Genomic DNA, 47,492 nt, shown 5'->3' on the forward strand with positions numbered 1-47,492 from the left:
AACCTCCAAAAAGAGAGGAATTGTATACATGGTTATTTTTTTATGGTGCGGACTCCGGAATTAGGGGGCCTAGCCGGGTTTTCCATTTAATATTACTATTTCTCCCGAATGTAGAAATCTAACTGGATGAAATCCATTTAGACCCCATGCCGCTGACTGCGACACCATCAGATGATGAAAATAGACGGATTTTCAAGGTAGGATGTGGCGGGGTAATATTACGAAACCTGAAAACGTTATTCGGGCAAAACATAACTAATCCATTTTCTTATGAAACTGTATATCGCTAATTCATCAAAATTGAAGATCACAGAGCCGGATTTCAGCCATATAACGATTGAGAGTTTCGTTATATTTGTTAATGGCATCGTTTTTAAGGCAATAACGTTACCCAGATTCGTTAGCGAGATTAAAACCGGAGGGGAGCCGGGCAGATGACCATCCATGCGTCTCGCCGCGGCACCATCAGATGATGAAAATAGATGGTTTTTTCAAGGTATGCGTGCCATTCCGCTTGTAACGATGCCAGCAGACGGTGAATTTGACGGATTCTCAAGGTAGTTATTCCGGAGGTAGAAAATCTGGTATTGATTTCTAGGTTGAGCCTGATTTTTAATTTATTATTGATAGTATAAGTTGTTTTTGCGCTCCTCCATAATTTCATTTATGGCATCTAAGTGACGTTTTTGGAGTTCTTTCTTCAAATGCAAGAAAAATAGATGGCTTGAAATGATAATAAAGACGGTTAGTCCTGACCATAAAATGACATTAGAAGTTGCAGCAACTTTTGTCATAACATTCACGATACCGACTAAATGTTCCGCTGGGTTAAAATTTGAGTCTACAATAATTTTATCGCTGTTATTCAAAAAATCTAAAATAGAAGCCGCCGAAGTAGCCAAGACTGAAATCGCAGCGAGCCCAACTGTAAAAGAAAGTTTTATCAATAAATCAGCTATTTGTAGTATAGGGGTGTCGAAGTAATGTGAATTTACTTCTCTTCTAGCGTACATTAATTCTTCGGGCTTCATTAATTTGTAGGCTCTGTAAAGTTTTTCATGAGTTTTGTGCTTTGATAAATTGAACCTTATAACTCTTTTCTTAACCAATTTGTCGATATTTCTTTTGAAAGTTAGATATGAACTAAAGAGATACAGAAATAGGGCAGCAACCAATATGACAAGCCCCCAGTGATAAAATTCCAAATTCCCATCCTCCAATATTTACTCTAGGATTAGTTTATCGGATAAATCACAAGGTTTATTTATATATTTTCAAATTGATATTCGAGAGGTGGTGTAATAAAGAAAGAAGCCTGCAGCGGGAAGAAGCCAAGAAGATGTGGATGGACAGCGGCGGAAGAATGAAGTTAAAGGTGGCAGTTAAGGTCCGTCGGACCATATTTTCAGTGTGCAAACTTATGAAAAGAAGAATAACTAACCTAAGCAATTTAACAAGACTTCTCAAAAGCCGGCAAATAGTGGATAATGGATAACGACTTATTTTATGAAGGATAAGAGAATGACAGCAGGCGGGCTGATTTCGAATAGGTGCAGTTAATGGAAGGAGTTGGATAGAATATGCAGCTTGTTGATTTGGAGCCGAAGCTCGGTGAGGAAGAAATCCGCGAGCTTCTGGAGGCTTGCGTTCAATATGACCCTGAGTTGTTGGACAGAGCAGTAGAGGAATACCGGTCAGACCCGGAATTGTCGATCCTGGGCCTGGATGTGGAAGATGAAATCGTGGGGCTGTTGGGAATTAGAAGCCGTCAGGATAATACGGTTCTCATCCGGCATTTATATGTTAAGCCCGAAGTGCGCGGGAATGGGCTTGGACGGGCGCAGCTGCTTGAATTGATTTCCTTGCGGAATCCGGACCACATTATAGCGGAAGTGGAGGAAGAATCGGTGGACTTCTTCCGGAATGTAGGATTCACGATTGTCAGCTTCAAGGAAGAAGACGGGCAGGAAAAATTTCGCTGCACCTATTCGGTTCATGAGCAAGTGGAGGACGAAGGATGAAGACAGTCTATAATTTTGTGACCGGCGGGCTTATCGTGTTCTTTGTATTTATTTCATTGGCTACCGTGGGCAAGCTGTCCGGTTATGACGTTGACTTCATTCCGATAGCGGAGTGGGCTACCAAGTATATTCTGCCGTGGATCGCTCTTTATTGGCTGATTCGATTGGTCCGGGCGGTAGAGGCCAAGCAGGGCCCGGATAAAACCGATTCCAAGGTTAGTTCTGAATAGCTACTATAGATACTTGGGGTACGCTTCCCTTATTTCACCCTACAAGGACGCCGAAAGGCGTCTTTTTACAGCTTAGAGTTCTTTATTATGTTAATGTGGTGCAGAGGCGAAGGTGCCTATGGCATAAAAATCTTCGCTAATATCGGTTTTCCTATCCAGTTCCAAGGCTACTCGCAAAGTACTGCATAAACCTTTATCGAAGTAAAGCCATGCAGAGAGACCGCGAATAGCGGAAGGGTTTAGCCGCCTGTAAAGCCGTACAAATTCCTGCGATTCTGCAGTTTTTATGAAGTGATTCTGAACACTCGGGTGAAAAGCCTGCGATAATGCAGCCGTGCCTATCTTTACCAATTTTCATTTTTCTTTTTATCGATAAAACTAAGCTTGTCCCTCCCAAAAATATATTTAAAAAATATTGACACAAAGAATGAGTGCCTTTATTATATAGTAATGTATTTTATTTTAATTAGTAAACTATTTAGTTTGCATAATACTTTATCGTTAAAGGAGTGATCCAATGCCTACGAACGATGAGTTGTCTAGATCGGTGGAATTATTCTGGCGGGTATCTAGAGGCTTGTCATCCATTTGGAAAAAAAAGTTTGAACAGCAGTTATCCAATACCCAGGCCTATATTTTAATTCACCTGGATTCGAAAGGTCCGCAGAAGATTACAAACCTGGCGGAAGTATTGGATATCACTCCCGGAGCGATTTCCAGCATCTCGGATAAATTAATAGCCGCCGGCTTAATTGTCCGATGCCGGGATGAAGTTGACCGGCGTGTCGTATACTTGGATATAACTCCAAAAGGTAAGAAAATGCTGAAAGAAATCAAAGAGGAAGCCAGGATTGTAGTTAATAAATGCTTTAACGGATTGCCTGAAGAAGACATACACCATTTAATTCGAATTTACGAAACCATTTTAATAAATATAGATAAATATCGAAGGGAGTAGGAGTATGGAGCATCTTTCAAACAAGAGAAAAGTTTCGATTATGATCGCGATCATGGCGGCCATGTTCTTCTCGGCTATCAACCAGACGATTATCGGAGTAGCCATGCCGCGGATCATTGCCAAGCTTGGAGGAATGGATTACTACACCTGGGCGATAACCATTTACTTATTGACCTCGACCGTAGCCACTGTTCTGGTCGGCAAGCTGTCCGATATTTATGGAAGAAAGCCGTTTGTGCTGGTCGGTATCGGGGTATTCATGCTGGGAGCTTTCTTATCCGGCTTCTCGAAGGATATTATCCAGTTGATCATATACCGCGGAATCCAGGGAGTCGGCGCAGGGATCATCATGTCAACCGCGTTTACCGCAGTCGGGGATCTGTACGCTCCTCGTGAGAGGGCCCGCTGGACCGGCTTAATGAGCGGGGTATTCGGTTTATCCAGTGTGCTGGGGCCGCCGCTCGGAGGCTATATTGTAGACCATCTGGATTGGCACTGGGTGTTCTGGCTCTTCCTGCCGCTTGGGATCGTCGCATTTATTATGATCATGACCCTTTTTCCAAAAGTGGAACGCAGACCCGGCGAATCCATCGACTATTTAGGTTCCTTGTTCCTGACGACAACCATCGTTCCGCTGCTGCTGGCTTTCTCGTGGGCAGGGGAAGGTGAAGGCAAATATGCTTGGGGCTCCTGGCAAATTATCGGGTTGTTTGCCGTTACCGCCGTCTCCCTGATCATTTTCCTTCTGGTGGAGATGAAGGCCAAGTCGCCTGTTCTGCCGTTATCCTTGTTCAAGAACAGTGTTGTTACGGTTTCCAATCTGTCCGGCTTCGTGCTGAATGCCGGAATGATGGGCGCGATCATCTACGTTCCCTTCTTCGTTCAAGGGGTTAAAGGAATTTCTCCCACCTATTCGGGGTATGTCACGATGCCGATGTCCATAGCGATGATCGTTACTATGGGTGTGGTCGGGCAAATGATTGCCAGAACGGGAAAATATAAAGCCAAGGCGATTGTAGGATTAATTATTATGGCTGCCGGAATGGTGCTGCTTCATTTCATGGGTGTAGACACGCCAATTTACATCACGATCATCTATATGTGTATTCTGGGCTTCGGCCTCGGGATCAGCATGCCGGTCTTCTCCTTGACGGTTCAGAATGCCGTGGAGCCGAAACAGCTTGGCGTCGCTACCGCTTCTTCGCAGTTGTTCCGGTCTTTGGGAGGAACTATCGGGATTGCTGTAATGGGTACGATAATGGGGCAGAGGATGACTTCCAAAATGACGGAGCTCTTCGCACCCGCAGCCGGAACAGCTCAGCAAGTTCCTATGGACCCGGCGCTGGCCGAGCAAATGCAGGAATTCCTGAACCCGCAGGCTCTGCTGGATCAGCCGAAGCTGGAGGAATTTATGAGCGGATTGCCGGTCGATATGCAAGCCTTGTTCAATGAATTCCTGGAGAAGGTTCGCGAAGCTTTGAGCTATGCCGTAACCAGTACTTTCCTGGCTGGTGCCATCGTCACCGTAGCTGCGGTGGTGCTGACGTTCTTCCTGAAGGAAATTCCGCTCCGTTCGGAGAAAGATGCCAAGCCGGCTGCCAAAGAAGCGGCAGAGGGCAAGAGAGCAGGGTTCAGCAAGCCAAGAACTGATTCTTGATCCGAATATCTGATCTCATATTGGCGGATATCGTTAAGCACGTAGAAAAGGACACCACTTCGGTGTCCTTTTTCTCTTGGCGGATTGACCAACCTATTCTTTTTACGAGCTTCCGGCTTATTGGTTGGTCTGCCATGCCCGGGTTTGGAGAGAGAAGAGAGGAATTTGCTGTTGCTCTTCCGGCCAGATGAATTATAATGGACTTTATCCAGTTTTATGCCATTGACTCGTTAAAGAGATGCAGATAAAAGTAACGAATAGTAAGGGGAGGAATGGAGTTGGAACGTCTAGAAGGTTGGATAGAGGATGTATCCATAGTCACTCCGGAGGAGGTTGTGCAGGGAAGCCTGCGAATGGAAGATGGCAGAATCGCAGAAATCAAGCCGCACGGCGGCCAGGGGGCGGCAAGAGAATCATTTGAAGTGCAGGACGGATTGTATCTGCTCCCGGGCATGATCGATCTGCATTGCGATGCGATTGAGAAAGAAGTCCAGCCGAGGCCGAATACTTTGTTTCCCATGGAAATGGCTTTACTCGAGCTGGAGAAGAAGCTGGCGGGCAACGGAATTACAACCATGTACCACTCTTTGTCGTTAGGAACCGGGCTTAGCCTGCGAGGGGACCATCTGATGACGGAGATGATCCGGCTAATCCGGAAGTATAGGGAAGAGCGGGCAATGATCCGCCACCGCATTCATCTGCGCTACGAAGTCATTCATCTGGATGGGTTGCCTCTGGCTGAAGAGCTGCTTCGCTCCGGCGCGGTAGAGTATCTGTCCTATATGAATCATGCCCCGGGCCAAGGGCAGTACCGGGCTCCCGGATCATTCGAGGCTTATGTGATGAAAAATCAGGGGGTATCCAAAGAGGAGGTCCGCCTCATTGCCCAGAACGCGCTGCAGAAGCAAGCACAAATAGATTGGCCCAGACTGCGGCAACTGTCTGAAGAGGCCAGAGAGCGCGGAATAGCGGTTGCATCCCATGACGACGATACCGAAGAAACGGTCAATACAGCATTAAGCTTCGGGGCTTCAGTCTCTGAGTTTCCGCTCAATTTGCCTACGGCCGAATATGCCAAACGCCAGGGATTGCAAATATGTGTCGGCGCCCCCAATATTGTCCGCGGAGGGTCTCACGATAAAAATATGAAGGCCATGGATGGCATCCAGGCCGGTGTGGTGGATATTCTCTGTTCCGATTATTATCCTTCATCCCTGTTGTCGGCTGTGTTCCTGATTGCGCATGAGGCGGGAATCGGTTTACCCCGAGCAGCGGCCATGGCCAGTCTGCATCCTGCAAGGGCGGTAGGGATTGATGATCGGCTCGGTTCGATTGAGGCCGGCAAACAGGCAGACCTGCTATTGGTCCAGGTTAAGGACGGATACCCGCTCGTTCGCAAAACATGGGTCAACGGAAGCCTGGTTTATGAAGCCAATTATTATCGCGAAAGAGAAAACAGATTTTAGGCGAATGAGTGGCCGGCCCGTTCACTTTGATGGGGAAAGGCGTCCATTCGCAGAAAGAGTCGATAAAACCTGTATCTGGTTCTTCATTAACCGGATCAGGTTTTTTGTTTTCTGCAGAAGGCCCGGGCGTTATGGTCCAAGAAATGCTAACAGATTCGATTTCCTTAGTTATTAACGAAGAAGAATATGAATAATAGCATTCCAAAAAGTTCAGCATAAGATTAAATTAGGCGTTGAAATTTGACGAAGAGTCGACTACAATAATGATAATGATTATCATTGTTACTTATTGACCATGATTAAGAGGAGCGTTTAGATATGAGTTTATTACTTCCGATCACTACCATCATCCTGGTCCTGCTTGGGAGCGCCTGTTTGTTTATGGCAATAGAGCATGATCGCCGGGTAAGCGCGCAATTCAGCAAGAAGAAGGCAAGTACCGTCAGAGCATACGGATCAGGCCCGGTGGAGGGGCTTCGCAGGCTTTTCCTTAAGGTTCGTAACGCTGAATAAGCTCAAGATGGAGAATGCCGAATGTGACAATGCGAAGCTTGGGCTGCATATGAGCCCGGTCGGACAGAAGCTTCAGTGAGGATTGAATAACGGATCTACGAAATGAACAGCCGGAGGACTGCGCAGAGACGCAGGTTCTTCGGCTGTTTGTCATTTGAGGAGTTGTTCGACAGGTAAATCTCCTCCCCCTGCACTTGTTCCCTGGCTTACAATCCCGGTTGATTTCGGCCTTGTCAAAAATGTGATCATTTAGATGAATAATGGGAAGATTATATAAAGAGTATTGCAGAAGTGAGGTGATACGATGCCGACAACAATGGAGACCGACGTCAATCATGAAGCGGTGGATAAGGTCAAGGAGATGATTAAAGATATCGAAACGGCGATGTTATCCACCATATCGGAGGGGGGCATCAACTCCAGGCCGATGCAGACGCAGGATATTGAATTTGACGGGGACTTGTGGTTTTTGACGAAGAAGGATACGACCAAGTTCCGTGAAATTATGGAGAATCCTAGCGTCAATATCGCGTACGTAGGCCAATCCTATGTGTCTATTCGCGGTACAGCAGAAATTGTGGACGATCTTGAGCGGAAGAAAGAACTGTGGAAAAAAGGATACGAGAAGTTTCTGGATACGACATATGAAGACCCCAATATCGTATTGATCAAAGTTCGGTCAGAAACGGCGGAATATTGGGAAACGGGAAATAAAATGAAAACCGTAAAAGCTTTTTTTAGAAAAATGGCGGGCAAGCCGCCGGAGGATGACGAGGAGATCAATAAAACTATTCATTTGAACCATTAGCCCAAATCATTTGACAGCAATGAGAGAACGCAGGACCTCCCTGGAGATCCTGCGTTTTTGATATTCTTCCAGGGGCTGACCTTAACAGATAAAATCTGCCGGGGATAACCCCTTTTAACGTGTAAATTATACCTTGCCGGACTCGCGATTCATGGCAGAGAGGGCTCACGGCTCCGTCCGGAACCCGCCGATGGAGGGGGAGGTGCGGTGAGCGGCTATTTCATCGTTAGTTGTCCGGATATGCTCTGGATACCCATAGCTTCCGTGCTCGCTGAGATCCAGGCCTTCCATCTCTTCCTGGGGAGTTACCCGCAGCCCGAACCATTTCTTGATGGCATACAGACAGAGGAAGGAGAGGGCGAAGGCATAGCCTCCTGCTGCCAAGACCCCGTAAAATTGCACCCATAGCTGCTCCAGGCTCCCGGTGTACAACCATCCTCCTTGGCCGACTCCGACCTTGGAGGCGAGCTCGGGAGAAGCCAGGAAGCCGGTGGACAGCGTTCCCCAGATGCCGGCCGCTCCGTGAACGGATAGCGCGGAGATCGGGTCATCGATCCGTCTTCTTTCGAGCCATTGGGCGCTGACGAAAACGAGCCCTCCGGCAATCCCTCCAATCAAAATTGCGGCCCAAGGCTCCACGAAGGCGCAGGAGGCGGTAATGGCGACAAGCCCGGCCAGATAGCCGTTTAATATGACGGGAATGTCGGCCCTCTTGTGCCGTATCCAGGATACCGCCATAGCGGACAGGGCACTGGCTCCCGCGGCGAGCTGCGTATTCATAGCGACGAAAGCGAAGAACCCGTCTCCGACCGTCAGCGTGCTGCCGGCATTAAATCCGAACCAGCCTATCCATAGAAAACATACACCAAGTGTAGTGTAGACCTGGTTATGGCCGGGGATTTCGTTGGCAGACCCGTCGCGGTTATATTTGCCCAGCCGCGGTTTAAGTAAAATGGTGGCGGCCAAAGCGGCCATAGCTCCGGTGAGATGGACAACAGTCGAACCGGCGAAATCCTGCTTGCCGTGCTCGCCTAGCCAACCCCCTCCCCAAATCCAGTGGGCCACTACCGGGTAAACCAAAATCGAGAACAGCAGGGTGAACAGGACGTAAACCGACAGCTTCGCACGTTCGGCAAAACCTCCCCAGGCGATGGAGAGGGAGACGGCGGCGAAGGCCAGCTGGAACAGGAAGAACACGGCGGGTGGAAGGGAGTCGGAGGCGGCAGGAGCAAACATGAATTGGCCCCAGCCGATGAAGGAATTTCCCGATTCCCCGAAGATCAAGCCGTAGCCGGCAAACCAGAAGACGAGCGAGCACAAGCCTACGGTTATAACGGTTTTGCCCGCGATATGTCCGGCGTTCTTCATTCGGGTCGAGCCCGTCTCCAGCAGGACGAAGCCCGCTTGCATCAACAGAACCAGAACGGCCGCCACCATCACCCATAATGTGTCCAAGCCGACGGCCAATGAGGAAACGCCCTCTGCTTCCTCCGCAGCCATGGCCTTTAACGGAAGCAGCGATCCGAAGCAAACGGTGGACGCTCCCGCTATCGCTTTTCTGACAAGAGAATGACATTGTTTCATCAAGCTTCAGCTCCTTTTGTCACTTTTTCTTACTTCATCCCACTTGTACGCCTAATGATAAAAGGAGATTAGACCATGGTGCAACAAACCTGTAAGGTAATGTGACGAGCTTTTTTAAGTTAGGGGTGATTAAGCGGAGGGCGTTCTATAAAAAGAGGCTGAAAATAAAAAAAGGATGAAACCTGACGCCGGTTGACCGGCTAGGGTTCCTCCCCGTTTGGATCTGCAGATGGTCATGGACTGAACAAAGGTCAGCTTGGCGGCCGATGGCGATTAAATTGGACGTTGAGCTGTCCTTTAAGCATTTCCTCGCGCATTTTTTCTTTGCTGATCTGCTTTTTCTCCCGCTCCCGCATTTTATGGATCTCATACGTTTGCATGCCGTCCTCCATTTTATTGGCCACTTCCACCAGCATATCGACATCCTCGAAGGAAAATTTGCGGGTTCCGCCTTTGGAGCGTTCGGGAACGACCAGTTTTCGTTCTTCATAATAGCGGATTTGCCTGACGGACAATCCCGTAAGCTCGCTGACCGTGCCGATCGGGATGACCTTCTTTTCTCTGTACGATACCATGGTTATTCCCTCCTTCTTATACGATCATCACCTTTCATATTCCACTCATGACAGCTTTTGAAGATTTTGTTTATTTGCCGCATTGGATAGTTTATATTAGGATACAAGCTGCCTTCAATACCGGCTTATTCATCTTGAGACGGCTCCGGTAAGGAGTTTTTTTCAATTTATCACATGCATTCCCGTGAAAGGAATGAGTTTGTTATATTATTTGACATCAAATGTATGAATAAGGTCTATAACTTATATTAATTGTCGGCAAATCCAGGGTTACATATATAAAAAGGCCGCTGTTTTTTCGTACACTGTCTCGAACCTCAAATTTTATGTCATATAATCTAACACAATTGTGGACCGGACCCCCGAACCTGTGAAAAAATGCCCTTGTAACTAACAACGATGGAGGGTTCGATGATGAAAACCAATCGATTTAGCGCAGAACAGATTCTTCGGATGGCCAAGGAAGAAAATGTCCGGTTCGTCCGCCTGCAATTCACGGATATGCTCGGAACGATCAAGAACGTGGAAATTCCGGTCAGCCAACTGCCGAAGGCGCTGGACAACAAAATGATGTTTGACGGATCCTCGATCGAAGGGTTTGTGAGGATAGAAGAATCCGATATGTACCTGTATCCCGAGCTGGATACGTGGATGATATTCCCATGGACGACAGGGGACGGCAAGGTGGCCCGCTTAATCTGTGACGTCTATAACCCGGATGGCACCCCGTTCGCGGGCGATCCGCGGAGCGTGCTGAAGAAAGTGCTCAAAGAGGCCGAGCAGCTTGGTTTTACCGCGATGAACGTCGGTCCGGAACCGGAATTTTTCCTCTTCAAAACAGATTCCAACGGCGAGCCGACGATGGAAGTGAACGATAAGGGAGGGTACTTTGACTTGGCGCCCAGCGATTTGGGAGAGAACTGCCGCCGGGATATCGTCATTACCCTCGAAAGCATGGGCTTTGAAATCGAAGCCTCCCACCATGAAGTGGCGCCGGGACAGCATGAGATCGATTTTAAATATTCCAACGCGGTAGAGGCGGCGGATAGCATCCAAACGTTCAAGCTGGTGGTCAAGACGATTGCGAGAAATCACGGTCTTCACGCTACCTTTATGCCTAAGCCGCTATATGGGATCAACGGATCCGGCATGCACTGCCATCAATCTCTGTTCCGCGGCAAGGAGAACGCCTTCTATGACGCCAACGACGACTTGGGCTTGAGCCTGACGGCGAAGCAGTATTTGGCGGGGCTGTTAAAGCACGCCAGAGGATTCGCGGCCATTACGAATCCGACTGTCAACTCTTACAAAAGACTGGTACCGGGCTATGAAGCGCCTTGTTATGTCGCCTGGTCGGCCAAGAACCGGAGTCCGTTAGTCCGCATTCCGGCCAGCAGAGGCTTGAGCACCCGGATCGAATTAAGAAACCCGGATCCGGCGGCTAATCCGTACCTGGCTCTCGCTGTCATGCTGGCTGCGGGATTGGACGGCATAAAGAACAACTATACCTTGTGTGCCCCTACGAACCAAAATATATACACAATGGATGACCTGGAGAGAAAGCGCCACAAAATCGACAGCCTTCCTTCTTCGTTAAAGGAAGCGATCGAGGAGCTGCGCGCCAACGAAGTGATCGTGTCCGCTCTGGGTGATCATATCGTCTCTCACTTTATCGAGGCGAAGGAAATCGAATGGAATCTGTTCCGGCTGCAGGTACATCCTTGGGAGCGGGAGCAGTATATGACTGCCTATTAAGCTCAGTCCCTCCTTCCATTATGGTAGGAGGGGCTTATTTTGTCACAAGCCGTGATTCCGGTTGGTCGGAAGCGGCTTTTTTATATGTGTCTCGTTTTGTTCGGGTGTTCCAAAATGTGGGAAAGATGCCGATTGAAGAATGAAACCAATTCATTATTTTAATCATCTCATGATGGATAGATCATTTTTATTTATCTCAATTAAAAATTTGCTTATGGCAAATTATCTGACAAACCAATGGATGCATAACGGCATCCCGTTTACGATTAGTACCATCGTTACAGTAGACAGGAGGAGGATAAAGATGACAGACAGCGCATTTCCAAACAAACAGGGACTATACGATCCTGCATTCGAGCATGATGCGTGCGGGATCGGTGTAATAGCAAATATCAAAGGGGTCCCATCCCACGACATTGTCACACAGGCGCTGGAAACTTTATGCCGCCTCACTCATCGCGGGGGACAGGGGGCAGACCCTGCCAGTGGAGACGGAGCGGGTATCTTGACCCAGATCCCCCACAAGCTGCTGCTAAGAGAGAGCAGCCGGGCCGGATGGAAGCTTCCCGAAGCGGGCAGGTACGGGGCAGGCATGATATTCCTGCCGTCCGAGGACAAGGCCCGCCGCGAATGCGAGCAAGGACTCGAGCGGATTGCAGAGGAGGAAGGCTATCAGGTGCTCGGCTGGAGGACGGTGCCGACGAAGGATGCTGTACTCGGGCCGACAGCGGCGAATTCCAAGCCGTACATCCGGCAGTGGCTCATCACCCCGGAACAGGGGATGGAGATAGGGGAAGGTGCCCTGGAGCGAGGGCTATACGTCATCCGTAAGCGGGCGGAACGGGAAATCGGCCTTGCGCAGGCCAAGGCGGGCCGGACCTTCTACTTCGCCAGCCTGTCCAGCCGGACCATGGTTTACAAGGGCCTGCTGCTTCCGGAGCAATTGCCTGCCTTCTACACGGATTTGCAGGATACGGACTATGAATCGGCCCTCGCTTTGGTCCATTCCCGCTTCAGCACCAATACGTTTCCAAGCTGGGAGAGGGCCCATCCGAACCGTTACATGATCCACAATGGGGAAATCAATACCATCAAGGGCAACGTCAACTGGATGCTGGCCCGCGAGGCGGCCTGCAGCGGCGGACCTTTCGCGGATCTGTCCCAAATCCGTCCGGTCATCGACCTGTCCGGAAGCGATTCTTCGATGCTGGATAATGCTTTGGAGTTTCTCCACTTATCCGGGCGGTCATTGGTCCACTCGGTCATGATGATGGTTCCGGAACCCTGGTCCAAGGACGCGGGGATGGAGGAAGGCAAGAGGGCGTTCTACGAGTATCATAGCTGCCTGATGGAGCCCTGGGACGGCCCCGCCGCTTTGGCCTTCACCGACGGTAAGCAGATAGGCGCCTGTCTGGACCGCAACGGTTTGCGTCCGACCCGCTATTATGTGACCCGGGACGACCGGATCATTCTATCCTCCGAGGTGGGAGTCGTCGATGTGCCGCCGGATAACATCCTGTACAAGGAAAGGCTCCATCCCGGACAAATGCTGCTGGTCGACCTGGAGCAGGGACGCATTGTACCCGATGAGGAAATCAAGCGCAGCGTCAGCTCCGAACAGCCTTATCGCCAATGGCTGGATGAGCATTTGCTTGATCTGGGGCAGCTTCCGGATGCAGAGGGCGAGCCGTCGGGGGAATCCGGCCCGGCATCCGATCCAGCCAGGCTGCAGCATGCGTTCGGCTATACCTTCGAGGAAATTGCCAAGGGGCTGCGTCCGCTGCTTCTCAAGGGCGAAGACCCTGTAGGCTCAATGGGCTATGATGCGCCCCTGGCGGCTCTGTCTACGAAACCGCAGCTTCTGTACAGCTATTTCAAGCAAATGTTCGCCCAGGTTACGAATCCGCCGATCGATGCTTTTCTTGAAGAGATGATTACCTCGGTAGAGGTCACTATAGGGGCCGAGGGAGATTTGCTTCAGCCGGGCCCGGATAGCTGCCGGCGCATCCGGCTGAAGGCTCCGGTATTGTCCAATGAAGAGCTTGGACGCATTCGGAGCAGCAAGCTTCCGGGCTTGCGGGCCGATACTCTGTCCATGACATTCGTTGTCGGGGAAGGGGAACGCGGCCTGGAGGAAGCGCTGAAGACCTTGTTCCAATCTGCAGAAGCGGCGATAGACGAAGGGGCATCGCTGCTTATCCTGTCCGATCGGGGAATTGGCCGCGGACAGGCACCGATCCCGGCGCTGCTGGCCGTCTCCGGGTTGCATCATCACCTGATTCGCAGCGGTAAACGGACGAAAGCCAGCCTGCTGGTGGAATCCGGGGAGCCGCGGGATGTGCACCATATCGCCTTGCTGTTGGGCTATGGAGCCAGCGCGGTTAATCCCTATCTGGTATTTGACACCGCAGCGCAGCTGATCTCGCGGGGACAACTGGAGGAGCTTTCGTTAGAGCAGGCGGTTCGGAATTATATTGCCGGGATCAAGAAGGGGCTCCTGAAGGTGATGGCCAAGATGGGCATTTCCACCGTTCAGAGCTACATTGGGGCGCAAATATTTGAAGCGCTCGGTATTCACGGAGACGTGATCGATACCTACTTCCCGCGGACACCGTCGCGAATCGGCGGTATCGGCCTGGCAGAGATTGCGGAAGAAGCGCTGATGCGGCACCGCCGGGCCTATCGTTCGGAGCGTCCTGAGCCGCTTCAGCCAGGAGATGAATTCCAATGGAGGCCGGGCGGCGAGGAGCATCTCTTCTCTCCGCAGACCATTCACGCTCTGCAGCAGGCCTGCCGCAGCAACGATTACGACCTGTTCAGAAAATATAGCGCCGGAATCGATCAACATGCCAAAGCTCACTGCACTTTGCGCGGTCTGCTTGAGCTTGTTCCCGGGCGGAAGCCGGTTCCGATCGAGGAGGTCGAACCGGTCGAAGCGATCGTTGCCCGCTTCAAGACCGGAGCGATGTCGCTCGGCTCCATCAGCAAGGAAGCCCATGAGGCGATGGCCATTGCGATGAACCGGATAGGCGGCCGGAGTAATTCCGGTGAAGGCGGCGAGGATCCGGGACGGTATGTAACGGATGAGAATGGCGACCATCGCGTCAGCGCAATCAAGCAGGTAGCCTCCGGACGGTTCGGGGTCACCAGCCATTACCTGATTCACGCGGACGAAATCCAGATCAAGATGGCTCAGGGAGCCAAGCCGGGAGAGGGAGGGCAGCTTCCTGCCCATAAAGTGTACCCGTGGATCGCCGAAGCCCGGGGCTCGACGCCCGGAGTGGAGCTGATCTCGCCGCCGCCGCATCATGACATATACTCCATTGAGGATTTGGCCGAGCTGATTCACGATCTGAAGGAAGCCAATCCGCGCGCGAGGATCAATGTGAAGCTCGTGTCCGAAGCGGGAGTGGGTACGATAGCTGCGGGAGTGGCCAAGGCCGGTGCCGATGTGATTCTGATCAGCGGATATGACGGGGGGACCGGGGCCGCCTCGCGCAACAGCATCAAGCATGCGGGTATGCCGTGGGAAATCGGCTTGGCCGAGGCGAATCAGACGCTGCAGCTGAACGGGCTGCGCAGTCGCGTCAGGCTGGAGACGGACGGCAAGATGATGAACGGCCGCGATGTGGTCATCGCCTCGCTTCTTGGGGCGCAGGAATTCGGCTTTGCCACAGTACCGCTCGTCGTGATGGGCTGCGTAATGATGCGAGTCTGCCACCTGGACACCTGTCCGGTTGGCATTGCTACGCAAAATCCGGAGCTGCGCCGCACCTTCGCGGGCGATCCCGGCCATCTGGTCAACTTCATGTATTTTGTCGCCCGTGAAGTGAGGGAATGGATGGCCCGGCTCGGTTTCCGGACGATGGAAGAGATGGTCGGTCGGACGGATTGCCTGCGGATCAACCTGCCGCAGGATCATTGGAAAGTCTCCGGCCTCGACCTGTCCCCGCTTCTGTACAGAGTTCCGGGAGAACCGGAGGATCAGCACCGGCCAGATGGAGGAGAAACGCAACCGGCGGAGGAAACGGCGGTGAAAGGGGACTCGCCCTCGCAGCTTCTCCAATCGGATGACGCTGCCGATCCGATGCGGCTTTTGTCCTTGTGTGCAGCCGCCCTGGATCGTCGGGAACGAATACAGGCGATCCTTCCCATCCGCAATACCGACCGCGCGGCCGGAACCCGGCTGGGCAGCGAAGTGACCCGCAGATATGGGGCGGAGGGGCTGCCGGACGGCACGATCCAGCTGCACTTTCACGGTAGTGCCGGACAAAGCTTCGGCGCCTTTATCCCACGGGGAATCACGCTTACGCTCGAAGGCGATGCCAACGATTATGTCGGCAAAGGGCTGTCCGGCGGCAAGCTGGCGGTCTATCCGCCGGTGCAGTCCGGATTCGCGGCGGAAGACAATATCATTATCGGCAACGTGGCCCTGTACGGTGCGACATCCGGCGAGGCATATATTCGGGGAATCGCCGGCGAGCGCTTCTGTGTCCGCAACAGCGGAGCCGAGGTTGTTGTGGAAGGAGTCGGCAACCACGGCTGCGAGTATATGACCGGCGGGCGGGTCGTTGTTCTCGGAAGGGTCGGGCACAATTTCGCCGCCGGCATGTCGGGAGGCGTCGCTTATGTATGGAGCCGGCAAATGGCGGAAGTCGAGGCGAGGTGCAACCTGAAGCTGGTTGAGCTGGAGATGCTCGCGGATACGGAGGATGAAGGCCGAGTCAGGGCAATGCTGGAGAAGCATCTTCGCTATACGGACAGTGCTGTTGCACGGCGTATTCTGGAGGATTGGGAGAGGGAGGCGAAGCGGTTCGTGCGCATCATTCCGAAGGAATACAGGCGGATGATCCGGACGATTGAGCGCTTCCGGGCTTCCGGGGTTTCCCATGAGGAGGCGGCCTTGGCGGCGTTTCAGGAAAGAAGGAAGGCTCAATAAGGAGGAGCCCGCTGAACCAAGCTGAACTTGGATCAACCCGGCGAGCATCTGCTCCAATCTATTCGGAGCTCGCTTACAGACGGAAATTATAGAACGTTAAGCCATAACGGATTAATAGAGGCTGTCGATTCATTGCGGGAAAGGCGTTAAACAGGATGTTGTACAAGTGAAAAGTCCAACAGCGAAAACGTAACGGACCTGGGAGACTCTATTTCGTCAAAACAGGCGGTTTTTTTAGACTAACGGACACCGTTGCTCTTATTGCTTGGAATTCTCCTGCTTTCGCATGCATTTCTTGAGAATAAGGTCATCCAAGTCCGTTAAAATGACCGAAAGGCCCTTCTGGAGTGAATAAGGTCTCTGAGGTCCGTTAAAACCAAACCGTGCAGCATTTGCGCATGATCTTTGGTTGTATACCATTAATCGACAGTCTCCAATAGAAGGATAGGAGGGGCAATGGATGGGTAAGCCGACAGGATTTATGGACTACCGCCGGGCGAAGCAGCCAGAACGCGAGCCGGCGGCAAGATTGCAGGACTGGAACGATCTGTACCGGTCTCTGCCTGAAACAGCGCTGCGGGAGCAAGGAGCCCGCTGTATGGACTGCGCCGTCCCTTTCTGTCAGACGGGGGGAGCGATAGAAGGGATGGTCACGGGATGTCCCGTCCATAATCTCATTCCCGAATGGAATGATCTGGTGTTCCGGGGGCATTGGCGGGAGGCCTTGGAACGGCTGCATATGACGAATAACTTTCCGGAATTTACGGGAAGGGCCTGCCCCGCCCCCTGCGAAGGCTCATGTGTCGCCGCCTTGTACGATTCCCCGGTGGCCATCAAATCGATAGAAAGGGCCATTATCGACAGAGGCTTCGAGGAAGGATGGGTTGTCCCCCGTCCCCCCGGAACGCGAACCGGGAAGAAGGTGGCTGTCGTCGGTTCGGGCCCGGCGGGACTCGCTTGCGCGGATCAACTGAATCAGGCGGGACACGAGGTTACCGTATTCGAACGCCATGACCGGATCGGCGGGCTGCTGACTTATGGAATTCCCAAGATGAAAATAGAGCAATCCGTCATTGACCGGCGGGTGAAGCTGTTGAAGGAGGAAGGAATCCGTTTTGTCACAGACTTTGAGGTAGGCAAGGATCATCCGCTGGAGGAATTGAGACGGGGGTTTGACGCGGTGGTGCTTTGTATCGGAGCGACCGCCCCGAGGGATTTGCCGGTCGAAGGCCGGGAGCTTGCGGGTATTCACTTCGCCATGGATTTCCTGCACGCGAATACGAAGAGCCTGCTGGATTCCGGGCATCGGGATAATCAATATATTTCTGCCAAAGGGAAGGATGTGCTCGTGATCGGCGGAGGAGATACCGCTACGGACTGCATCTCGACCGCCATGAGGCACGGCTGCAGAAGCATAACGCAATTTGATATCTATCCCCGCAAGTCATCGGCAAGGGAAGCGGACAATCCTTGGCCGCAGTGGCCGCTTGTGCACAGACGCGATTCCGGCCAAGTGGAGGCCGAAGCGGTATTTGGCGACGATCCTCGCGAATTTGCGGTTCTGACGAAGGAGTTCATCGGCGATTCGGAGGGCCGGGTATCCGGAGTGAGAAGCGTCCGTCTGCGTACGGTGGAAGGAACGTCGGGGAGCCGGGTTCGGGAGGAAGTACCGGGAAGCGATCAGATTTGGCCGGCACAGCTCGTTCTGCTTGCTATCGGCTTCAGCGGACCGGAGCAGGATGTTCTGCAGCGAATGGGCATCCGTACGAATGAGCGTTCCTGCATTGACGCTAAGTTCGGAGAATACGCGACGAACCTGGACGGAGTCTTTGCTGCAGGGGATGCGCGCCGGGGGCAGAGCTTGATCGTCTGGGCCATTCGTGAAGGCCGGGAGGCCGCAGCCGCCTGTGACCGGTATTTGCGGGCACGTTGAGTAAGATGGCGGAGTGAGCCGGCTTGACTCGAAGATTCTCTGTCATTTGCTGGAACTGGAACGCATGAAGCTTTATATTATCGAAACTTATCTTTGTCAGGAGGGGAGCGCATGGAGCCATCAGGAGGGTTCATTCCCAAATTATTAGCCGACAGGATTGGCGGCGAGAGGTTCGGCCAGGAGACTGAAATTTATAAATTCGAAAAAATAAAACGCGCCAAGCAATGGGCGCTGCGGCAGCATCCCGGGAAAGAATTGATCGATCTGGGAGTTGGAGAGCCGGACGAGATGGCCGATCTGCGGGTCGTCCGCCTGCTCGCCGAGGAAGCCGCCAAGCCGGAAAACCGGTTCTATGCCGATAACGGCGTCTTCGAATTCAAGCAGGCAGCCAGCGACTATATGGGGCAGGTATTCGGCGTGGCCGGAATCGATCCGCACAGCGAGATCAACCACGTGATTGGTTCCAAGCCGGCCTTGGCGATGCTCCCGTACGCTTTTATCAATCCGGGGGATGTCGCTCTTATGCCCTCGCCGTGTTATCCGGTTCTCGGCACGCATACCGAATATTTGGGCGGTCGCGTCGTATCTTTGCCCTTGACGGAGGACAACCGGTTCTTACCGGACTTGGATGCCCTGCCGGACGATCTATTGCGCAAGGCCAAGCTGTTATATCTGAACTATCCGAACAATCCGACGGGTGCTTCCGCCACACCGGAATTTTTCGAGAAGGTCGTGCGCTTCGCGAAGCATAACGGGATTGCGGTCGTACACGACGCTGCTTATTCGGCTCTCGTGTTCGACGGGGAGAAGCCCCTCAGCTTTCTGTCCTTACCGGGTGCCAAGGAGGTGGGGGTGGAGCTTCATTCCTTGTCGAAGTCGTACAATATGACGGGCTGGAGAATCGGATTTATCGCCGGCAACCCGTTAATGGTGAAGGCTTTCGCCACCATCAAGGACAACTGCGATTCGGGCCAGTTCATCCCGATTCAGAAAGCGGCCGCTTTCGCTCTCAACAACCCGGATATCACGCGCAGAATCAGCGAGAAGTATTCGCGGCGGCATGATATGCTGGTGCAGGTTTTGCGCGAAGCGGGGTTTCGGGCGCACAAGCCGAAAGGCTCCTTCTTCCTGTATACCGAAGCACCCAAAGCGGTCAAAGGCGGACCGGAATTTGGCAGTGCCGAGCAATTCAGTGATTATTTAATCCGTCATCACTTGATCTCTACCGTTCCCTGGGACAATAACGGAGAACGCTATGTCCGCTTTTCCGTTACTTTCCAGGCCGGCAGCGAGCAGGAGGAACGGCGGATTATAGATGAAATCAGACGAAGATTGGCTGAGGCCGACTTCCTATTTTGACGGGGGAGGGAGAACAGCTATGAAGTTTGCCAAGATGCATGGTCTGGGAAACTGTTACGTTTACGTAAATCAATGGCAGGAGCTCATTCCGGAGGAGAGGCTGGAGCTGCTGGCAAGGGTTGTATCCGATGTTCATACCGGAGTCGGTTCGGACGGGCTGATTCTCATAGGCCCTTCGGAATGCGCCGATTTTCGCATGCGAATCTTCAATGCTGACGGCTCGGAAGCGAAAAATTGCGGCAATGGGCTAAGATGCGTGGCTAAATACGTGTATGAACGCCGCATGATCGACCGGCGCGAGTTTACGATCGAAACGCTGGGGGGAACAGTATCGGTAGAGGTCGATGCGGACTTCGGCCGCAAGGTGAGGCAGGTTACAGTCGATATGGGAGCGCCCCGCTTAACGAAAGCGGAGGTCCCCATGCTCGGGGACCCAGCAAGCACTACAATCGATGAGGAAGTAGCGATCGTCTCCGAAACTTACCGGCTAACCGCCTTGTCCATGGGAAATCCTCATGCCATTCTGTTCGTCCCCGATGTGAATGAAGTGCCTATTCATGAAATCGGTCCTTCGATTGAGTTTGCCCCCATATTCCCGGAACGGGTTAACGTCGGATTCGTTCAGGTAAGGGGGCCCCGGGAGATCGATTACCGGGTATGGGAGCGGGGCTCGGGAATCACGCAAGCTTGTGGCACCGGAGCCTGTGCGGCGGTTGCTGCCGGAATTTTGAACGGGCTGCTGGAGCGGAACACCCCGATCACTGTCCACCTGCTTGGTGGCGATCTGGAAATTGTGTGGTCTGAAAATTCACATATTTATATGAAGGGACCGGCGGAGTTTATTCTGGACGGCGAATTCTTTCCCGCGCAGAAGACTTGACTGGTTGCAATATGCATGATAGTTTTAATTATTGGGGGAAATTATTTGTTCTGTGCATATCCCTACTTTTACTATTAGAATTCAATGAATTGGGGACGGGATATTCGTTTTCCCGTTTTCCCGTTCTTGCAGATAGCTATGAAAATGACCAACAGGAGGTACGCTAATGAGATCAACCGCCACAGTCAGCTTCCGCAGTTACTTTTTGATCTTAGCATTCGTCCTGTTGACTACTTTTATTTCCTCCTCTTTGTTTGTGGATACCAGCCATCCTTTGGTTGAAGAATCTCCGACACTCGTCTCTTCCATTAAAGAGCATTCGATTATAACCACCCGAAATACCGCCAAGATCGGCCTCATATGGCTTCATAAATGGCTGTCCTGGATTCCGCTATTCCCTCTATTGCTGCTGGTTTTGGCTTTGCCGCCTATAATTTATTTGTTTCGTTTCATTCCCCTTGCTATAAAGGGCATATTTCTAATGCCTATTAAATTTACCTCGACTTACGTTGTTTAATCACGTTAACTATCTACCTCGTTAATTATTTTAACCAAACAAACTTCAGTCAAGCTTTCTTTACCTCCGATTCCGCCTGTAGACGGATATAAGGGGAGGGCTAATTAAGTGCGCCTATTTTCAAAACTAGTTAAGAAATTTGTGAATAATTTATGCAGTTTGGCCTTTATATAAATGAAATAATGAATCTAATTCATATTTTGTCGGACAGACCCATTTTGTGAAATCCGATGGAATCGTGCTGTAAAGTTCGATCGTTATAAAAAATCACCTTACGAAGCCGGGAAACCCGACTTATATTGTGAATAAAGAAAGCGGAGGGACTATCATTTTGAATATCCGTGAATCTGATTTGCCTGGAATTGGCCGCAAGTTTCAACTGGACACGCGCTCCGGTGACAAGTTGGTTGTCATTATTCATGACGATGGGAGAAGAGAACTGTTTCACTTCGACTATAAGGATCCCGAAGAAAGTATCTCTATGGTTACATTGGATGATGAGGAGTCCAGAATGATTGCAGGGATCATAGGAGGAATGACTTATCGCCCCCGTGCGTTGGAAACGATCGATGTCGCACTCGACGATCTGGTCATCGAGTGGTACAAGATCGAGCAAGATGCCCGTTGCGTAGGGTCCAGCATAGGAGACCTCGATGTGCGCAAGAGGACGGGCGCATCCATCCTGGCGGTCGTAGAGAAGAATCATAATAAATATATTAATCCGGGACCAGACTATCCACTAAAGGCAGATTCCACTCTAATTGTCGCGGGAGAAAGACAACATATCAAGAAGCTGAAGAGGTTTTTGCTAAACGGAGACGAATAACAGGGGGGAATTATGGATACGATCATTTTTGAAGTAGGATTGGCTATTTTATTGGTGGCAACAGTAGGTTTGATCGCAACGAAGCTTCGCTTTTCGGTCATTCCCTTCTATATATTGGTCGGGATGGCTGTCGGCCCGCATGCCCCCCACGTATGGATTTTTGATTTCCGGTTTATTGAAAGCTCCGAATTTATTGATTTTATGGGCCGGCTTGGCGTCCTGTTCCTGCTTTTCTATCTGGGGCTGGAGTTTTCGGTGGGGCGGCTGATGAAATCCGGAAAATCGATTGTCATTGGCGGGCTGTTCTATATTATTATTAACTTCCTGTTCGGACTCCTTCTCGGTTGGATGATGGGTATGCCGCTCAAGGAAACCTTGGTCATCGCGGGAATCATGACCAGCTCGTCCACGGCCATTGTAGCCAAAGTATTGGTGGACCTTAAACGGACGGCCAACCGGGAAACGGAAATCATCATGGGAATGATCATGTTCGATGACTTGTTTATTGCCGTTCATATTTCGATTCTGTCGGGGCTGGTGTTAAGCGGAGCGACCTCCTTCCTGGGGGTACTGCTGACATCGTTATCGGCTCTTATCTTCATTCTCTTGTTCCTTATTGTAGGACGCAGAGTCATCAAGTATGTGGATAAAGGGCTGAATATATCATCGCCCGAGTTATTCCTATTGGTTATTCTGGCCGCACTGTTTCTCATTGCGGGATTTTCGGAAACGTTCCATGTGGCCGAAGCTATCGGTGCTCTGATGGTCGGGCTCGTATTGGCTGAATCGGTTCACGTCAAGCGGATCGAGCAGCTCATCTTGCCCTTCCGTGATTTCTTCGGGGCGATGTTCTTCTTCAGCTTCGGATTAACAATCGCCCCTGCGTCCCTGGGCGGAGCGGTCGGCATGGCATTATTGGCGGTGGTGCTGACGATTATCGGGAATCTGGTTGCCGGCATGCTGGCGGGCAAAATCGCCGGAATCTCGCCGCGAGCTTCCGTCAATATCGGTCTGACCCTATCCTCACGCGGAGAGTTCTCCATCATTATGGCCAATATTGGCAAAGCGGGCGGACTGCTTCCGGTTGTCCAATCGTTCGCGGTGCTGTATGTGCTGCTTCTGGCCATACTTGGACCGCTCTTGACGAAGGAATCCAAACGGATTTACAACCTGGCGGTTAAGCTGTTCGGCAGAGGCAATAAAACAGAGCAGCCGGGGCAATAGCAACCCGTTGAATAACACAACTAATAACAAAGGCCATGCGGTCCCCGGGAATGGATAGGGGCATCACATGGCCTTTTGGCGTGGGACAGGGCTATTGCTGCTTCTTGAGCTGCAGCAGGGCTCTAAGTTTCTTTAATTGCTCTCTTTCGCCGGTAGCGACGAGGGTGCAATGAGCGGTTAGCACATGCTCGGGTCCGGGATTGATTACCTTGGTATGTCGTGTCTTATCGATAACCGCTATGATGACGGCACCGGAAGCTTGTCTGATCGTCAGCTCGCCGATCGTTTGGCCGACGCAGGCGGCATCCGGTTCGATTTTAAACCATTCAATAACAAGGTCCTCCAGGGACATCTCGATTTCTTCCAAAGCCTTGGGCTTATAGCTCATGCCGCCGATAATTGCGGCCATTTGCCTCGCTTCGTCGTCTTCTAGGGAGATGTTGGACAAGCATTCTTCCTGCTCATCTTCGCCAAAGTGATATATTTCGCGCAGTCCGTTGTCATGAATGACGACGACCACGGAATCTCCGGTACGGGTTTGCAGTTGAAATTTACGGCCGATTCCCGGCAAATCGACTTCTTTGATATTCAATGGTTGGACCTCCTTTTCTTCCTATTGCTTTACAAATGTGGTTTCTATTATACATGAGCTTGCCGATTCGAGCGATAGCCAGTTGCAAGGCCCGGCAAAATCGATTAGCATAAATCGCGAGAGGGTTAAGGGGGAGAGGCGGAAGAATGAAATTATTGATTATTTATTTGCTGCTGGTCAACGGGCTCGGCTATTGGTCAATGGGACGGGACAAGGCTCTGGCCGGCAAGGGAAAGAGAAGAATTCCCGAAAGAAGGCTGTTCGGTCTGGCTCTGGCGGGAGGTGCGGTCGGGTCGTGGTTGGGGATGAGAAGGTTTCGTCATAAGACGAAGCATTCTTCCTTCGTGATCGGGATTCCTCTGCTGATTGCGGTGAACGCTGTTTGCGTTTATGGAGTCTGGAGGCTAATATTAAGCGTTTGATTAGGCCGGAGCTCCGGTCTCTTCATACACATCAAAACTCCCCTTGCCGCCGAAGCGAGAAGGGGAGTTTTTTTCACCGCTAATCCGTTACCGTCACGATAATTTTCGTCCGTTTGCCTGCGAATTTCACTGTGATCGTCGCTTTGCCCGGCCCGTTCGCCCGAATGATTCCGTCTTTAACATCCGCTACTATTAATTTTGAAGATTGCCATAAAGCTTCGACGGACACATCCTCATCCGTGCCGTCCGCATAAGTAGCGGTGGCCTTGGCAGAGTATGTTTGGCCTTTTTTCAATTCCAGCTGCACTACGTCTGTTTTTAAATATTTCAAAGTATCTACGTCGACTTGAACGGAGATAGATTTGCCGCCGTATGAGGCCGTAATTTTCGCTTTCCCGTATCCGGCAGCGGTGACCTGCCCCGCATGGTCGACGTCAGCAACTTTATAAGAGGAGGTTTTCCAGTCTGCCTCTGCCGTTACGTCTCTTTCGGATCCGTTGGAGAATGTAGCCGTCACGGCGATCTGCTTCTGATCGCCGGATTTCAGAGACAAGGCCCGGGTATCGGCGGTCAGCTTCGTGATGATATCGACATCTACCGCAATGGTGACGGACTGGCCTCCGTACTTGGCGGTTATGATCGTTTTGCCTCTTTCGAAGGCCGTAACCGCACCTTTGCTAACATCGGCATATTTCGGAGAGCTGGATAACCATTCCGCATCGCGGGTAACATCCCGGACATTGCCGGCCTTATCGGTGGACGTCAATTTAATATAACCGGTTTGCCCCTGATTCAGCATCAAGGTTTTCCGGTCTGCGCTCAACTCCTGAACGACGTCCACAAAGACGGGAATGGTAACCGTCCTGCCGCTGTATGTGGCGGTTACTTTGGCTTCTCCGCTGTCCGTCGCGGTGATCAGCCCTCTGCGGACTTCCACGGAGGAGTCGGAGCCGGCCGACCATTCAGCCTGATGGGTAACCTCTTCCATCCGGCCGTCTGCATAAACAGCATGTACCGTAACTTGATGGGTATCTCCTTTTTGCAGGGCGAGGGAATCGATGTCTGTCGTCAGTTTTCTAGGAATATCTACGTCTACGACGATGGATGCCGTTTTATTACCATACTTCGCGGTTATCGTAGCTTCTCCGGAGCGTTTACCGGTAACCACGCCTTTTGCAGCAAATGCGGTTGCTTCCTTATCCGACTTCCATTCCGCTTTGTTCGTTACGTCTTCCCGGGTTCCGTCCTGATAGGTGGCGAACAGCTTTAACGGTTCGGATTGGCCCTTCTGCAAGGAAAGAAACTCCCGGTCTATCTCCAGAAGACGCGGAACTTCCACATCAATCGCGATATCAATCGACTTTGCTTCGAAATGGGCGGTGATGATAACCTCGCCCGGAGCAGAGGCATGGACTTTCCCTTTGCTGACAAAGGCAATCTTTTCGTCGCTGGAGGTCCATTTCGCCGCATTCGTGATATCTTCGACTCGACCGTCGGCATAAGTGGCTTTTAAAGTAAGCTGCTCGGTATTGTTTACCCTCATAAATAAGCTTTGCCGATCCACCTCGAGCTTCTTGGCCGAGTCGACATCGACTTTGACCGATGCCGATTTGCTTCCGTATTTCGCCGTAATAACGGTTTCGCCGGGAGCGTAAGCCGTAATCTCGCCGCGGATGGCGTCGGCCACCGTTTCGTTGCTGCTGGACCATTCCGCCTGTTCGGTCACATCCTCGACCGTGCCGTCGGGGAAGGTGGCCTGCAACGTTATTCTCTCCGTGCCGTCGACAAGCAGGGAGACCTGGGGTTTGTCCGCATCCAGCCGGCGGACCAGCTCAACGCTGACGGGAATCGAGACCGAACGGCTCCCGAACTTGGCTACAACGGTGGCCGTCCCCGAGCCCAGTCCTTCCACCGTACCGTTGACGACTGTCGCGACCTCGTAATTGTCGACGCTCCATTCGGCTTTCTCGGTCACGACCTCCTTCGTCCCGTCACTGTAAAAAGCAGTTAACTCCACCTGCTCTTTAACGCCGGTACGAAGCTGCAGGGAATGACGATCCTTCGTCAAAGCCTTGACCTTCTTGTGAATCGTTACCTTGACGACGACTGTCTTCCCCTGATAGGTCGCCGTCAGGACAGCGGTTCCTTCGCCCTTTGCCGTAATGGTACCGGCGTAGACCGACGCCACTTCCGGATTTTCGCTCTCCCAATCCGTCTTGATCGTCACTTCTTCCGTTTTGCCGTTGACATAGACTGCGGTAGCCGTTAACGATTGGGTGTCGCCGATCTCCATTGTCAGCTCGTTCTTGGACAGAACGAGCCGGGAGATTTCCTCCGCTGCCATTACGCTGCCTGCTCCCATGCAATAGAAAAGCATGGTCATACATAATACAACCTGAACGATTTTTTGCAATCTTCCTTGCCTCAACGTCATTGTCCTCCTTGATAATTAATATGCAGCCGGGATAAGGATTCGGAATTATGGAGCGGGCGGGGGAGCTGAAATCCGAATCATGGTTTATATCGGCAAATGAGAAGGAACAAATTGGGGTTTCCAGATGGGAAATGCATGTAAAAACTGTGTAAAACGCTCCCATATGATTCCGCGGTGACGCTGTGCTCTTTCAGGAAAAAAACATCCGCCTATTTATTTTGCAGGGGGAAGGAGAGACGGAACAAGGCTCCTCCTTCCGGTCGGTTCTCGGCGGTGATGCTTCCCGAGCACCGTTCGACAATGGCGCGGGCAATCGCGAGCCCCAGCCCGTTCTCCCCGTCATGTCCTTTGACAAAACGGTAAAAAAGCTTCGGAACGATATCTTCCGGAATTCCTTCCCCATCGTCGGTCACTTCAATGACGATGCTGCCATCCTTGCAGAAGGAACGGATGACGACAGACGAACGGGCGTGCCGGATCGCATTGGCGATTACGTTCAGCAACGCTTGAATTAGCTTGTCCGGATCGGCATAGATGATAGCATCAAGCGATGTATCATCCTCTCTGTATTCAACCGCAATCCGGTTTTGGATGATAAGAGGATCGAGCTTTTCTATCGTTCGGGCAACGACCTGATGGATCGCTACTTCCGTATGGGCGAAGATTCCGTCCTCGATATCGAGCTTGGCCAGCAGCATGATTTCCGTCACGATTTTCTTAAGTCGTTCGCACTCTTCCGCGATGACGTTCAATCCGTGCTTCGCCTGCTCCTCTTTAAAGACGCCGTCCCGGATTCCTTCCGCATAACCTTGAATATTCATCAATGGAGTTTTCAGTTCATGTGAAGCATTCTGGAAAAATTCCTTCTGCGTCCGATGATACCCGTCCAGCTCGGCAGCCAGCTTATGGACGCTTGCGGCGACCTCCCCGATTTCTCCGCCCGCCTTCACCATCTGAACCTCGGAGAAGCGGCGATTCTGCACTTTGTGCAGTTCATCCCGCAGAGTGGACAGGGGAGTGACCAGCCGCCTTGTAATGAATATGCTGAGCAGCAGCGCGAACAAGGCACCCAACCCGAAGATGAGGACCATTCGTTGGATGAAGCTGAATTGGATCGATTTCAACCGGTCCATTGGAGCAGCGACGACCAGCTTGTCCGAATAATCGTTCGCCTGGATCGTCTCAATCAGGTATGTGTTCTGCTGGCCCTTCCATACATTGCCTTCTCCTAGAGCCAGCTCCCGGGCATTCTGAATAATCTCCGTGTACTCTTCGTTGGAGACGGGCAGGGAAATGGCATTATTGTTGGAATAGAGGAAGGCCATATGGGCATTCGGCGAAACGATCTGCGTGACCAAATCGACGGTTCTATTCGTACCGCTGCTGTGGGAGGACCCGGTCCCCATATACTGCAGCATGACAGCCCGGCCTTGTTCCCTCATTTCTTTCCGTTGGCTGTCGATCAGGATATCCAACAATAACGTGCTCATTAACCAAGCGGTCACGATAAGGAGAAAAAGAAGGAGTAAACCGAATGCTAGATTCAGGCGAGTCAGCAGCCTCATGACGGCTCCTCCTCTGTGGAACGCAGCCTGTATCCGTAACCCCACACGGTATCCAGCGGGAGATTATCCATTTTTTTGCGTATCCGTTTCACCAAATCGTCGACCGCCCGGTCGCTGCCGTAATAATCTGCACCCCAGACTTCATTTAACAGCTCGCTTCGGGAATAAGCATGGTTCGGTCTTTCCGCCAATATGTACAACAGGGTAAACTCCTTCGCTGTCATCTCGAGCTCGGAGCCGTGCCAATATACTCTTCTTTCTTCTGGAATGATTTGCAGAGCCCCAACCACCAGAGTTGTCGGGGAAGCCGCGCATCCCGTGCCGGGATTCGCCTGCTGCATGGACCACCTGAACAGCAGTCGGTTGACCTTGGCCACCAGCTCGCGCGGGCTGAACGGCTTCGTTAAATAATCGTCGCTTCCCAGCTCCAGTCCCATAATTTTGTCCACTTCCTCATCCTTGGCGGAAATCATGATGATGGGCACCTCGTCGTCGTTCCGGATCTGCCGGCAGAATTCATAGCCATCCATGCCGGGCAGCATAATGTCCAGCACCCACAGATCGGGGGGCATTACTTTACGCAGCTGGAGCGCTTCTTCCGCGGATGAAACACCGATCGTGCGATACCCTTCCCGCTGCAAATAGGCTTCAACAATTTGCCGAATATGAAGCTCGTCGTCAACAATTGCAATAAACTGAGACATTCCTATTCAGTCCTCCGTAGTCAGTAAAATCATGTTTATTGTAACAGATGGAAGAATGGGCGGGAGGGATTGGAGGCGAATTCTACACTTTTTCTACATCTGATCGTTCTTCTGCGATTGGGGAGCTTTTCAAAGCCAGGTCACCGTGCCGGAAAAAACAACAGCCACCGGTAGGTTTCTGCCGGTGGCTGCGTATAATATTAACTGCAATCGGATCCGGATTGAAGTTCGACGGGAACTTCCGGAATAATGGTGGACAGGGCCGATTTATACAAGGTTTGCTGCTTGCCGAAGGAGTCGTGGATAACGATGACATATTTGTCAAAAGCAGTGATCGTTCCCTTTAGCTGTACCCCATTCACGGTGATGATGGTGCATTTCGTATTCTTTTTACGCAAGGTGTTCAGATAAAGATTCTGGTCAAACAGAGGCCTGGTTCTTTGATCAAGTTCCTGCATTGGTTTAATCCCTCTTTCTCTTTAAGGATTTTAATCTAATCATACCATAGAACGGAGGCTGCGGAACAAGAGTCTAACGCCTTATATACAACCTTGGATTGGGACAGGAAGTCCTGTTGTGGTATGATGATAAAAATTATGAACAGCAGGTGATTGACATGAAAAAACGGACATGGTTAATATGCGCGGCCTCCTTAATAATGATCTTGCTCCTGTCGGGATGTGCCCAAGCCGGCCAGGCCCCTTCCGGACCGCCGACACCGTCCTACGAACCATCCTCCGAACCATCCTCGTCCCCGGTACCCGAGCCCAGCTCCGAACCCGTACCCGGCCCTTCTGCTGAGGCAGAAGAGGAGGAGGGGCTTGCCGGCATTGTGAACCGGATGACACTGGACGAAAAAATCGGACAGATGATCATTGCCGGTGTCGATGGGACGGTCCCTTCGGCCCGGGACGAAAGAATGATCAAGCAGCAGCATGTCGGGGGCATTATTTTTTATAAAAACAATTTATCCGACCCGGCTTCAGTCGTTAGCTTCGGCAACCGGCTCAAGCAATGGAATGAGGGCCATCCGGTTCCGCTGCTTCTGTCCGTTGATCAGGAAGGGGGGCGGGTAAGCCGGCTTCCAGGCTTCGATCAACTGCCGACCGCTCAGGAGGTGGGACGATGGGGCCGCCCGGAAGCGGCCGGAGAGCTCGGAAGGATTCTGGGCGAAGAGGTCGGAGCAATGGGGTTGAATATGAATTTTGCCCCGGTGCTGGATATTAACAATAACCCGAAGAATCCGGTTATTGGAGACCGCTCCTTCGGTTCTGACGCTGAGACCGTAACCGGCATGGGGCTCGAGGTAATGAAGAAGATGGCGGAGACCGGGATCATCCCGGTAGTCAAGCACTTTCCGGGGCATGGAGATACAGAGACCGATTCCCATCTCGACCTGCCGGTCATCAGGAAGAGCGAGCAGGATTTGGCCGGTCTGGAATGGAAGCCGTTCGCGGAGGCCATCCGGGAAGGAGCGGACGCCGTCATGGTGGCGCATATTCTGTTTCCCGAGATTGACGGGCAGAATCCGTCTTCTTTGTCAGAGAAGGTAGTGACGGGACAATTGCGCGATAAGCTGGGCTTCGATGGGGTAATTCTGACGGATGACCTCACTATGGGGGCAATCGTCAATCGGTATGGCATCGGGGAAGCCGCCGTTCTCTCTGTCCAGGCAGGGACGGATATATTGCTGGTTGCCCACGAGTATGCCAATGTCGATGCCGTGATCGCCGCCATAAAGCAAAGTGTCGCCGAAGGCAAGCTGACCGAGGAACGGATCAACGAGAGCGTGCTGAGAATTGTTCGGTTGAAGGCTAAATACAACCTGGAGGACAAACCTGCAGAAACGCCGGATGTTAGTGTCCTTAACGGTCAGATCCGGACGATGACCAATCAATTCAGCACGAAGACGGCTAAAGAATAGTGCTTGCTTGCGGCGTATAATTCGACGACACAGATAGAAAAAGACAGTCCGGCGCTAATACTATCGGGTAATCCGTAGAAAGCGTGGACTGTCTTTTCCGTTTACTCTTTCTTCTCCTTATCCGTAGATGCTTGCAGCCGTGCGGGGGACGGGGTGGAGGCGGATCCATCGGACTCCACATAATGCTGCAGCACGGACAGCTTGTTATCCCAAAACCGATCAAAATAAGCAAGCCAGCGCTTCAATTCGAGAAGCGGCTCCGGCTCAAAACGGTATCGTGTCTCCCGCCCGACTTTCCTCTCCTTGACGAGCCCTGCATCGGCCAAAATGCGCAAATGCTTGGAAACGGCCGTCCGGCTTATCGGAAAGTGTCCGCTAATCGCCGTCACGGCCATCTCCCGGTCATCGATCAGTCTGAGGAGCTTGCGCCGGGTGGGATCGGCAATGGCTTGGAAAACATCCACTTTCGGAGAGGTCATGTCAAGCCTCGACATACTCGCCCAGCTTCTTAACCAATCCGGTCCAGCCTCCGCTCATCCGGTCGTGGACCAAGGCGTGGGATTCGCCGAATTCGGTAACGGTTTCGGTATCCCACCCGGAATGGATCAGAGTGAACTCTGTCTTGCCGTCCAGCTCTTTCAGTTCGAAGGTTAGGGTCCAATCCTTGCCCCAGCGGAAGGAAAGGCGATGGGGCGGCTCCGCTTCCGTTACTTTGCAGGGCGACATGCCGAACGGACCCGCGTTGATTTGAAATTTATGGCCGACGACGGGCTGCATATCATTCGGCATAAACCAGGAGGCCATGCCTTCTGCAGTCGCAACGGCCTCCCATACTTTCTGAATAGGCGCGTTAAAAATCTGTGTTTTACGGATATCGGGCAGGGCATTAGAATTTTTGGTCATGTTTAAGTCCTCCCATCATCAAATAAGTATCTTACTTTCTGGTGTTTACCTTGCTCTGCGGGCGAAAACGCAAGGCCGACCAAGTTTCGTCCACCGATACATTGCTGACCGCTCTGTACTCGGAGCTATTCTGTACGATAGCGTTTAATGTATCCCGGTTAATATCGGTCTTGATCTTAGAGCTTTGCTTGGGATAGGCGATCCAGAACAGGGCGTCCTCGTTCAATATCGGAAGAACCCGCGGCAGCCATTCCTCCGTATCCCGGGCGTTGTTCACGAACAGCAGCACGAAATCACAGATGCCGTCCGTGCTGTCGCTCGCTTCATTTCCAAGACTGAATCCTGGCGGGGAATTAAGAACAGCGGCAGCTTGTCCGCTTTTATAACGTAATTTCTTCAGCAGCTCTTCATTCATTTAGCTCAACTCCTGTATTGGCTTAAAAATCATTATATGAAACCTTTTGGTTTCATGTCAAAGGAAAATTCAGGCCCTTACCCTAATGGGCAGGGCACCAATCCATTCAAGCGGGGGAACGCGTATTTCAAAAAAAAGCGTTTATTTTACTGCAATTTGCCAGCGGACTCCGAACGGATCCTCGACGCGGCCCAGCATCGAGCCCCAAGGCATTAACTTCAGAGGGAAAATGACCCTTCCATCCCGGGATAGCCGCTCGAATACGGTTCTCGCTTCGGCTTCCGACTGCAGTTCGAGTGCCAGATCAATCTGATTTCCGGAGCGGTTAGGGGAAGAGTCGGCCATAAAAATCTGCAGCTCGCCGACCTTGAGCACGAGGTGCATCACTCTGCTTCTCTCTTCCGGGGAAGCGTCGGGCCAATTTTCGAAGGTTTGTACGCTCACAATTTCCCCGCCCAGTGCTTTTGCATAAAAATCGGCTTGTTTTCTGGCATCCTCGCAATAGATATACGGACTCAATCTGCTCATAGCCAATCCCCTTTTCTCATATAGGCTGCAGCTATTCCTAAGTTTATCATAGCGTTATAATGAAACCAAAGGGAGAAGGCTGAAGGCTTATCTCTGCTTCGGGTGTTAAAGTCTGGCTGCGGCTGTGGCTAGCCGGATGATATCCGGTTAGCCATCCAAGCCCCTGTCGGGAAGGGAGAGTAAATGATGTACAAAATTATGATTGTGGAGGATGATCCCAAAATTTCCGAGCTTCTGCAGTCCTATATTCAAAAATATGGGGACGAGGGGATCGTCGTTAAAGATTTTCAGCGCGTTCTGGAGCAATTTCAAGAGACGGAGCCCCATGTGGTGCTGCTGGACATTAATTTGCCGAGCTTCGACGGGTATTATTGGTGCCGCCAGATCCGAACCGTCTCGACCTGCCCGATCATCTTTATTTCTGCGCGAAACGGGGAGATGGATCAGGTCAGAGCGATAGAGAACGGCGCGGATGATTATATTACCAAACCGTTCCATTATGAGGTCGTCATGGCCAAAATCCGCAGCCAGCTTCGGCGTGTATACGGCGATTATGCGGTCAAGATGAGCGAAAGGACCGTGGACAGGGACGGCCTAGTGCTTTATCCGGAGAGGATGGAGCTGCATCTGAAGGGGCGCATGGTTCCGCTGACGAGAAAGGAGACGGTTCTGGTCGAAACACTGCTGGAGCGCTGTCCGCGTGTCGTTAGCCGGGAAATGATCCTGGACAAGCTCTGGGACGACTATACCTATGTGGACGATAATACGCTCAGCGTCAATATAACGCGCATACGCAAAAAGCTGACGGAGCTCGGCATCGAGGAAGCTCTGGAAACCGTCCGCGGAGTAGGTTATCGTCTGAACAAGACGTGGGAGGCTCAAGAACGGACATGAGATTGTTTTTGCGGGAGCACCTACCTCTGATCGGCTTCACGATCGTTCAATTGTTCGTTGTCCTTCTTGTCTACTGGTTTGACGGTTACGACCATCTGTCCACCGCCTTGTATGCCGTTTTTCTGGGATTGTTTCTGTTAACGGGCTACTTGGTGTTCCGGTACTACAGCCATCGCAGGTTTTATGAACGGTTATCGAGTCCCGAAACATCGCTGAGCGAATCTATTCAAGAACTGGATTCTGCCCCAGTGCCGGAGGCGCTGGGGCAGCTGCTGAATTCCTTGTACCGCAACTACCAGCAGCAATTAAAAACGTGGGAAAGAAAGCAGCAAAACCACCTAACCTTTATGAATCAATGGGTTCACCAGATGAAAACCCCTTTGTCCGTCATTGAGTTGATCATTCAGAATGAGGAGGACCCGCGGCTCGAAAGTATTTCGGAGGAAACGGACCGGATGCGGGCGGGACTGGAGATGGTGCTGTACATGGCCAGGCTTGAAACATTCGAGCAGGATTTTCACGTTGACAAGGTGTCGCTGCGCGAGATCGTCAATGACGTGATCGGCGAAAATAAACGTTTGTTCATCCGCAGCTATGTGTATCCGGAAATCCAGGTCGATTCCCGATTTATCGTGGAAACGGATGCCAAGTGGCTTCGCTTTATTCTGCAGCAGCTGCTGTCCAACGCCATCAAATATTCGGCCGGCAGCCGGGAGAAGATCACCGTCGCCGCTTCCTCCGAGGGGCGGGCGGTCCATCTCGAAATCAGGGATCGCGGAGTCGGCATCCCGGCATCGGATCTGTCGCGCGTGTTCTATCCGTTCTACACCGGAGAGAATGGCCGGCTCTTTAAAGAATCGACCGGTATGGGACTTTATCTCGTGAAGCAGGTGGTAGACAAGCTGAACCATGAGATTGACATCCGGTCCGAGACGGGCCGCGGAACTACGGTCCGAATCACTTTCCCCCATGCTTCCCATTAGGGAGGCCCGGGGTACTGGAGGACAGCCGATCCGTCGGAGAGAATCCCAGTCCATTTTGGAGCCGGGGTTCTTTTTTTGCCGGAGAGAATGGTGCGGATTTGGCCTTCACTGCGCGTAATCTTACAAAGTTGTTAGATTAATGAAAGACAATGCGATAGGAAAGACGGCAAGGCTGGAGTAAACTGTAAGCAGAACGGTAAAAGGTAAGGAGATCTAACAGCTATGGAAATATTAAAAGTGCATGATCTGAGCAAAATTTATCCGGGCAAGGTGCCTTATGAGGCCCTCTCCAACATTAATTTAACGATTGATAAAGGGGAGTTTGTCGGAATTATGGGACCGTCGGGGAGCGGAAAGACGACTTTGCTGAACCTGGTCTCCACGATCGACTTTCCTACGTCGGGGGAGGTGCGGATTGAAGGCAAGAACCCTCACCAATTATCCAAAGAGAAGCTGGCGTATTTCCGCCGCCGTGAACTGGGATTTATTTTCCAATCGTTCAATCTTCTGCACACCTTGACGGTTAAAGAAAATATCGTGCTGCCCCTGACCCTTGACGGGGTAGATGTGAAGGAAATGAACCGGCGAGTGGCCGTGATGGCGGCAAAGCTGGGAATTGAATCCATCTTGGACAAACGAACCTATGAAATCTCGGGAGGACAAGCCCAGCGGACGGCGATTGCCCGGGCCCTCATCCATTCCCCCAAGCTGGTGCTGGCCGACGAACCGACCGGAAATCTCGATTCCAAGGCCGCCCGCGACGTTATGGAGCTGATGGCCAAATTAAACCGGGAGGAGGAAGCGACGATGATGCTGGTGACTCATGATCCGATTGCCGCCAGCTACTGCCATCGCGTCGTCTTCATTAAAGACGGACAGTTCTTCAACGAGATCCATTGCGGGGACAACCGTTCCTCCTTCTATCAGAAAATAATTAACGTTTTATCGCTGCTGGGAGGGGATGCGCATGACTTTTCGCCAATTCGCGTTTAATAACATCATGCGCAACAAGCGCACCTATCTGGCCCATTTTTTGAGCAGCGCCTTTTCGGTCATGATTTTTTTTACGTATGCCCTGCTTCTGTTCCATCCGAATCTGCAGGGTGAGCTGGCTTCCACAAGTAAAACGATGAGCCAATTGGCGACGATGGGAATGAGAGTGTCCCAATACCTGATTTTCATTTTCTCTTTTTTCTTCCTATTGTATTCGGTCAGTGCATTTCTGAAGATCCGCAAGAAGGAATTCGGCATTCTGATGACGCTCGGAATGTCTCCCAAGCAGTTGAACAAGCTTGTTTTCATAGAAAATATGATGATCGGGATGGCCGCGATCATTACGGGAATACTTATTGGTCTCGTCTTTTCCAAGCTTATTTTGTTAATCAGCGCGAGCATTCTGTATATTGAGAAAGGGCTGGCCTTCTATATTCCAATTCAAGCCGTATGGACGACAGCCGGGGCGTTCTTCCTTCTGTTCGTTCTGATTTCGCTGTTCACTTCGCGAACGGGAACGCGGGTGCAACTGACGGAGCTGATTCGATCCGATGAGAAGCCCAAGCCGGAGCCCAAAGCTTCTCTGATCTTGTCGCTGCTCGCTGTTTTACTGATTGGCGCAGGGTATGCAATGGTCTTTTTGTTCGCGGTGCAAAGATTGTTTTCCCTGATCCTATTGGCGGCAGGGGTAGGTTTTGTCGTGCTGGGGACATATTTTCTGTTCACTCAATTGAGTGTTTATGTGATCCGGGCGTTGAAGAAGAAGGAACGGTTGTTCTTTAATAAAATCAATCTGCTGACTCTCTCGGAATTAAGCTATCGGATGAAAGACAATGCGGTCATGTTCTTCATCGTAGCGGTTATTTCAGCTTCCGCATTTACCGGCATCGGCACCAGCCTGGCGATCGCCGATCCGGGGCTGGCCGAGATGACGAACCCGTTCGCCTACAGCTATTCCAGCAGTCCGGATAACCGCTTGAAAGAGAAGCATCTTCAGGAAATCAAGGACCAACTGGAGGGCGCTAATTTGTCCTATCGGGAAGCTAAGGTCGTTCCGGATTATACCGAAAATGGAAAGACCATCTTGAAGCTGAGCGAGTACAATCAGCTGGCGGTCGCTCTCGGTTATCCCGCCGAATCGTTGAATGAAGAGGAAGCCATATTGGTTCCGGGCACGATAGCGGAGAAGGACCGATTCAAGAAAAATGACAGGTTGCCGGTTTCCGCGACATTAATGCAGGGAAAACTGGATATTTCCTTGACCGTCAAGAAAGCAGCGCCCTACATGGTCCTGCCTTCCTTCAGAAATATCGTGGTCGTTGCGGATTCCTTGTATGACCGAATATCCGAATCATCCGGCCTTCAGGAGTATTACTATTTCGCAGTGGATCAGTGGCAGAAGTCCAGAGGGGTTGCCCTAGCTTTGGCAGAACGGATCCCGCCGGACCCGGAAGCGGATTACTATTTATCCTCTCTGGTATTCGAATGGCTGAGCTCCAAGCAATCCAACGGCATTTTGCTCATTGTCAGTGTGCTGGTGGGAGTCGTGTTCTTCACTTTTGCCGCAAGCTTCATCTACTTCCGGCTGTATGCCGATTTGGAAAGAGACGAGCGTCAGTACCAGATGATTTCGAAAATTGGGCTGAGCAAATCCGAGTTAAGAAGAATGGTCACAAGGCAGCTTCTTCTGCTCTTCTTCCTGCCGATTGTGCTGGCTGTGATTCACAGCGGGGTGGCCTTCATGGCTCTGCAGTTTCTGGTCGATTATTCCATTGCTTACAATTCTTTGATCGTTTTTTCCTCCTTCGTCCTGGTTCAGTTGGTTTATTTCTTTGTCATCCGCTGGCGGTATTTGGGGCACTTGTACCAGAAGCTGGTGTGAACGGAAATCTTGTGGTAGGTTGTCGGCAGCTACAGCATCCTGGTAAGGTGTAGAAGGAGCGAAGAAGAACGTTTTGGAACTGGAGAAGGTCCGAGGATAACAGCGATTGGGAGCCCAAACGGTCTCGAGTAACTGGACATTCGCTATGGACCAAAAGTCCAGCAGCGAAAAGTCCACTCTTGTCTTCCAGAAGTCGGGCTTAGAAGAAAAATGGATGAAAAAGGGTTATAATAAGGAAAAGGATGGAAGGAGGACCCGCTATGATAAAAATGGTACTTATTCGTCACGGCCAAAGCATATGGAACCTGGAAAACCGGTTTACCGGTTGGACTGATGTCGATCTATCCGAACAAGGGCTGAGGGAAGCGAGGCAGGCGGGCAGAATCCTGGCGAAGAACGGATTTGTATTCGACAGGGCCTATACATCCGTGCTTAAGAGAGCGATTAGAACCCTATGGATCATCCTGGATGAGATGAATCTCATGTGGATTCCGGTTGCCAAGTCGTGGATGCTGAATGAGCGACATTACGGCGCCCTGCAAGGTCTCAATAAGGCGGAGACGGCTGCTCAATACGGGGAGGAGCAGGTGCAGTTGTGGAGAAGATCGGTCTCCGTCAGACCTCCTCAGTTGGATATGAAGGACGATAGATATGAAGCGGCCGATCCCCGATATAAGGATTTGAAGGAAGGGGAATTTCCCTTGACCGAGAATCTGGAGGATACGGAAGAGCGGGTGCTGAAGTATTGGCACGAAACGATAGTCCCCGTGCTTAGGGAAGGACAGAGAGTCATTATCTCCGCCCATGGGAACACTTTGAGGGCGCTGGTCAAATATCTGGACAATATCCCGGCCGATGGAATTGTCGGGTTGAATATTCCGACAGGGGTTCCGTTAGTGTATGAGCTGAATGAGGACCTTAGGCCGATCAGGCACTATTATCTGGGGATTGACGGGGAGCTCCCGGAAGGGACGGTTTCGGCAAGTCTTTAAAACAATTTCCTATTTACAAAGGTATAGGTTTTAACAGAGAGGGAGAGGCGCGAGCCATCTTCCTCTCTTATTTTGTTGGGAAGGGAGAGCAGGATTTGCTGTGACACCACCTATGCCCCTTTATATTAGACAAATGTAGAAAATATTCGCCAAACGTATTGACTATTATTTTTGACAAGTGTAAAATATGAAAAAAGACAATTGTCAAAAAAGGAGTTGGAAGACATGAAAAATATAAAGAGGCTGCCCGATGCGGAATTTGAAATTATGAGGGTCGTCTGGGCTAACGAACCGCCTATCACTACCGCGATGATTATGGAACAGCTCGGGAACGAGCGGAAATGGAAAGCCCCCACGGTTATTTCACTTATGATGCGTTTGGTGGAACGGGGGTTTCTGCAAACCGAAAAGGAGGGGAAAGAGCGCACTTATTATCCGCTGATCCGTAAAGAGGAATACCTTGCCTTGGAAACGGAAAATTTTATGAAGCAATACCACGAGAATTCATTCCTGAGCTTTGTCAATACGCTGTACAACGGGAAACAGCTCTCGGACAAAGAGCTGGATGATTTGCTGAAATGGGCCAAGGAACGGAGGGAGTAATTCTTGCAAAATTTATTGATTTCCTTACTTGAGAGTTCGCTGGCCATGTCGGCTATTGCTCTTGTGTATATGGCTATTACGCCTCTGCTTTCCAAGAAATTTACGGCTAAAGGACTCTACTATGCGTGGCTAGTCATTGTTGTCGGACTGATTATTCCGTTCCGGTTCCACCCGCAAGCATCGGCTATTAATATAAATACGCTGATCCCCGGGCTAAAGACAGCGAGCGGTTCCTTCGGGGAACAGGCAGTTTCTGCCGCGACGGTTACCTCGCCCGTCATTCCGTGGTCTGTCCTTGCCGGTAGCCTATGGCTTGTAGGAGCGATCGTATTTATCGCCTATCATGCCGTTCGACACAGACGTTTTCTGAGAATGGTCAAGCGCTGGAGCGACGAGATCACTGCTCCGCAAGTCCTGAGCACACTGCAGGATGTTCGAACGGAGCTGGGAATCCGGCGGCAGGTTAGGCTGAAGGTCTGTCCCGGCATTTCCAGTCCGATGCTGATGGGCTTTGCCCGTCCGGTCATCTTGCTTCCGGCGGGAAATCTCCCGGCAGATCAGCTTGAGCTCATTTTGCAGCACGAGCTGGTTCATTTCAAACGCGGAGATGTTTGGTACAAAACGCTTGTGTTTCTGGCGACCGCCCTGCACTGGTTCAATCCGTTCGTCTATATGATGGCAAGAGAAATCTCCGTCCAATGTGAAATCTCCTGCGACGAAGAAGTGGTCAAAAATACGGACAGGAACGGCCGGCAGCGATATGTTGAAACCATTATCGGACTGATTAGAAAGCAGTCCCGGATGCAAACCGTGTTCTCAACTAATTTCTACGGAGGTAAACAGGGTATGAAGAACAGAATTTTGTCCATCATGGATTCCCGAAGCAAGAAATGGGGGATATCCATTGTGGCCGTCATCGTTATAGCAACGCTAAGCACGGGGATTGTGCTGAAGCTGAACATGGAGAATTCCGACACCGTGACCCCCCTGACAGCATCCGATGCGGAGGTAGGGGTGGAAAAGGAACGTCCGGATCCTCCGCTTACAGGTTCCACTTCACCGACGGGTTTGGATGGAGAAGTAGAAGGGGAAGGATCGGAGCCCGATCCGTCAGTGAACGGCAGCTTGTCAGGTGCTCCAAAGGAAAGCTTGGAGGAAGGAAGGGCTTCCGGGGATGACGCATCGGTTCAAGGACCGAAGATGTTTCAATCCACACAGGATAATCTGGTAGCAGGGCCAAGCGGAGCGGCACCTGGACCTGAAGCTTCCATGAATGGCGCCTCGACGCGTTTAATTGAGGGCAAAGGGGAGCCCGCTCCTGTGCGTGACACTTCTGCCGATGATTCTGCGAGTATAGTCGAGGTTAACCCGAATACGGTTAAGCAAGACCCGTCTTCCGAGCCCGGTGTCTTTAATTTAGTAAAGGATTGAGAAAGACTGCGTAGAAGGAAATTCGAAAGGGTTGACAATGTGCAAAAGACATGGATATTTAGGCTGGTAGTAGCTTTAGTCGCCGTTGTCATGCTGGCAGCCGGCTGTTCAACTAAAGAGGATGGATCGAGCGACATCAGCAATACCGATTCCAATCCATTTGAACTGGATGACAAGGATACCGTTGTTTTGGGCCATATTGGTCATGGACTGGCCAATCCGGAATTAGATGAAACGGGCGCGAGACTTCCCTTGCGCTATAGCGGCGGCGAATTAAAGTTAGATTATACCGTAAATGCAGCCGGAAAGGCGAAAAATGTCGGCTTTCTTGTCTTCGTAGACGGAATCCCGCAGCCTTATAAAATTAATACTGCCGATGCTCCTTATGAGTATATGCACATCTTTGAGCTGGAGGGGGATGACGTGCAGACGCCTTTCTCCTTTATCTTCACCCCGGTCACCGGCAAGCAGGGGGAGACCTTGAGCGTCAGCATTGCCAGCGTATATAATCCGGCATTTATACCGGACATGAAAGAAACGAGTTCTTATGGAAGCTATCACGATACGTTGGAATCGATGTTTTCCCTTGTTTTTGACAAAGACGCGGAGGCTCTCGATGTTTCCTCTATCCCGCATAACGAATATTTAAGTGATGTTCGCCTGTCGGCCGAACTGATCACGAAAGAGATGATGGAAACCCAGGGCGGTTTTGTAACGATAGATTCGGAGACTCTGGAGAAAAATGTATTCAGCCGTTTGTATTTTGACGGGGCGGTTCTGTCGAAGGTCGACAATCTCCAGGTGAAGGACAGCGGCACCCTTCATGTCACCTTTCAAATATTCGGCCATCCCGGAGTGAGGTATAGAAATACGTTCTACATCAATCATAAACCTTTAATCGGCAAGGAAGGAAGCACTTTTGAAACGGTACTCGCCAAGGGCGAGGCGGCAGTGATCGACGCGGATATCGATTTAGGGAAACTGGAGGAACTCAATACGTTTTATGTCGTTTCGGTTCCGGTGAATGCCGCCGATTTCCCAGATGATGTCGTTGTCTTGGAAAAAACAGCGTCCATCTTATTATATAAATGAATGGAGACCAAGCGGCCTATGAATAAGAAGCTGTTGATCGTCATATTACTTCTATCCGTATTATTAGCTGCGGGATGCGCACAAATCAATGCGAATTCAGAACGTTCGATAGATCCGTCTCCCCGTACGGAAAGCCAGGCTAACAATAAAACAGACACACCCGATATGGCGGCGACTCCCGTCGTTTCCAAATTGAAATTGGAGAAGATCCAAGGCGACATCAAGAGCATTCATTACGCAGATGGCAATAAGGTGCTCATATCGGCCGACAAGCTGTATTTATATGACCTGGGCACGGGGAATGTTGTGGCGGAAGCCCCGCGAGAAGCATTCGAGGGAGAAAATTACTGGGTGATTGACAGCGGGTACGTTGCGGTCGGGGTAAAAATCAGTACCGGCAAAAGCAACGGGAGTATGTTGACGACAAACGAAGGGATGGCCTACAGCGCCGTCTTCTATGACCGGGAGCTGAATAAACAATCCGAATTCCATTTCAATTCATTGCTTGATGGCGATGACGTATTGTCTACCGACTCGTTTTCGTTTTCTTCCGATGGAAACCAGGCAGCTTATGCAACATTATCCGGCCTATATCTATATGATTTTAGAAAGGATAAGAGGACAACGGTCATCGATTTGCTCTCTGAAGATTATAAGGGGCGCTCCGGCCTTGCCACGATTGAGCAAATCGGGTTCACGAACGAGGACAAGACTATTGCTTTCAAGGCGCAGAGCTTGGATGTCCCCGCTATCCCCGGCAAGCCTTCTTTCGATACGTGCGGTACAGTCAACACGGATGGCTCCGCACTATCCAATCGGACCTTCGACAATTACATATGCAAGGAACTGACGGCTTACAACAAGGTGCTATTCTTGGCGGAGGATTTTACGGTTCCATCAGGAAAAATTCTGGTTATGGATACTCCCGGCGGGACAACGAAGCTTCATACGTTGACGGAGAAGGGCGAAAGCGGATTTGTAACGGGCTCCGATTCGGGACGCTATTTCGCCACTTCGCTTGCAGACAAGAACGGCACCGGATGGAAAATTCGGGTATATCATACGGAAACCGGTAAGCTGGAAGCGGAGCAGCTCGTCTCGAGTGACGGGAAGGAGCTCTATATGGCCAGAGATCCGAAAATCAAGGTGATCGACGATATAAGGACTTGCATTGTGCTATTGGGATCAACACAGGCGGATATTGAAACCAAAGTGGTGATCAGTCAGTTTTAATTTTGAAAACCGGGCGCTTTCTTCTTTTAAGTCCCAATTGTTCTTAGAAGAAGAAAGCTGCTTTGTTTCATAGGAGGAACGGATGGGTGAAAGTAACCTTCAAAGGAATTTCCAAGCAGTATAAAGGCAAGTATGCGCTGAAAAACTTTACGTCCGAGCTGGAGAACGGGATTTATGGTTTGCTGGGGGCGAACGGTGCGGGAAAAACGACGCTGATTAACATCTTTGTCGGCATTTTGAAAAGCGATGAGGGGCAAATATTGATCAATGGCGAGGATGTGCGGGGCTTGGGAATAGACTTTCTGTCCCATATCGGTTATTTGCCGCAGTATCCGCAGTTTTACAAAAACTTTGAAGTGATCGATTTCTTGCGGTATATGTGTGTGCTTAAAGATATTCCCATGGAAAAGGGCGAGAAGAGGGCCAGGGAATTGCTGGAGATCGTCAATTTGAGCAGTGCCCATAATAAAAAGATCGGAGCGCTATCCGGCGGAATGCGCCAGCGTGTCGGAATTGCACAGGCAATGCTCGGCGACCCGGATATTCTGATACTGGACGAGCCTACAGCCGGACTTGACCCGCAGGAAAGGATCCGGTTCCGCAACCTGATTGCCAAATTTGCCGAGAACCGAATCGTATTGCTCGCTACGCATATTGTCTCCGATATTGAATTTATTGCCAATCAGGTGATCCTGCTCAAGGACGGCCAGTTGGTGAAGCAGGATACGCCGCAGGCCCTAATGAGGGGAATGGAGGGGAAGGTTTGGAATGTAACGGCGACGGATGCGACGGTCGATGACAAGCTGAAACGCCTTAAAATCAGCAATATGATGCGGGACCAGGAGAAAATTCTGTTAAGGGTGATTGCCGACGAGCAGCCGGATCCCCATGCTGTCCATGTGCAGGCGAATTTGGAGGATGTTTTCTTATACTATTTCGGAGAGGGCGAGCAATGGTAAAACTAATCGTTTATGAATGCCGCAAGCATTTCCTGAAAACGTCCGTTCTTCTGGCCGTGCTGCTTTTCTCCATCCTGAGCGTTGCCAAAATATACAGCGTGTACGATGGGAACTCGCTGCTTTCCAAAAACTATTCTGGCCCCGAGTGGAAGGAACTCTATTGGGAGATGTACGAGGACTTCGGAGGAAAAATAACGGATGAAAAAATCGGACGGCTCATGGCCATATATGGACCTCTTGAGAAACAAACGGCCGATCGTACGGCAAGCACGCGAACGGATAACCCCGATACCTACACCGGAAATGTCTACAACGACCGCCTTTTCTTCGATTGGTGCTTTGTGAAGCCCATGAAGTATGCCTATATGTACAGAAATCATGCTAACGATATTGTGACTGCGGCCAAGGATAATATGGATTTTTATGAATCGGTCGGCAATGGGTACGAATACCGAAAGAATGCCGCCATTGCGGAGCTTTTTAAAGAACGGGCTATATCCCACTTTTCCTATACGGAAATGTACCAATATTACTTGCATTATGATTTTTCCGCGTTTCTAGTTTTGCTGATTTGTCTGTACGGCTTAATGAGCGTATTTGTAACCGAGAAGGAAACGGAGATGGATACCCTCTTATTGACTACGAAGGCAGGGGGAAGACGAACGGTTATCGCCAAGCTTGCCGCTTCTGCCATCTTCATATGTATCGTCTGCTCCTGGTTCTGGCTGATTGATTTCACGGCATTTTCCGGGATCTTCGGTTCTCTGGAAGCCGCTTCCTCTCCTCTGTACGCCGTCGAGAATTTCGCAAACTCATCGATTGCTGTGAGCCTGGGCCAATACGCCCTGCTGTCCGGCTTGGTGAAAACGGCGGGAATTCTCGTGCTCGGCCTGACGTTTCTGCTCGTTTCCTGCCTGTTTAAAAATGCCCTGCTGCCTTTTATCATCAGCCTGTTCTCCGCCTTCGGATTGATCTATATGGAGGAAGCGTACATGGGCTCCGGACACGTGCTGTTCAAAGTGATCAACCCGTTTGTGCTGGTCGTCAATCGGGAGCTGTTTCGCAAGACGGAATTTGTCAATCTGTTTGGTTATCCTGTGTACAGCTATCTGTCGGCCCTCTTGTTTGCGGCCGTCTGGGGGACGGTATGTATTGTGGCCATTGCGATGCTGGTCCGCAAGAATGCTCAATCCGGAAAAGGGGGGAAGAAGCGTGTCCTTGTGGATTTATGAGATGAAAAAAATGTTTTTCTATCAGAAGGGTCTGCTGTTCATCGGATTGTATTTCGTTATCAGCACGGCGGCCCTGATCGCTTTCGACACGCCCGTCAACCCGGATGTGGAATTGAATGCTCCGCAGTATTTTTATTACCTGGATCAAGTCCGCGGTCCATCCTCGGAGGAAAGCGAACGGTTCTTGACGAATGAATCCCGTCGAATTTCCGACGCAAACGTCGCCTTGCGAAAAGCATACGACGATCATTATGACGGGAACCTTTCGGAAGATGAATTGGTGGCCATAACCCGTCCGTTGGAGGACATCGTCCGGAATGAAAGAGGCTTTAACCTTGTTTTTGACCAATATTCGTATATCCGCGAGCAGCCGGATAACCGGTATTTTCTGTATACGAACGGCTGGGACGGGCTTCTGTCTCATGACAGCCTGGATTTGTTCTTTCTTTTATTGCTGCTCGTACTCGTGGCTCCAGTGTTTTGCTACGAGTTTGAAAGCAAGATGGATCCGCTCATCCTTACCGTCAAGAAAGGAACAAGGGTTCAGGCTGTCACTAAGATAGGTCTTGTGCTGGCAACCGTTGCCGTGCTCTGTCTATTCACCGAGGGCTTAAGATACGGTTTCTTTCATTTCAAATACGGCTTCGATAATGGAAGTTATCCGCTGCAAAGCTTGTCCTATTTTGGAACGTCTTCCAAGGATGTCACGCTGTTCGGCACATTTGTATGGTTGGCGGTGTGTAAGCTGTTCGGCTATCTAAGCTTTGCCATGCTCATTATGTTTTCTGCGGTATATATAAAGAAATACGCGCTGACCCTATTCGCCAGCACTGCCATGGTCCTGCTCCCCTATTTCGGATTCCGCCTGGAATCCTCGAAATACTGGTTGCCGGGGCCGCTCGGGTTTATGATTTCCACGGGATTCTTCCGAGGGAACGAGTATGAGTACAACATCTATACGGAGCAGAAGGACGTCTTATTTCAGGAAGTTTCCGGCACGGCGTGGCTCCTGTTGTTTGCCGTTACGTTGTGCATCGGTATTGGCATGTTTATTGGAATCATGTTTCGGCATAGGAATGTATGGGGCGCCGGCCAACGAAGTCACCGGCTGAGGCCGGTCGGTCTTACGCTCATCCTTAGTCTGGCCGCATCCGCGTTATCCGGCTGCGCCTCTAATGGAGAAGAGGGGAACTATGATATTTATAACTCCTCTTCCAAAAGGTCGTTTGAGAATGAGCGCTATCGGTTTTATGCAGATGAAACGATTATGTTCGAGGATAAGGAAACCGGGGAGCAAGAAAACTTGATCCGAAACCCGCTGCAATCATCCACCAAGGTCAGAGATGTTATTTACGGCAACGGTTCGCTTGTTTACTACATGAAGTATGATTTTGACAAGTCAAAGCTTCGGGAAACGGTTGACCGATTTTCGATTATAGAAGTAGATACGGCGACCTTTGAGGAGAGAATTGTTTTCGAAAAAAACCTGAACGCAGATAGAGATCATTTTTTGGGGCTGAATAAAACCTCCGTGTCCGATGAAGTTTTCTTCATGACAGTAGACTCTTTTTTTATGGACGAGCGCAGCATCTACCTAATCGGCGAGGGGGAGATCAGGCGGGTAAATAAACTAACGGGCAACGTGAGTGTTATCGTCCAATCGCGGGTGATGCGAAGTGTCGCTTTTGACGGGTGGAATATTTATTATGTCAATGACAAATCCGAGGTGGCCAAGTACGATACGAAGACCGATTCGGAAACGGTTATTCCTGATCTTATAACGGAATATTTTGTGTTGACCGATACGGAACTGCTTTATATCAATCGTAAAGATAAGCAAAAAATCTATGCCATGAATTTGCGTGATTTTTCAATTCGTAAGATAACGGATAAAACCGTCCTAACCTTTACTTTCGACGGGAACTATATTTACTATGAAAGTAAGGCAGACCTTAAGACATATCGAATCGACCGGGACGGACAAGAGGAGACGCTTATCGCAACCGATAAAGGAATACGGGACTAAACCGAAATAAGCACCAGGGACAGGAACGGCAAAATCACGGGAGGAAATAAAGGTCCCGGTTCATTAAACCATCTCAAAACGCTGCAAAGCGTTTTTTTTCATATTTAAAATCGGACGTCTTAGCTGAAAGTGCCTCTTTTAATCAGTGGGGCTATCCCGATATCCAGTTTGCGATTTTCAGCACCGGGGACTCTCGTATGATGTGAACTCTTTCGGGATAGCCCGGTCATCCGCCGGATCGGGTAAAAGACAAACAAAACTGCAGGTCTTTTAGGGGAAAAAGCCGCGCGATACCTAATTCTAAAGCGATAGTGCAGGTCTTTTAGGGGAAAAAGCCGCGCGATGCCTAATTCTAGAGCGGTGGCTCCACGGCCCCCTAACGAAACTGGAGTCCTACCCTACAATATATTATTGTATTTCTTAGGGAGGCGACCAGTATG

Annotated in this window: 41 protein-coding genes; 29 read left to right on the top strand and 12 right to left on the bottom strand. The window is 50.9% G+C overall.

Features of this window, described 5'->3' with window-relative positions; translation table 11 throughout:
* Nucleotides 1-620: 620 nt before the first annotated feature.
* On the bottom strand, nt 621-1,205 hold the full coding sequence (locus ACTHRH_RS23355) for a hypothetical protein (RefSeq protein WP_144933699.1): 585 nt from the start codon (nt 1,203-1,205) through the stop codon (nt 621-623).
* A gap of 375 nt (nt 1,206-1,580) precedes the next feature.
* On the opposite strand from ACTHRH_RS23355, the gene ACTHRH_RS23360 reads away from it, so the two are divergent.
* The 7 genes from ACTHRH_RS23360 (at nt 1,581) to ACTHRH_RS23390 (ending at nt 7,653) form a co-directional block, all read left to right on the top strand.
* The gene (locus ACTHRH_RS23360; protein WP_379287138.1) at nt 1,581-2,021 is read left to right on the top strand and encodes a GNAT family N-acetyltransferase; all 441 of its coding nucleotides are present in this window, start codon (nt 1,581-1,583) and stop codon (nt 2,019-2,021) included.
* Nucleotides 2,018-2,251 (top strand): hypothetical protein, encoded by a 234-nt coding sequence (locus ACTHRH_RS23365; RefSeq protein WP_144933701.1) that lies wholly within the window; start codon nt 2,018-2,020, stop codon nt 2,249-2,251. The genes ACTHRH_RS23360 and ACTHRH_RS23365 overlap by 4 nt, the downstream gene beginning before the upstream one ends.
* A gap of 517 nt (nt 2,252-2,768) precedes the next feature.
* Nucleotides 2,769-3,209 (top strand): MarR family winged helix-turn-helix transcriptional regulator, encoded by a 441-nt coding sequence (locus ACTHRH_RS23370; RefSeq protein ID WP_144933702.1) that lies wholly within the window; start codon nt 2,769-2,771, stop codon nt 3,207-3,209.
* Between the two features lie 4 nt (nt 3,210-3,213).
* A complete protein-coding gene (locus tag ACTHRH_RS23375; RefSeq protein WP_379287135.1) occupies nt 3,214-4,866 on the top strand; it encodes an MDR family MFS transporter in 1,653 nt (550 codons plus the stop codon).
* 278 nt (nt 4,867-5,144) lie between these two features.
* Entirely contained in the window at nt 5,145-6,332 is a 1,188-nt protein-coding gene (gene phnM / locus ACTHRH_RS23380) for a phosphonate metabolism protein PhnM (RefSeq protein WP_440417866.1), read from the top strand.
* A 318-nt stretch (nt 6,333-6,650) separates the two neighbouring features.
* Nucleotides 6,651-6,845 carry a hypothetical protein gene (locus ACTHRH_RS23385; RefSeq protein ID WP_144933705.1) on the top strand — a complete coding sequence of 65 codons (195 nt, stop codon included), beginning with the start codon at nt 6,651-6,653 and terminating at the stop codon, nt 6,843-6,845.
* Nucleotides 6,846-7,149: 304 nt separating this feature from the next.
* The gene (locus ACTHRH_RS23390) at nt 7,150-7,653 is read left to right on the top strand and encodes a pyridoxamine 5'-phosphate oxidase family protein (RefSeq protein ID WP_260982000.1); all 504 of its coding nucleotides are present in this window, start codon (nt 7,150-7,152) and stop codon (nt 7,651-7,653) included.
* Between the two features lie 165 nt (nt 7,654-7,818).
* Here ACTHRH_RS23390 and ACTHRH_RS23395 read toward each other — a convergent pair whose 3' ends face one another.
* The gene (locus tag ACTHRH_RS23395; protein ID WP_440417891.1) at nt 7,819-9,237 is read right to left on the bottom strand and encodes an ammonium transporter; all 1,419 of its coding nucleotides are present in this window, start codon (nt 9,235-9,237) and stop codon (nt 7,819-7,821) included.
* 251 nt (nt 9,238-9,488) lie between these two features.
* Nucleotides 9,489-9,812, bottom strand: a complete 324-nt coding sequence (locus ACTHRH_RS23400; protein ID WP_144933706.1) for a MerR family transcriptional regulator — start codon at nt 9,810-9,812, stop codon at nt 9,489-9,491.
* 414 nt (nt 9,813-10,226) lie between these two features.
* Here ACTHRH_RS23400 and glnA point away from each other — a divergent pair, with 414 nt between their 5' ends.
* The 8 genes from glnA to ACTHRH_RS23440 all read left to right on the top strand — a co-directional run bounded on the left by glnA (nt 10,227) and on the right by ACTHRH_RS23440 (nt 23,245).
* Nucleotides 10,227-11,567, top strand: coding sequence for a type I glutamate--ammonia ligase (gene glnA, locus ACTHRH_RS23405; RefSeq protein WP_144933707.1), 1,341 nt, complete (start codon nt 10,227-10,229; stop codon nt 11,565-11,567).
* A gap of 304 nt (nt 11,568-11,871) precedes the next feature.
* Nucleotides 11,872-16,506: a glutamate synthase large subunit gene (gltB, locus tag ACTHRH_RS23410; RefSeq protein WP_440417869.1), complete on the top strand. Its 4,635-nt coding sequence runs from the start codon at nt 11,872-11,874 to the stop codon at nt 16,504-16,506.
* Nucleotides 16,507-16,966: 460 nt separating this feature from the next.
* The gene (locus ACTHRH_RS23415) at nt 16,967-18,439 is read left to right on the top strand and encodes a glutamate synthase subunit beta (RefSeq protein ID WP_379287127.1); all 1,473 of its coding nucleotides are present in this window, start codon (nt 16,967-16,969) and stop codon (nt 18,437-18,439) included.
* A gap of 111 nt (nt 18,440-18,550) precedes the next feature.
* On the top strand, nt 18,551-19,798 hold the full coding sequence (locus tag ACTHRH_RS23420) for an LL-diaminopimelate aminotransferase (RefSeq protein ID WP_379287125.1): 1,248 nt from the start codon (nt 18,551-18,553) through the stop codon (nt 19,796-19,798).
* A gap of 19 nt (nt 19,799-19,817) precedes the next feature.
* Nucleotides 19,818-20,678 carry a diaminopimelate epimerase gene (gene dapF, locus ACTHRH_RS23425; protein ID WP_144933711.1) on the top strand — a complete coding sequence of 287 codons (861 nt, stop codon included), beginning with the start codon at nt 19,818-19,820 and terminating at the stop codon, nt 20,676-20,678.
* 166 nt (nt 20,679-20,844) lie between these two features.
* On the top strand, nt 20,845-21,195 hold the full coding sequence (locus tag ACTHRH_RS23430) for a hypothetical protein (protein WP_144933712.1): 351 nt from the start codon (nt 20,845-20,847) through the stop codon (nt 21,193-21,195).
* Between the two features lie 331 nt (nt 21,196-21,526).
* Nucleotides 21,527-22,021, top strand: coding sequence for a cation:proton antiporter regulatory subunit (locus tag ACTHRH_RS23435; protein ID WP_144933713.1), 495 nt, complete (start codon nt 21,527-21,529; stop codon nt 22,019-22,021).
* Nucleotides 22,022-22,033: 12 nt separating this feature from the next.
* Nucleotides 22,034-23,245 (top strand): cation:proton antiporter, encoded by a 1,212-nt coding sequence (locus ACTHRH_RS23440; protein ID WP_440417872.1) that lies wholly within the window; start codon nt 22,034-22,036, stop codon nt 23,243-23,245.
* Between the two features lie 91 nt (nt 23,246-23,336).
* On the opposite strand, the gene ACTHRH_RS23445 is transcribed toward ACTHRH_RS23440, so the two are convergent.
* Nucleotides 23,337-23,837, bottom strand: coding sequence for a cation:proton antiporter regulatory subunit (locus ACTHRH_RS23445; protein ID WP_144933715.1), 501 nt, complete (start codon nt 23,835-23,837; stop codon nt 23,337-23,339).
* A 146-nt stretch (nt 23,838-23,983) separates the two neighbouring features.
* Between ACTHRH_RS23445 and ACTHRH_RS23450 the strand changes: the two genes are divergently transcribed.
* Nucleotides 23,984-24,259 (top strand): DUF1294 domain-containing protein, encoded by a 276-nt coding sequence (locus ACTHRH_RS23450; RefSeq protein ID WP_144933716.1) that lies wholly within the window; start codon nt 23,984-23,986, stop codon nt 24,257-24,259.
* A gap of 79 nt (nt 24,260-24,338) precedes the next feature.
* On the opposite strand, the gene ACTHRH_RS23455 is transcribed toward ACTHRH_RS23450, so the two are convergent.
* The 4 genes from ACTHRH_RS23455 to hfq form a co-directional block, all read right to left on the bottom strand.
* Nucleotides 24,339-26,687 carry an Ig-like domain-containing protein gene (locus tag ACTHRH_RS23455; protein WP_260982001.1) on the bottom strand — a complete coding sequence of 783 codons (2,349 nt, stop codon included), beginning with the start codon at nt 26,685-26,687 and terminating at the stop codon, nt 24,339-24,341.
* A 215-nt stretch (nt 26,688-26,902) separates the two neighbouring features.
* Nucleotides 26,903-28,258 carry a sensor histidine kinase gene (locus tag ACTHRH_RS23460; RefSeq protein WP_144933718.1) on the bottom strand — a complete coding sequence of 452 codons (1,356 nt, stop codon included), beginning with the start codon at nt 28,256-28,258 and terminating at the stop codon, nt 26,903-26,905.
* A complete protein-coding gene (locus ACTHRH_RS23465) occupies nt 28,255-28,962 on the bottom strand; it encodes a response regulator transcription factor (RefSeq protein WP_144933719.1) in 708 nt (235 codons plus the stop codon). The genes ACTHRH_RS23460 and ACTHRH_RS23465 overlap by 4 nt, the downstream gene beginning before the upstream one ends.
* Nucleotides 28,963-29,162: 200 nt before the next feature.
* The gene (hfq, locus tag ACTHRH_RS23470) at nt 29,163-29,420 is read right to left on the bottom strand and encodes an RNA chaperone Hfq (RefSeq protein WP_144933720.1); all 258 of its coding nucleotides are present in this window, start codon (nt 29,418-29,420) and stop codon (nt 29,163-29,165) included.
* 158 nt (nt 29,421-29,578) lie between these two features.
* On the opposite strand from hfq, the gene nagZ reads away from it, so the two are divergent.
* A complete protein-coding gene (gene nagZ, locus ACTHRH_RS23475; RefSeq protein ID WP_379287115.1) occupies nt 29,579-30,886 on the top strand; it encodes a beta-N-acetylhexosaminidase in 1,308 nt (435 codons plus the stop codon).
* Nucleotides 30,887-30,987: 101 nt separating this feature from the next.
* Here the strand turns inward: nagZ and ACTHRH_RS23480 are convergent, their stop codons facing one another.
* From ACTHRH_RS23480 to ACTHRH_RS23495, 4 genes are all read right to left on the bottom strand, one after another.
* Nucleotides 30,988-31,380, bottom strand: a complete 393-nt coding sequence (locus ACTHRH_RS23480; RefSeq protein ID WP_186328228.1) for an ArsR/SmtB family transcription factor — start codon at nt 31,378-31,380, stop codon at nt 30,988-30,990.
* Complete coding sequence (locus tag ACTHRH_RS23485; RefSeq protein WP_379287112.1) at nt 31,367-31,789, bottom strand: SRPBCC family protein; 423 nt, start codon at nt 31,787-31,789, stop codon at nt 31,367-31,369. Before ACTHRH_RS23485 ends, ACTHRH_RS23480 begins: the two co-directional genes overlap by 14 nt.
* Before the next feature lie 31 nt (nt 31,790-31,820).
* The gene (locus ACTHRH_RS23490) at nt 31,821-32,204 is read right to left on the bottom strand and encodes a hypothetical protein (protein ID WP_144933723.1); all 384 of its coding nucleotides are present in this window, start codon (nt 32,202-32,204) and stop codon (nt 31,821-31,823) included.
* Between the two features lie 141 nt (nt 32,205-32,345).
* Entirely contained in the window at nt 32,346-32,732 is a 387-nt protein-coding gene (locus tag ACTHRH_RS23495) for a VOC family protein (protein ID WP_440417877.1), read from the bottom strand.
* A 186-nt stretch (nt 32,733-32,918) separates the two neighbouring features.
* On the opposite strand from ACTHRH_RS23495, the gene ACTHRH_RS23500 reads away from it, so the two are divergent.
* From ACTHRH_RS23500 to ACTHRH_RS23555, 12 genes are all read left to right on the top strand, one after another.
* A complete protein-coding gene (locus ACTHRH_RS23500) occupies nt 32,919-33,626 on the top strand; it encodes a response regulator transcription factor (protein ID WP_144933779.1) in 708 nt (235 codons plus the stop codon).
* Entirely contained in the window at nt 33,623-34,609 is a 987-nt protein-coding gene (locus tag ACTHRH_RS23505) for a sensor histidine kinase (protein ID WP_144933725.1), read from the top strand. Before ACTHRH_RS23500 ends, ACTHRH_RS23505 begins: the two co-directional genes overlap by 4 nt.
* A 222-nt stretch (nt 34,610-34,831) precedes the next feature.
* The gene (locus ACTHRH_RS23510; RefSeq protein WP_144933726.1) at nt 34,832-35,602 is read left to right on the top strand and encodes an ABC transporter ATP-binding protein; all 771 of its coding nucleotides are present in this window, start codon (nt 34,832-34,834) and stop codon (nt 35,600-35,602) included.
* Nucleotides 35,577-37,484, top strand: a complete 1,908-nt coding sequence (locus tag ACTHRH_RS23515) for an ABC transporter permease (RefSeq protein WP_144933727.1) — start codon at nt 35,577-35,579, stop codon at nt 37,482-37,484. The genes ACTHRH_RS23510 and ACTHRH_RS23515 overlap by 26 nt, the downstream gene beginning before the upstream one ends.
* Before the next feature lie 260 nt (nt 37,485-37,744).
* A complete protein-coding gene (gpmA, locus tag ACTHRH_RS23520; RefSeq protein WP_440417880.1) occupies nt 37,745-38,476 on the top strand; it encodes a 2,3-diphosphoglycerate-dependent phosphoglycerate mutase in 732 nt (243 codons plus the stop codon).
* A 225-nt stretch (nt 38,477-38,701) separates the two neighbouring features.
* The gene (locus tag ACTHRH_RS23525) at nt 38,702-39,079 is read left to right on the top strand and encodes a BlaI/MecI/CopY family transcriptional regulator (RefSeq protein ID WP_144933729.1); all 378 of its coding nucleotides are present in this window, start codon (nt 38,702-38,704) and stop codon (nt 39,077-39,079) included.
* Nucleotides 39,080-39,082: 3 nt separating this feature from the next.
* On the top strand, nt 39,083-40,510 hold the full coding sequence (locus ACTHRH_RS23530) for a M56 family metallopeptidase (RefSeq protein ID WP_440417882.1): 1,428 nt from the start codon (nt 39,083-39,085) through the stop codon (nt 40,508-40,510).
* A gap of 39 nt (nt 40,511-40,549) precedes the next feature.
* Complete coding sequence (locus ACTHRH_RS23535; RefSeq protein WP_440417884.1) at nt 40,550-41,602, top strand: beta-glucanase/beta-glucan synthetase; 1,053 nt, start codon at nt 40,550-40,552, stop codon at nt 41,600-41,602.
* A gap of 18 nt (nt 41,603-41,620) precedes the next feature.
* Nucleotides 41,621-42,835, top strand: a complete 1,215-nt coding sequence (locus ACTHRH_RS23540) for a transcriptional regulator (RefSeq protein ID WP_440417886.1) — start codon at nt 41,621-41,623, stop codon at nt 42,833-42,835.
* A gap of 86 nt (nt 42,836-42,921) precedes the next feature.
* A complete protein-coding gene (locus ACTHRH_RS23545) occupies nt 42,922-43,794 on the top strand; it encodes an ABC transporter ATP-binding protein (RefSeq protein ID WP_379288914.1) in 873 nt (290 codons plus the stop codon).
* The gene (locus tag ACTHRH_RS23550) at nt 43,788-45,026 is read left to right on the top strand and encodes an ABC transporter permease (RefSeq protein ID WP_379288916.1); all 1,239 of its coding nucleotides are present in this window, start codon (nt 43,788-43,790) and stop codon (nt 45,024-45,026) included. The genes ACTHRH_RS23545 and ACTHRH_RS23550 overlap by 7 nt, the downstream gene beginning before the upstream one ends.
* Nucleotides 45,007-47,052 (top strand): DUF5050 domain-containing protein, encoded by a 2,046-nt coding sequence (locus tag ACTHRH_RS23555; protein ID WP_440417889.1) that lies wholly within the window; start codon nt 45,007-45,009, stop codon nt 47,050-47,052. Before ACTHRH_RS23550 ends, ACTHRH_RS23555 begins: the two co-directional genes overlap by 20 nt.
* Nucleotides 47,053-47,492 lie beyond the last annotated feature (440 nt).

The sequence above is a fragment of the Paenibacillus sp. SAFN-117 genome (genome assembly GCF_051966115.1).
GTDB classification, from domain to species: Bacteria; Bacillota; Bacilli; order Paenibacillales; family NBRC-103111; genus Paenibacillus_L; species Paenibacillus_L residui.

What these genes read in the sequence shown, in the direction of transcription:
- ACTHRH_RS23375 (WP_379287135.1), top strand. Translation starts at nt 3,214, where the DNA reads ATGGAGCATCTTTCAAACAAGAGAAAAGTTTCGATTATGATCGCGATC.
- nagZ (WP_379287115.1), top strand. Translation starts at nt 29,579, where the DNA reads ATGAAAAAACGGACATGGTTAATATGCGCGGCCTCCTTAATAATGATC.
- ACTHRH_RS23525 (WP_144933729.1), top strand. Translation starts at nt 38,702, where the DNA reads ATGAAAAATATAAAGAGGCTGCCCGATGCGGAATTTGAAATTATGAGG.
- ACTHRH_RS23490 (WP_144933723.1), bottom strand. Translation starts at nt 32,204, where the DNA reads ATGAATGAAGAGCTGCTGAAGAAATTACGTTATAAAAGCGGACAAGCT.
- ACTHRH_RS23395 (WP_440417891.1), bottom strand. Translation starts at nt 9,237, where the DNA reads ATGAAACAATGTCATTCTCTTGTCAGAAAAGCGATAGCGGGAGCGTCC.
- ACTHRH_RS23390 (WP_260982000.1), top strand. Translation starts at nt 7,150, where the DNA reads ATGCCGACAACAATGGAGACCGACGTCAATCATGAAGCGGTGGATAAG.
- ACTHRH_RS23460 (WP_144933718.1), bottom strand. Translation starts at nt 28,258, where the DNA reads ATGAGGCTGCTGACTCGCCTGAATCTAGCATTCGGTTTACTCCTTCTT.
- ACTHRH_RS23440 (WP_440417872.1), top strand. Translation starts at nt 22,034, where the DNA reads ATGGATACGATCATTTTTGAAGTAGGATTGGCTATTTTATTGGTGGCA.
- ACTHRH_RS23450 (WP_144933716.1), top strand. Translation starts at nt 23,984, where the DNA reads ATGAAATTATTGATTATTTATTTGCTGCTGGTCAACGGGCTCGGCTAT.
- ACTHRH_RS23365 (WP_144933701.1), top strand. Translation starts at nt 2,018, where the DNA reads ATGAAGACAGTCTATAATTTTGTGACCGGCGGGCTTATCGTGTTCTTT.
- ACTHRH_RS23420 (WP_379287125.1), top strand. Translation starts at nt 18,551, where the DNA reads ATGGAGCCATCAGGAGGGTTCATTCCCAAATTATTAGCCGACAGGATT.
- ACTHRH_RS23465 (WP_144933719.1), bottom strand. Translation starts at nt 28,962, where the DNA reads ATGTCTCAGTTTATTGCAATTGTTGACGACGAGCTTCATATTCGGCAA.
- gltB (WP_440417869.1), top strand. Translation starts at nt 11,872, where the DNA reads ATGACAGACAGCGCATTTCCAAACAAACAGGGACTATACGATCCTGCA.
- ACTHRH_RS23550 (WP_379288916.1), top strand. Translation starts at nt 43,788, where the DNA reads ATGGTAAAACTAATCGTTTATGAATGCCGCAAGCATTTCCTGAAAACG.
- ACTHRH_RS23370 (WP_144933702.1), top strand. Translation starts at nt 2,769, where the DNA reads ATGCCTACGAACGATGAGTTGTCTAGATCGGTGGAATTATTCTGGCGG.
- ACTHRH_RS23485 (WP_379287112.1), bottom strand. Translation starts at nt 31,789, where the DNA reads ATGACCAAAAATTCTAATGCCCTGCCCGATATCCGTAAAACACAGATT.
- ACTHRH_RS23430 (WP_144933712.1), top strand. Translation starts at nt 20,845, where the DNA reads ATGAGATCAACCGCCACAGTCAGCTTCCGCAGTTACTTTTTGATCTTA.
- gpmA (WP_440417880.1), top strand. Translation starts at nt 37,745, where the DNA reads ATGATAAAAATGGTACTTATTCGTCACGGCCAAAGCATATGGAACCTG.
- glnA (WP_144933707.1), top strand. Translation starts at nt 10,227, where the DNA reads ATGAAAACCAATCGATTTAGCGCAGAACAGATTCTTCGGATGGCCAAG.
- ACTHRH_RS23510 (WP_144933726.1), top strand. Translation starts at nt 34,832, where the DNA reads ATGGAAATATTAAAAGTGCATGATCTGAGCAAAATTTATCCGGGCAAG.
- hfq (WP_144933720.1), bottom strand. Translation starts at nt 29,420, where the DNA reads ATGCAGGAACTTGATCAAAGAACCAGGCCTCTGTTTGACCAGAATCTT.
- ACTHRH_RS23495 (WP_440417877.1), bottom strand. Translation starts at nt 32,732, where the DNA reads ATGAGCAGATTGAGTCCGTATATCTATTGCGAGGATGCCAGAAAACAA.
- ACTHRH_RS23480 (WP_186328228.1), bottom strand. Translation starts at nt 31,380, where the DNA reads ATGTCGAGGCTTGACATGACCTCTCCGAAAGTGGATGTTTTCCAAGCC.
- ACTHRH_RS23540 (WP_440417886.1), top strand. Translation starts at nt 41,621, where the DNA reads ATGAATAAGAAGCTGTTGATCGTCATATTACTTCTATCCGTATTATTA.
- ACTHRH_RS23415 (WP_379287127.1), top strand. Translation starts at nt 16,967, where the DNA reads ATGGGTAAGCCGACAGGATTTATGGACTACCGCCGGGCGAAGCAGCCA.
- ACTHRH_RS23400 (WP_144933706.1), bottom strand. Translation starts at nt 9,812, where the DNA reads ATGGTATCGTACAGAGAAAAGAAGGTCATCCCGATCGGCACGGTCAGC.
- ACTHRH_RS23505 (WP_144933725.1), top strand. Translation starts at nt 33,623, where the DNA reads ATGAGATTGTTTTTGCGGGAGCACCTACCTCTGATCGGCTTCACGATC.
- ACTHRH_RS23385 (WP_144933705.1), top strand. Translation starts at nt 6,651, where the DNA reads ATGAGTTTATTACTTCCGATCACTACCATCATCCTGGTCCTGCTTGGG.
- ACTHRH_RS23515 (WP_144933727.1), top strand. Translation starts at nt 35,577, where the DNA reads ATGACTTTTCGCCAATTCGCGTTTAATAACATCATGCGCAACAAGCGC.
- ACTHRH_RS23360 (WP_379287138.1), top strand. Translation starts at nt 1,581, where the DNA reads ATGCAGCTTGTTGATTTGGAGCCGAAGCTCGGTGAGGAAGAAATCCGC.
- ACTHRH_RS23500 (WP_144933779.1), top strand. Translation starts at nt 32,919, where the DNA reads ATGTACAAAATTATGATTGTGGAGGATGATCCCAAAATTTCCGAGCTT.
- dapF (WP_144933711.1), top strand. Translation starts at nt 19,818, where the DNA reads ATGAAGTTTGCCAAGATGCATGGTCTGGGAAACTGTTACGTTTACGTA.